Annotated in this window: 43 protein-coding genes; 28 read left to right on the top strand and 15 right to left on the bottom strand. The window is 64.5% G+C overall.

Going from position 1 to position 43,938, the window contains the following annotated elements; genetic code table 11:
- Both RJQ10_RS18555 and RJQ10_RS18550 read left to right on the top strand, forming a co-directional pair.
- Positions 1 to 1,431, top strand: a 1,431-nt coding sequence (locus RJQ10_RS18555) for an efflux RND transporter permease subunit (protein ID WP_350148911.1), incomplete at its 5' end; no start/stop codon positions are given.
- Positions 1,428 to 2,480, top strand: coding sequence for an efflux RND transporter periplasmic adaptor subunit (locus RJQ10_RS18550; protein WP_350148910.1), 1,053 nt, complete (start codon positions 1,428 to 1,430; stop codon positions 2,478 to 2,480). The genes RJQ10_RS18555 and RJQ10_RS18550, both read left to right, overlap by 4 nt.
- 7 nt (positions 2,481 to 2,487) lie before the next feature.
- Here the strand turns inward: RJQ10_RS18550 and RJQ10_RS18545 are convergent, their stop codons facing one another.
- Positions 2,488 to 3,390 carry a LysR substrate-binding domain-containing protein gene (locus RJQ10_RS18545; RefSeq protein ID WP_350148908.1) on the bottom strand — a complete coding sequence of 301 codons (903 nt, stop codon included), beginning with the start codon at positions 3,388 to 3,390 and terminating at the stop codon, positions 2,488 to 2,490.
- 156 nt (positions 3,391 to 3,546) lie between these two features.
- Here RJQ10_RS18545 and RJQ10_RS18540 point away from each other — a divergent pair, with 156 nt between their 5' ends.
- Entirely contained in the window at positions 3,547 to 4,896 is a 1,350-nt protein-coding gene (locus RJQ10_RS18540; RefSeq protein WP_502880256.1) for an aminotransferase, read from the top strand.
- A gap of 33 nt (positions 4,897 to 4,929) precedes the next feature.
- On the opposite strand, the gene RJQ10_RS18535 is transcribed toward RJQ10_RS18540, so the two are convergent.
- Both RJQ10_RS18535 and pspF read right to left on the bottom strand, forming a co-directional pair.
- Positions 4,930 to 6,393, bottom strand: coding sequence for an NAD-dependent succinate-semialdehyde dehydrogenase (locus RJQ10_RS18535; RefSeq protein ID WP_350148907.1), 1,464 nt, complete (start codon positions 6,391 to 6,393; stop codon positions 4,930 to 4,932).
- Positions 6,394 to 6,560: 167 nt separating this feature from the next.
- Positions 6,561 to 7,586, bottom strand: coding sequence for a phage shock protein operon transcriptional activator (gene pspF, locus RJQ10_RS18530; protein ID WP_350148905.1), 1,026 nt, complete (start codon positions 7,584 to 7,586; stop codon positions 6,561 to 6,563).
- Between the two features lie 215 nt (positions 7,587 to 7,801).
- Between pspF and pspA the strand changes: the two genes are divergently transcribed.
- From pspA to RJQ10_RS18510, 4 genes are all read left to right on the top strand, one after another.
- On the top strand, positions 7,802 to 8,494 hold the full coding sequence (gene pspA, locus RJQ10_RS18525) for a phage shock protein PspA (RefSeq protein WP_350148904.1): 693 nt from the start codon (positions 7,802 to 7,804) through the stop codon (positions 8,492 to 8,494).
- Between the two features lie 62 nt (positions 8,495 to 8,556).
- Positions 8,557 to 8,826, top strand: coding sequence for an envelope stress response membrane protein PspB (gene pspB, locus RJQ10_RS18520; RefSeq protein ID WP_350148903.1), 270 nt, complete (start codon positions 8,557 to 8,559; stop codon positions 8,824 to 8,826).
- Entirely contained in the window at positions 8,819 to 9,355 is a 537-nt protein-coding gene (locus RJQ10_RS18515) for a PspC domain-containing protein (RefSeq protein WP_350148902.1), read from the top strand. The genes pspB and RJQ10_RS18515 overlap by 8 nt, the downstream gene beginning before the upstream one ends.
- Before the next feature lie 113 nt (positions 9,356 to 9,468).
- Entirely contained in the window at positions 9,469 to 10,272 is an 804-nt protein-coding gene (locus tag RJQ10_RS18510) for an esterase/lipase family protein (protein ID WP_350148900.1), read from the top strand.
- Position 10,273: 1 nt separating this feature from the next.
- On the opposite strand, the gene fghA is transcribed toward RJQ10_RS18510, so the two are convergent.
- Both fghA and RJQ10_RS18500 read right to left on the bottom strand, forming a co-directional pair.
- The gene (fghA, locus tag RJQ10_RS18505) at positions 10,274 to 11,116 is read right to left on the bottom strand and encodes an S-formylglutathione hydrolase (protein WP_350148914.1); all 843 of its coding nucleotides are present in this window, start codon (positions 11,114 to 11,116) and stop codon (positions 10,274 to 10,276) included.
- An 8-nt stretch (positions 11,117 to 11,124) separates the two neighbouring features.
- Positions 11,125 to 12,231: an S-(hydroxymethyl)glutathione dehydrogenase/class III alcohol dehydrogenase gene (locus RJQ10_RS18500; RefSeq protein ID WP_350148898.1), complete on the bottom strand. Its 1,107-nt coding sequence runs from the start codon at positions 12,229 to 12,231 to the stop codon at positions 11,125 to 11,127.
- A gap of 137 nt (positions 12,232 to 12,368) precedes the next feature.
- Between RJQ10_RS18500 and RJQ10_RS18495 the strand changes: the two genes are divergently transcribed.
- From RJQ10_RS18495 to RJQ10_RS18435, 13 genes are all read left to right on the top strand, one after another.
- Positions 12,369 to 13,193 (top strand): alpha/beta fold hydrolase, encoded by an 825-nt coding sequence (locus RJQ10_RS18495; RefSeq protein WP_350148897.1) that lies wholly within the window; start codon positions 12,369 to 12,371, stop codon positions 13,191 to 13,193.
- Positions 13,193 to 14,422, top strand: a complete 1,230-nt coding sequence (locus RJQ10_RS18490) for a spore maturation protein (protein WP_350148895.1) — start codon at positions 13,193 to 13,195, stop codon at positions 14,420 to 14,422. The genes RJQ10_RS18495 and RJQ10_RS18490 overlap by 1 nt, the downstream gene beginning before the upstream one ends.
- 124 nt (positions 14,423 to 14,546) lie before the next feature.
- Entirely contained in the window at positions 14,547 to 16,688 is a 2,142-nt protein-coding gene (gene ppk1, locus RJQ10_RS18485) for a polyphosphate kinase 1 (RefSeq protein ID WP_350148893.1), read from the top strand.
- 70 nt (positions 16,689 to 16,758) lie between these two features.
- Positions 16,759 to 17,715, top strand: a complete 957-nt coding sequence (locus tag RJQ10_RS18480) for a DUF808 domain-containing protein (RefSeq protein WP_350148891.1) — start codon at positions 16,759 to 16,761, stop codon at positions 17,713 to 17,715.
- A 76-nt stretch (positions 17,716 to 17,791) separates the two neighbouring features.
- Positions 17,792 to 18,508 carry a thermostable hemolysin gene (locus tag RJQ10_RS18475; protein ID WP_350148889.1) on the top strand — a complete coding sequence of 239 codons (717 nt, stop codon included), beginning with the start codon at positions 17,792 to 17,794 and terminating at the stop codon, positions 18,506 to 18,508.
- Positions 18,505 to 19,998, top strand: coding sequence for an AMP-binding protein (locus RJQ10_RS18470; protein ID WP_350148888.1), 1,494 nt, complete (start codon positions 18,505 to 18,507; stop codon positions 19,996 to 19,998). Before RJQ10_RS18475 ends, RJQ10_RS18470 begins: the two co-directional genes overlap by 4 nt.
- Positions 19,995 to 20,681: an iron-containing redox enzyme family protein gene (locus tag RJQ10_RS18465; RefSeq protein ID WP_350148886.1), complete on the top strand. Its 687-nt coding sequence runs from the start codon at positions 19,995 to 19,997 to the stop codon at positions 20,679 to 20,681. Before RJQ10_RS18470 ends, RJQ10_RS18465 begins: the two co-directional genes overlap by 4 nt.
- A gap of 9 nt (positions 20,682 to 20,690) precedes the next feature.
- A complete protein-coding gene (locus tag RJQ10_RS18460; protein WP_350148913.1) occupies positions 20,691 to 21,488 on the top strand; it encodes an SDR family oxidoreductase in 798 nt (265 codons plus the stop codon).
- A gap of 9 nt (positions 21,489 to 21,497) precedes the next feature.
- Positions 21,498 to 22,160 (top strand): response regulator, encoded by a 663-nt coding sequence (locus tag RJQ10_RS18455; protein WP_350148885.1) that lies wholly within the window; start codon positions 21,498 to 21,500, stop codon positions 22,158 to 22,160.
- Positions 22,157 to 23,476 (top strand): sensor histidine kinase, encoded by a 1,320-nt coding sequence (locus RJQ10_RS18450; RefSeq protein WP_350148883.1) that lies wholly within the window; start codon positions 22,157 to 22,159, stop codon positions 23,474 to 23,476. Before RJQ10_RS18455 ends, RJQ10_RS18450 begins: the two co-directional genes overlap by 4 nt.
- Positions 23,469 to 23,801 (top strand): cupredoxin domain-containing protein, encoded by a 333-nt coding sequence (locus RJQ10_RS18445; RefSeq protein WP_350148881.1) that lies wholly within the window; start codon positions 23,469 to 23,471, stop codon positions 23,799 to 23,801. The genes RJQ10_RS18450 and RJQ10_RS18445 overlap by 8 nt, the downstream gene beginning before the upstream one ends.
- Positions 23,802 to 23,810: 9 nt before the next feature.
- Positions 23,811 to 24,599: an FTR1 family protein gene (locus RJQ10_RS18440; protein WP_350148879.1), complete on the top strand. Its 789-nt coding sequence runs from the start codon at positions 23,811 to 23,813 to the stop codon at positions 24,597 to 24,599.
- On the top strand, positions 24,583 to 25,311 hold the full coding sequence (locus RJQ10_RS18435) for a hypothetical protein (RefSeq protein WP_350148877.1): 729 nt from the start codon (positions 24,583 to 24,585) through the stop codon (positions 25,309 to 25,311). Before RJQ10_RS18440 ends, RJQ10_RS18435 begins: the two co-directional genes overlap by 17 nt.
- 15 nt (positions 25,312 to 25,326) lie before the next feature.
- On the opposite strand, the gene RJQ10_RS18430 is transcribed toward RJQ10_RS18435, so the two are convergent.
- The 3 genes from RJQ10_RS18430 to msrB all read right to left on the bottom strand — a co-directional run bounded on the left by RJQ10_RS18430 (position 25,327) and on the right by msrB (position 28,012).
- A complete protein-coding gene (locus RJQ10_RS18430; protein WP_350148875.1) occupies positions 25,327 to 25,926 on the bottom strand; it encodes a DUF924 family protein in 600 nt (199 codons plus the stop codon).
- Complete coding sequence (locus tag RJQ10_RS18425; protein ID WP_350148873.1) at positions 25,923 to 26,720, bottom strand: transglutaminase domain-containing protein; 798 nt, start codon at positions 26,718 to 26,720, stop codon at positions 25,923 to 25,925. Before RJQ10_RS18425 ends, RJQ10_RS18430 begins: the two co-directional genes overlap by 4 nt.
- Before the next feature lie 104 nt (positions 26,721 to 26,824).
- Positions 26,825 to 28,012 (bottom strand): peptide-methionine (R)-S-oxide reductase MsrB, encoded by a 1,188-nt coding sequence (gene msrB, locus RJQ10_RS18420; RefSeq protein ID WP_350148871.1) that lies wholly within the window; start codon positions 28,010 to 28,012, stop codon positions 26,825 to 26,827.
- 153 nt (positions 28,013 to 28,165) lie between these two features.
- Here msrB and RJQ10_RS18415 point away from each other — a divergent pair, with 153 nt between their 5' ends.
- Entirely contained in the window at positions 28,166 to 29,188 is a 1,023-nt protein-coding gene (locus tag RJQ10_RS18415) for a zinc-dependent alcohol dehydrogenase family protein (RefSeq protein WP_350148869.1), read from the top strand.
- 3 nt (positions 29,189 to 29,191) lie between these two features.
- Here RJQ10_RS18415 and RJQ10_RS18410 read toward each other — a convergent pair whose 3' ends face one another.
- From RJQ10_RS18410 to RJQ10_RS18400, 3 genes are all read right to left on the bottom strand, one after another.
- Positions 29,192 to 30,655 carry a helicase HerA-like domain-containing protein gene (locus RJQ10_RS18410; protein WP_350148867.1) on the bottom strand — a complete coding sequence of 488 codons (1,464 nt, stop codon included), beginning with the start codon at positions 30,653 to 30,655 and terminating at the stop codon, positions 29,192 to 29,194.
- A gap of 10 nt (positions 30,656 to 30,665) precedes the next feature.
- Entirely contained in the window at positions 30,666 to 32,297 is a 1,632-nt protein-coding gene (locus RJQ10_RS18405; protein ID WP_350148865.1) for a WS/DGAT/MGAT family O-acyltransferase, read from the bottom strand.
- An 80-nt stretch (positions 32,298 to 32,377) separates the two neighbouring features.
- Positions 32,378 to 33,346: a magnesium transporter CorA family protein gene (locus RJQ10_RS18400; RefSeq protein ID WP_350148863.1), complete on the bottom strand. Its 969-nt coding sequence runs from the start codon at positions 33,344 to 33,346 to the stop codon at positions 32,378 to 32,380.
- A gap of 30 nt (positions 33,347 to 33,376) precedes the next feature.
- Between RJQ10_RS18400 and RJQ10_RS18395 the strand changes: the two genes are divergently transcribed.
- Positions 33,377 to 34,258, top strand: a complete 882-nt coding sequence (locus tag RJQ10_RS18395) for a mechanosensitive ion channel family protein (protein ID WP_350148861.1) — start codon at positions 33,377 to 33,379, stop codon at positions 34,256 to 34,258.
- Here the strand turns inward: RJQ10_RS18395 and RJQ10_RS18390 are convergent.
- Positions 34,236 to 34,772 (bottom strand): Tll0287-like domain-containing protein, encoded by a 537-nt coding sequence (locus tag RJQ10_RS18390; protein ID WP_350148859.1) that lies wholly within the window; start codon positions 34,770 to 34,772, stop codon positions 34,236 to 34,238. The two genes, RJQ10_RS18395 and RJQ10_RS18390, sit on opposite strands and share 23 nt — an antisense overlap.
- A gap of 167 nt (positions 34,773 to 34,939) precedes the next feature.
- Here RJQ10_RS18390 and RJQ10_RS18385 point away from each other — a divergent pair, with 167 nt between their 5' ends.
- The 3 genes from RJQ10_RS18385 to RJQ10_RS18375 are packed head-to-tail and all read left to right on the top strand — an operon-like array spanning position 34,940 to position 38,055.
- The gene (locus RJQ10_RS18385; RefSeq protein ID WP_350148857.1) at positions 34,940 to 36,292 is read left to right on the top strand and encodes an NfeD family protein; all 1,353 of its coding nucleotides are present in this window, start codon (positions 34,940 to 34,942) and stop codon (positions 36,290 to 36,292) included.
- 6 nt (positions 36,293 to 36,298) lie between these two features.
- The gene (locus RJQ10_RS18380) at positions 36,299 to 37,042 is read left to right on the top strand and encodes a slipin family protein (RefSeq protein WP_350148856.1); all 744 of its coding nucleotides are present in this window, start codon (positions 36,299 to 36,301) and stop codon (positions 37,040 to 37,042) included.
- Between the two features lie 32 nt (positions 37,043 to 37,074).
- Positions 37,075 to 38,055 (top strand): NAD(P)H-quinone oxidoreductase, encoded by a 981-nt coding sequence (locus RJQ10_RS18375; protein ID WP_350148855.1) that lies wholly within the window; start codon positions 37,075 to 37,077, stop codon positions 38,053 to 38,055.
- On the opposite strand, the gene RJQ10_RS18370 is transcribed toward RJQ10_RS18375, so the two are convergent.
- Together RJQ10_RS18370 and RJQ10_RS18365 are read right to left on the bottom strand one after the other, a co-directional pair.
- Positions 38,036 to 38,620, bottom strand: coding sequence for a hypothetical protein (locus RJQ10_RS18370; RefSeq protein ID WP_350148853.1), 585 nt, complete (start codon positions 38,618 to 38,620; stop codon positions 38,036 to 38,038). The genes RJQ10_RS18375 and RJQ10_RS18370 overlap by 20 nt on opposite strands.
- Positions 38,621 to 38,649: 29 nt before the next feature.
- Positions 38,650 to 39,543 carry a WYL domain-containing protein gene (locus RJQ10_RS18365; RefSeq protein ID WP_350148851.1) on the bottom strand — a complete coding sequence of 298 codons (894 nt, stop codon included), beginning with the start codon at positions 39,541 to 39,543 and terminating at the stop codon, positions 38,650 to 38,652.
- A gap of 60 nt (positions 39,544 to 39,603) precedes the next feature.
- Between RJQ10_RS18365 and RJQ10_RS18360 the strand changes: the two genes are divergently transcribed.
- From RJQ10_RS18360 to RJQ10_RS18350, 3 genes are read left to right on the top strand one after another with little or no spacing between them, the layout of a single operon-like run.
- On the top strand, positions 39,604 to 41,010 hold the full coding sequence (locus RJQ10_RS18360; protein ID WP_350148850.1) for a DUF2868 domain-containing protein: 1,407 nt from the start codon (positions 39,604 to 39,606) through the stop codon (positions 41,008 to 41,010).
- Positions 41,010 to 42,425, top strand: a complete 1,416-nt coding sequence (locus tag RJQ10_RS18355) for a DUF3482 domain-containing protein (protein ID WP_350148849.1) — start codon at positions 41,010 to 41,012, stop codon at positions 42,423 to 42,425. The genes RJQ10_RS18360 and RJQ10_RS18355 overlap by 1 nt, the downstream gene beginning before the upstream one ends.
- Before the next feature lie 23 nt (positions 42,426 to 42,448).
- Positions 42,449 to 43,327 carry an SDR family NAD(P)-dependent oxidoreductase gene (locus tag RJQ10_RS18350; RefSeq protein WP_350148847.1) on the top strand — a complete coding sequence of 293 codons (879 nt, stop codon included), beginning with the start codon at positions 42,449 to 42,451 and terminating at the stop codon, positions 43,325 to 43,327.
- A gap of 63 nt (positions 43,328 to 43,390) precedes the next feature.
- Here RJQ10_RS18350 and RJQ10_RS18345 read toward each other — a convergent pair.
- On the bottom strand, positions 43,391 to 43,938 hold a 548-nt coding region (locus tag RJQ10_RS18345; protein ID WP_350148846.1), incomplete at its 5' end, for an amidohydrolase family protein.

Genomic DNA, 43,938 nt, shown 5'->3' with positions numbered 1-43,938 from the left:
GTGGAGAGCTATCTTGACCTGCCTCCGGGCACCAGTCTGGATACCCTCGAGAGTGAGATATTCGGGGAGATCGAGCGGCGCCTGCGGCCCTACTACAGCGGCGAGAAGGAGCCGGCGGTACGCGGCTACAATGTTGGCGTTGGTCCCGGCTATGGCACGGTGTTCCTGTACCCCGCCGAGCCCGAGGGGACAGAGCCGTTGATCCGCATCATGCGCGAGGAAATCCTGGCCGGTCTTCCCGATGTGGAGCCCTATGTTGCCCGCGCATCGATGATCCAGGTGGACGGCGGCGGCCGCAGCATTGCCATCGATATTCGTGGTGCAGACCTGGAGACTCTCATGCGGGTCGGCAGTGCTGGCATGGAGCGGGTCAAGGGTATGTGGGAAGACGGCAGCGCCTACGCGCAGCCCGCATTGACCATGGACCAGCCGGAGTTGCGTGTCGTGCCGGATGACAAGCGACTCGGGCTCGCGGGCCTGGACCGGATGATGCTGGCCGATGCGGTGCGGGCGCTGACCGACGGACTGTATGCCGGCGAGTACTTCGACGGCAATCGTCGCTACGACATGATCGTGCACGGTCCGGGATGGGGCACGCCGGAAGAGCTGGCGAGTACGCCGATCGCCACACCGCTGGCCGGGGTACAGGCGATTGGCGAGCTCGCCACTATCGAGTACACGGTGGGGCCAGTGCAGTTGCAGCGCGTCGATGGCCTGCGCACGGTCACCATCAACGTGCTGCCACCGGAGCAGGTGACGCTGGAGGAGGCGATCGAGCGTTTGCGGGCGGAGCTGGACCCCGAGTTGCGGGGCATGCTGCCGCCCGGTGCGTCAATTGCCTATCGCGGCAGCGCCGACCGCTTGCAGGAGGCGGTCAGCAAAATGCTGTTGAACTTCGGTATCGCGGTATTGATCCTGTTTGCCATCATGGCGGCGGTTTTTCGCTCCGCCTGGGACAGTCTGCTGGTGCTGCTGGTCATGCCGCCGGCAATTGCAGGCGGGGTGCTGGCCCTGAAGGCATTCAACCTGTTCACTTACCAGTCGCTCGATATGCTGACCATGGTGGGATTCATCATTCTGCTGGGGCTTGTGGTCAACAACGCAATCCTGCTCGTCGACCAGACACGGATCAGGGAACGCGAGGGCATAGAGCGCCGCCAGGCGATCCGGGACGCCGTGCTGACGCGGGCGCGGCCGGTGTTCATGAGCACCCTCACCAGCATTTTCGGCATGCTGCCTCTTATGCTGATGCCGGGCGTGGGTTCAGAGATCTATCGCGGCCTGGCCGCGGTGATCGTCGGCGGGATGATTGCCAGCGGGGCGCTGTCCCTGCTGTTGATGCCAAGCCTGCTGGGAATGGGCAGGGCGACGCCGCAGCCCCTGCCGACAGTCGACGGATTGGCGGCTACGGCCCCCGGGGAGGCGCGATGAAACGAGTACTGGGTTACGGCCTGCACACGCTGGCCCTGGCGCTGTCGCTTGCGACCCCTGCAACCTTTGCTGAAACGACCGCGGTGGTGGAGACCGGCACGGTTGAGCGCGTTGCCATGGGTGCGCGCCTGCCGCTGAATGGCAGCGTGTTCAGCCGCAATGACGTTGCGGTGACCGCCGCGGTGGCGGGTGAGCTGGACTGGGTGGCGGAACCCGGCACCAGGTTTGCTGCGGGAGAGCCCATTGCGCGGCTCGATCAGACTCCGCTGCGGCTGCGCCGCGAGGAATTGCAGGGCCTGCTGGAACGGGAGGCTGTCAACGAGGCCTACCAGAGTAAGGTGGTGGAGCGCTACGTCGCGCTCAGCGAGACCCAGAACCTGTCGGTATTTCTGCTCGACGAGGCCCTGTCGCGGCGGGATATTGCGCGCAAGGACATGGCGATCCTGGAAGCCCGTATTCGTCAGGTGGACGATGAAATCGCGCGCTCCCAGCTCCGCGCCCGCTTCAATTGCGTGCTGGTGGAACGCCGCAAGCTGGGTGGAGAGTATGTCGTTCCCGGAGAGATTATCGGTCGTGTTGTTGATCTGGAGCGACTCGAGGTGCGGGTGGATGTACCGATCAGCTACCAGCAGCGCGTGGCTGTTGGTGACCGCCTCGATATCATCGCGGGCGAGCTTGTGGACACGGGTGTGGTGCGCACCCGGATCGCTGCCGGTGACCCGGTGTCACAGACCTTTGAACTGCGCATTGATCTTGCGGGTGGCGCCAGCGAGAGCATAATGCCCGGGCAGTTGGTCAAGGTGGAGATTCCGCTGGAGGACAGCAATTTGACCCTGGCGGTGCCGCGTGACGCCGTTGTCATCCGTCGCGAAGGGAGCTACATCTATCGCGTTAACGAGCAGGGGGTCGCCGAGCGGGTCAGTGTTGTACTCGGTGCGGGTGAAGCCAGCCTGGTGGCGGTGAGTGGCGAACTTGAGGAGGGTGAGCGCATCGTGGTGCGCGGCGCCGACCGCCTGCAGAGCGGCCAGCAGGTAATGGAGCCGGGCTGAGCGGCGGTCACGCCGGTGCGACCCCCAGTTCCCGCAGATAGCGCTGCAATTCATCGATAAACAGCTGCGCCCGCACGGTGCGCGACGCTTCCGGCTCGGCCACCAGGTAGATACCCTCGTCCACTGCCATCTCCTGCTCCAGCAGTCGCACCAGGGTGCCGCGGCGCAGGTCCGCGGCCACTTCCAGCCGGTCAGCCAGCACGATGCCCAGACCCTGGCGCGCTGCCTCAATGGACTGGAAGCCGTAATCGAAGTGGATATTGCCCTGGCCCCGGGCCCGGTCGATGCCGTGGGTCGCGAACCATTCTTCCCAGTGCTGGAAACGTTCGTGCAGCAGAGTGTGCGCAAGCAGGTCCCGGGGCTGTTGTACGGGCTTCTCCGCGCTGACCAGCTCCGGTGCGCAGACCGGGAAATAATACTCCTGGTAGAGCTTGCCGATCACCTTGCCGCGCGGCTCCGGTGCCCCCAGGCACAGGGCCAGGTCGAAGCGGGCGGGGAGGTTGCGCTGGTGAGGTTCTATGGTCGCGCAATGCAGTTCCACCTCGGGGTAGCGTCGGCTGTAGGCGTGGATGACGCCGGGCAACCAGTTGATCGAGATGGTCGGCGTAGTGGCGATCACCAGCTCCCCCGCCAGCGCCGCCGGGTCCAGGTGCACCACGCCCTCGGCCAGCGCGTCGAGCGCAGTTTGCACCACGTCGTGAAAGCGGCGTCCGGCGGTGGTCAGCTGCATGCCGTTGTGGGCACGGCTGAACAGGGCGCAGCCCAGCTCGCTCTCCAGCAGTCGCACCTGGTGACTGAGAGCGGCGTGGGTCAGGTTCAGTTCTTCCGCGGCCCGACGCAGGTGGCCGTGGCGCCCTACCGCTTCGAAGGCGCGCAGACTGTTGAGGGGGAAGCGTCGGTCGAGGGGCATTTTGGTAACTTTACTTAACCAGGATGGGTAAATTTAATCGCTTGTGGTTATACAGGCAAGCCGTGGAGAATTATCTGTCGAGGTGTGCCTGCAGGCCATGAGTGTCTGCGCTACCCTGAACATGCCTACAGCAACCTGCAGCGAGAGGAACGCGCCATGACCCACATGATCTACCCGACTACCAACCTGAAGGCCACCGAGCAGCTGGTCATCGAGCGCGGCGAGGGCGTGTATGTCTACGACAACCAGGGGCGGCAGTACCTGGAGGGTATGAGCGGTCTCTGGTGTACCGCCCTGGGCTATGGCAATGAGGAAATCGTGGCCACCGCGGCGGAGCAGATGCGCACTCTGGCGTATTCGCACCTGTTTGGCGGCAAAACCCATCCCGCGGCCATGGCCCTGGCGGACAAGCTGGCGGAGATGGTGCCGGTGGACAACGCCCAGGTTTTTCTCGGCAACTCGGGCTCCGATGCCAACGACACCCAGGTCAAACTCCTGCGCTACTATTTCAATGCCATCGGCAAGCCGGAAAAATACAAGATCATCTCCCGCCAACGCGCCTACCACGGGGTGACCGTCGCCGCCGCGTCCCTGACCGGCCTGGTGCCCAATCACACCCACTTCAGCCTGCCCTTCGAGGCGCTGGGTGTGCTGCGAACGGGCGCCCCGCACTTTTATCGCGACGGTCTGCCAGGCGAGACGGAGGAGGAGTTTGCCAGCCGCCGGGCGCGGGAACTGGAGGAATTGATTCTGGCGGAGGGGCCGGAGACCATCGCCGCGTTCATAGCCGAGCCGATCAGCGGTGCGGGCGGGGTAGTGGTGCCCCCGGAAGGATACTTCGAGAAAGTCCAGGCGGTGTTGCGCAAGTACGACATCTTCATGTGGGACGATGAGGTGATCTGTGGCTTTGGCCGCACCGGCGCCGACTTCGGCGCCACCAGCCTCGGTATCCAGCCGCAGATGATGTCGCTGGCCAAGGCCCTGTCCTCAGCCTACCTGCCGGTCAGTGCCGCCATTGTCACCGGTGACATCTATGAAGCGATGGTGGAACCCAGCGCCAAGGTGGGGATTTTCGGTCACGGCTATACCTACGGCGGCCATCCGGTAGCCTGCGCGGTGGCGTCGAAAGTGCTGGAAATCTACGAGCGCGACAATCTCTTCGAGCGCGCCCGGGTGATGGGCGAGTACATGCAGCGGAAACTGCAGGGTTTCGCCAGCCATCCACTGGTGGGCGAGGTGCGGGGCATGGGCATGATTGCGGCGCTGGAGCTGGTGGCGAACAAGCACAGCCGGCAGCCCTTCGACGGCAACACCGTGGGCGCTTCCTGTGCCCTGCGGGCCCAGGAACACGGCCTCATCGTGCGCGCCATGGGCGGCAACAGCATCGCCCTGTGCCCGCCGCTGATCATCTCGGAAGCGCAGATCGATGAAATGACCGATAAACTGGGCCGGGCGCTGGACGAGACCCTGGCCCATGTGACCCGGGAGCAGCTGCTGGTGGCCTGAGCCACCAGCAGTGCACCCCGCAGCCGGAGCCGTCTAGCGGTCCAGCCCGCCCATCAGCATGTACTTGATCTCGACGTAGTCGTCGATCCCGTACTTGGAGCCTTCCCGGCCGGAGCCCGACTCCTTGACTCCACCGAAGGGCGCCATCTCATTGGAGATGATGCCCTCGTTGATGCCGACAATCCCGTATTCCAGCGCCTCGGCCACGCGCCAGACCCGGCCGATGTCGCGGGTGTAGAAGTAGGAGGCGAGACCAAACTCGGTGTCGTTGGCCATGGCAATGGCCTCGGCCTCATCCTTGAACCGCACCACCGGGGCTACCGGGCCGAAAATCTCGTTGCGGAACACCGCCATGTCCGAGGTCACCTCGGTGAGAATGGTGGGCTGGTAGAAGCAGCCCCCCAGGTCATGCGGGGCGCCGCCCAGGGCGACCTTGGCGCCGGCGCCAATCGACGCCTGCACCAGGCCGTCGACATCGTTCACGGCACCGGCGTTGACCAGCGGACCGATGCTGATGCCGTCGCCAAAGCCATCGCCCACTGCAAGCTCAGCGGTGGCCTTGACCAGTTTCGCGACGAATTCATCATAGACTCCGTCCTGAACCAGCATGCGGTTGGAACAGACGCAGGTCTGGCCGGAATTGCGGTACTTCGAGATCACTGCACCTTTCACCGCCTCATCGAGGTCGGCGTCGTCGAAGACGATAAAGGGAGCATTGCCGCCCAGCTCCATGGAGGTTTTCTTCATGGTCTCGGCGCACTGGGCCTCCAGCATCTTGCCTACCGGGGTGGAGCCGGTAAAGGTAAGCTTGCGCACGATAGGGTTGCCGGTGAGCTCGCCGCCGATCGCCGATGAGCTGCCGGCGACGATGTTGAGGACTCCGGCGGGCACGCCCGCGCGCTCCGCCAGCACCGCCATGGCAAAGGCCGACAGGGGGGTCTCGGTGGCGGGCTTGATCACGATACTGCAGCCGGCCGCCAGGGCCGGTGCGGCCTTGCGCGCGATCATGGCGTTGGGGAAGTTCCAGGGGGTGATGGCCGCGACCACACCCACCGGCTGCTTGATACAGACAATGCGCCGATCGGGGGTCGGGCCGGGAATCACGTCGCCATCAATACGCTTGGCTTCCTCGCCGAACCACTCAACAAACGACGCGCCATAGGCGACTTCGGTACGCGACTCGGCCAGTACCTTGCCCTGCTCGGCGGTCATGATGCGTGCCAGGTCTTCCTGGTTGGCCATCATCAGGTCAAACCACTTGCGCAGGATCTGCGCGCGCTGCTTTGCCGGGACGACCTTCCACTGTGCCATGGCCTTCTCCGCCGCCTCGATGGCGCGCCGGGTCTCGGCGGCGCCTGTCTTTGCCACCTTGGCAATGACCTCACCGTTGGCGGGATTGCTGACCGGGAAGGTGGCGCCGTCGTCGGCATCGACCCATTGGCCGTTGATGTAGGCCTGGGTCTGGAGCAGCGTGGGGTCGGAGAGTGACAGGCTCATAGCGGTAATCCTTGTTGCTGTGCGTGCTTGTAGTGGCGGGCAAACCGGTGCCCGGCGGTTACCGTGGGACCGTACCATGCCTGCGGCACTGGCGACCACCACGGCTTATCACTATAGCTGCTTTACCCGGTATGTGCGCTCCCCGAAAAGGGTGGGCAGGGCCCGGCTCAGGATGAGCGCTGGCGGCGCCGGCGACCGAGCCGGTGCTTGCGTACCAGTCCGCGCAGCTGGTCGTAGCTGAGCCCCAGTGCGTCGGCGGTGCGGCGCTGGTGGTGGCCATTGTCCGCCAGCGCCTGGTGCACCAGGCGGCGCTCAATCGCTTGCATGCGGGCGGCAAAATCGCTAACGCCGGGGGTGGCCAGGATCGCCGCTTCACCCTGCGGCCCGGGCGCTTCCGCCGGGCTGGGCAGAGTCTCGCTGTAGGGCGAGGCAAAGGGATCCAGGATGACCTCCGCCACCGGCTGGCGGGCATTGCCCCAGCGGTGCAGGGAGCGCTCCACCGCGTTCTTCAGTTCCCTGATGTTGCCGGGCCAGGGGTGAGCCTGCAGCGTCGCCATGGCGTCTTCGCTGAATCCGGGGAACAGCTCCCAGCCCAGCTCGGCACTCATCTGAATGGCGAAGTGGCGCGCCAGCTCGGGGATGTCCTCCGCGCGCTGCTGCAGTGCCGGCAGATGCACGACATCGAAACTGAGGCGGTCCAGCAGGTCGGCGCGAAAATCGCCAGCGGCGGCCAGCGCGCGCAAGTCGGCATTGGTGGCGCCGACGACCCGCACATCGACCTGCAGGGTCTGCTGGCCCCCGAGTCTTTCAAACTCCCCGTATTCGATCAGGCGCAGCAGCTTTTCCTGCAAGCGCAGGGACATGGCCCCCAGTTCGTCCAGCAGCAGGGTGCCGCCATCGGCGCGCTCGAAGCGGCCCTGGCGGACCCGGGTCGCGCCAGTGAAGGCGCCCGGTTCGTGGCCGAACAGTTCGGATTCCAGCAGGGAGTCCGCCAGCGCTGCGCAGTTGACCTTGATGAAGGGGGCATCCCAGCGCGGGGAGAGAAAGTGCAGTCGCTCAGCGGCCAGTTCCTTGCCCGTACCCCGGGCCCCCAGGACCAGTACCGGCCGGTTAATGGCGGCCAGCCGGGATACCTGGTCCAGGGCGCGGGCGAGGGCGGCCGAGCTGCCGATTATGCTGTCTTTTGACTTCATAAGGTAAATATAGCCATTTAAAAAGGTTAATAAACCCATAAAAAGGTAAAAAAAACCTTTAATAATTGGTATTTCTCTGCCGGATGTATCGATAGTTTTAAAAACTCCAATAAAAACAGAGCCTTGAGGTTTCTGGCACGGTTTCTGATAAAGCTTTGGGGAGGAACGGCATACCGCCGCTGTCAATCGGGGCAAGGCCCCAGTGGAGAGGAACCATGGGAATTTTTTCGCGGATGACGGACATCATCAACTCCAACCTCAACGCGCTGCTGGACCAGGCGGAGGACCCCGAGAAGATGATCCGCCTGATCATCCAGGAGATGGAGGACACGCTGGTGGAAGTACGCAGTTCGTCTGCCCGGGTGCTGGCTGACCGCAAGGCTGCCGCCCGCCGCCTGCAGCAGGTGCAGGCCGAAGCGGACAGCTGGGAGCAAAAGGCGAAACTCGCCATTGGCAAGGGCCGCGAGGACCTGGCCCGGGCGGCCCTGCAGGAGAAACATGCGATTGAGGACGAGCTGGCCGTGGTCGCAGCTGAACTCACCGCGGCCGACGAACATATCGCCCAGCTGAGCACGGAGATCGGCCAGTTGCAGCAGAAACTGTCCGACGCCAAGTCGCGCCAGCAGGCCCTGCTGATGCGCAGCCAGACTGTCGAGTCGCGGATCAAGGTCAAGCGGCAGATGCACCGGGAGGCCCTGGACACGGCGTTTCAGCGCTTTGAGCACTTTGAACGGCGGATGGACAACCTGGAAAGCCAGCTGGAACTGCTGGATGTCGGCCGGGAAGTGCCGCCTGATCTGGCCGCGGAAATCGAGGCCCTGCAGCAGGACGAGCGTATCAGCGATGAATTGCAGCGGCTGAAGGCCGAGCTTGACGCCCGCCAGGCCGGCCGGGATGCCAACGGCTAGTGCCGGCCACAACGAACTGGCAGGATACTGTCTGACCGCAGACCTGCCCGAGGATGGAAACCATGCAATTCTGGCAATTCATGTTTGTGCCCACGATCCTGTTTCTGGTGGTCGTGGCACCGATCTGGATCACGATGCACTACCGCAGCGTCAACCGCTCCTCCCGCAGTCTCAACGAGGAGGACCGGCAGTCCCTGGAGGAGCTGCTGGCAACGGTGGACCGGCTGACCGAGCGTATCGGCGTTCTGGAAACAATCCTGGATTCGGATCACGCCAACTGGCGCGACCAGACTGACCGCCAGCGGCGGAGCAAGGAGCAAGATCATGAGTGAACGTCATTACCGCGACCATGGTCGCCACCAGGGCCCGGACTGGCGCGGCGGGGAGCGTCGCTTCCGCCGCCAGCGGGCGTCCGGCTGGGGCATGAATCTCTACCGCAACACCGGCGCCGGCAAAATTGCCGGGGTCTGCGCCGGCCTGGCAGATCACTTCGATATAGCGCACTGGGTAGCGCGCCTGCTGTGGGTTGCTGCCATCCTGTTTACCGGCAGCCTGGCCCTGTGGGCCTACCTGGGGGCCTGGCTGCTGCTGGCGCCGCGGCCCTCATCGCGGCGCGGCGATTGCTCCGACCTGCCGCCGGATGACCTGGACCCCGGTCCCGAGGTCGAGGTGGAGATGGAGTACGATGAGCGTCACCACGACTACCGCCCGCGCAAGGTCTTCCGCTACAGCGAGCCGGGTACCGTGCGCCTGCGCCGGGCCCGGGAGCGGCTGGACGCCGCTCTGCGCCGGGTGGAAGCCATGGAATCCTACGTCACTTCACGGCAGTACGAGCTGGATCGCGAGATTTCCCGCCTGTAGGAGGCCCGCGGCCGGGGCTTCCCCCGGCCCACCCTATGGGCTATGCTCGAGTGCATGAATCTTGTTATGCAAGACGCTGGGGGTGCCCGGTGGTGCGAAAAAGGGAACAGCCCGTGACGGCCATTGAAGCCATCGATCTCAATACCGGCGTCCAGCTGGATCCGTTTGTGCCGCCGCCTCACGCGCTGCTGGCCCTGACCGAAGCGCATCGGGTGGTGGTGGAGATGCTGTCCCTGCGGTTGAGCCGCAAACTGCTGGACAAGGCGCCGCGAGGGGACGGCCACCCGGTCATGGTCCTGCCGGGCTTTCTGGGCGCCGATGGTTACAACGCATCCTTTCGCCGTTACCTGACCAAGCTGGGCTACGCCGTTCACGGTTGGGGCCTGGGCCGCAACCTGGGGCCTCGTGAGGGAGTGCTGGAGGCGCTTCAGGAGCGCATTACATTCCTCTCGGATCGCTACGGCGGGCCAGTCTCCCTGGTCGGCCACAGTCTCGGCGGTATCTTCGCCCGCGAACTGGCACGGGAATTTCCCGACCGCGTGCGGCAGGTCATCTCCCTTGGCAGTCCCTTCGGTGAGGGCCGCCTGACAGCGTCCTATCCCTCGCGCCTGTTTATGGCGCTGAACCCCATGGATGAGCTGCCGATTGAGCAGGAGCGCCTGCATGTGGCCCCGCCGGTGCCCACCACCGCGATCTACTCCCGTGGCGATGGCGTGGTGAACTGGCAGACCACCCTGCAGCGCGGCGGCCACGCACTGACCCAGAGCATTGAAGTGCGCGGCAGCCACTGCGGCATGACTTTCAACCCGGCGATCTGGTATCTCGTCGCCGACCGCCTCGCACTGCCCCACGGCGACTGGCGGCCCTTTGAGCGGCACAGCTGGACCGGCCTTCTGTACCCGTCAACATCGAGCTGAGCTAGCGGTCAGCGAGCACGTTGGCGTGAAACGCGATGTGCTCGCCCACGAACGTGCTGATAAAGAAATAACTGTGATCGTAGCCCGGCTGGCGGCGGATGCGCGCCTGGAAACCGCTCTCGGCGCAGGCCTGTTCCAGCAGTCCGGTCTGCAATTGTGATTCCAGGAAGTTGTCGGCCTCGCCCTGATCGATCAGCACCGGCAACTGCGGCGCACCTGCGCGAATCAGGGCGCAGCTGTCGTAAGCCAGCCAGCTTGTCCGGTCCGGCCCCAGGTAGTTGCCCAGGGCTTTTTCCCCCCAGGGGCACTGGCTGGGTGCCACGATAGGGGCGAAGGCCGATACCGAGGCATAGCGGCCGGGATTGCGCAGGGCCAGCGCCAGCGCGCCGTGGCCACCCATGGAGTGGCCGAAAATGGCGCAGCGCTCCGCCTCCAGCGGGAACGCGGTGGCCACCAGCGCGGGCAGTTCCAGGCTGACGTAGTCATCCATGCGGTAGTGGCCGCGCCAGGGCGCTGCGGTCGCATTGACATAGAAGCCTGCCCCGAGGCCGAAGTCCCAGGCGCCCTCCGGATCGTCCGGTACTCCCTCGCCGCGGGGGCTGGTATCGGGGCAGACGATGGCGACCCCTTGGGCCGCCGCGTAGCGCTGGGCGCCGGCTTTTTGCACAAAGTTCTCGTCGGTGCAGGTGAGCCCCGACAGCCAGTACAGCACCGGTACCGGCCCCTGCTCGGCCTGGGGCGGCAGGTAGATGGCGGCCTGCATGGTGCAGTCCAGGACGTCGGAACGGTGGCTGAAGCGCAGCTGGCGCCCGCCGAAACAGCGGTTCTCCCCGAGGATTTCCATGCCCATCGTCAGTACACCACAACCGAACGGATGCTCTCGCCGCCGTGCATCAGATCGAAGCCCCTGTTGATGTCCTCCAGTGGCATGGTGTGGGTAATCAGGTCGTCGATATTGATCTTCCCGTCCATGTACCAGTCGACAATTGTCGGCACATCGGTGCGACCACGGGCGCCGCCAAAGGCGACCCCGTGCCAGGAGCGGCCGGTGACCAGCTGGAAGGGTCGGGTGGCGATCTCCTTGCCGGCTCCCGCCACCCCGATAATGTAGGACTCGCCCCAGCCCTTGTGACAGCATTCCAGGGCCTGACGCATCACCTCCACGTTGCCGATGCATTCGAAACTGTAGTCGGCGCCGCCCTTTGTCAGTTCGACAATGGCCTCGACGACATTGGTCACGTTGTTCGGATTGATGAAATCGGTCATGCCGAATTTGCGCCCCAGCGCCTCCCGCTCCGGATTCAGGTCGATGCCGATAATCTTGCCGGCGCCGACCAGGCGCGCGCCCTGGATGACGTTGAGGCCGATCCCGCCGAGGCCGAACACCACGACGTTACTGCCGGGTTCGACTTTGGCCCGATAGACCACGGCGCCGACTCCGGTGGTGACGCCGCAGCCGATATAGCAGATCTTGTCGAAGGGCGCATCCTCACGGACTTTCGCCAGCGCGATTTCCGGCAGCACGGTGAAATTGGAAAAGGTGGAGCAGCCCATGTAGTGCAGCAATTGCTTGCCGTCGAGGGAAAAGCGGCTGCTGCCGTCGGGCATTACCCCGCGGCCCTGGGTTTCGCGAATGGCCTGGCACAGGTTGGTCCTCGGGTGCAGGCAGAAATTGCACTCCCGGCACTCGGGAGTGTAGAGCGGGATGACGTGGTCGCCGGGTCGCAGCGATTTCACGCCGGCCCCGACCTCGCGCACAATACCGGCGCCCTCGTGGCCGAGGATGGCGGGGAAAGCGCCCTCCGGGTCATCCCCCGAGAGAGTGAAGGCATCGGTATGGCAGATGCCGGTGGCCATGATCTCCACCAGGACCTCGCCATCCCGCGGCCCCTCGAGATCAACGTCGACCACTTCCAGCGGTTGTCCAGCCCCGAAGGCAACAGCGGCACGGGTTTTCATGGGACGGCTCCTTGCGATGTGGTGAAGTAGGTAGTGTCGGGCATGGTAAGGCCCCGCTCCGTGCGGGACAAGCGCCGGGATTTGCATTAGGCTGGCGCCAGCACAGAACACGGTGGGAGAGGGAGCAGACGCAGCGGATGCAGGAACGACTGGAATCATTCGGTGGCAGCGGTGAACCGCTGGTGTTTGCCCATGCCAACGGCTATCCCCCCGGCAGCTACCGGCGGCTGCTGGCGCCGCTCGGGGAGCACTACGCCGTCACCGGCTACCGACATCGCCCACTGTGGTCGCCCGAGCCGATACCGGCGCGCGCCGACTGGCACCAGTTCGCCAACGATCTGATCCAGACCCTGGAGCACGGCGTCGTGGGGCCCGTGTGGATGATGGGACATTCTCTGGGGGGCGTCGTTTCCTTGCTGGCCGCACTGCGCCGACCGCAGCTGTTCCGCGGACTGATCCTGCTGGATCCGGTGTTCGTCAAAAGCCGCCTGGCCCTGGGGCTGAACTTCACGCCGCGCTCACAGCTCGCGAAGCTGCCCATGATCCGCCGCGCCTTGAACCGACCGGACCGGTTTCCGGATCCCCAGGCCGCGTTCGAATTCCACCGCGGCAAACGCGCCTTCAGCGCCTTTCCGGACGAGGTGCTGTGGGACTATGTGCGCGCCGGTTTCAGGCAGCGGGCGGAGGGCGACTGGGAGCTGGCCTACGCCGGTCGCTGGGAGGCAGCCGTGTACTCGTCCCTGCCCCTGGTGTGGCCGCGGCTGCTGCGGCTCAGGGTGCCGACGCTCGGTATTGGTGGCGACAGCTCCGATATCCTGTCGGCCGCCGCCATGCGGCGCTGGGCCCGCTTGCAACCGACTGCCGAGCTGCACAGCGTTCCGGGGGGGCACCTGTTTCCACTGGAACATCCGCACCAGACCGCGGCACTGGTGCTGGATTTTCTCTCCCGTCAAGCGCGCTGATGCTGCACCGGATCTGGCTCGGTTTCTTTCTCCTCGCTTTCGCCAGCGCGCTGTTCCAGTGGCTGGTGGCCGGCGACGCCGAGGTTTTCCAGCGCATGGTGGCCGGCCTGTTCGAGATGGCGGCTCTGGCAGTGCAGCTGGCGATCGGCCTGATCGGCCTCATGGCCCTGTGGCTGGGGGTGGTGGCTATCGGCGAGGCGTCCGGTCTGGTGGACCGTCTGGCGCGCCTGCTGTCGCCACTGTTTGTGCGCCTGATGCCGGAGGTGCCCCGGGGGCATCCGGCGATTTCCTCCATGACCCTGAACCTGTCCGCGAACATACTCGGTCTGGACAACGCCGCCACGCCGCTGGGCATCAAGGCGATGAAAGACCTGCAGAGCCTGAATCCCAGCCCGACGGTGGCCAGCAACGCCCAGATCCTGTTCCTGGTGCTGAATACTTCCTCGGTGACCCTGTTTCCGGTGACGGTGCTGCTGTACCGGGCGCAGCTCGGGGCTCCGGACCCGGCGTCGGTGTTCATTCCCATCCTGATCGCCACCAGTTGCTCCACCCTCGCGGGTTTGCTGGTGACCGCCTGGGTACAGCGCATCAATCTTCGGGATACGGTGGTACTGGGTTGCCTGGGAGGTGTGTTTGCCCTGCTGCTGGCGCTGGTGGGCTGGTTTTCCACCCTGAGTGCCAGCGAGCTGCAACGCCAGTCCAGCCTGCTCAGCAACCTGTTGATTATCAGCCTGATCATCCTGTTCCTGGTGGTGGCGCACCGGCGCGCGGTGAATGTCTATGAAACTTTCATCGAGGGCGCGAAGCAGGGCTTCGAAACGGCCATCGGTATCATTCCCTACCTGCTGGCGATGCTGGTGGCGATCGGCGTGTTTCGCGCCAGTGGTGCGCTGGAGCTGGTGCTGGAGTTGCTGCGGGCCGGGGTCGGGGCCCTGGGCTTCGACGCCCGCTGGGTCGAGGCGATGCCCACGGCGCTGATGAAGCCCCTGTCGGGGTCAGGCGCACGGGCGATGATGATCGACACCATGAATACCTACGGGGTGGACTCATTTCAGGGGCGGCTGGCGGCGACCATGCCGGGCTCCACCGAGACCACCTTCTACACGCTGGCAGTCTATTTCGGCGCGGTGGGCATTCGCCATGCCCGGCACGCCCTGGGTTGCGGGCTGATCGCCGATGCCGCCGGCATCACTGCGGCGATCGTCGTGGCCTACTGGTTTTACACCTGAGCGCTGTCACAAAACTTTCATGCGGCAGCTGCCCGAAACCGGATGAACGCCGTGGACGGGCGCGTTAGACTGGTCGCTACCTGTATTTGAGGCTGCCGTGGGCAGATAATCAGCAGTGAATGAGATGCACAGCTCCCTGCAGCGGCGCCTGGCCGACCTGGATGAAAGCCTGTTTATCCCCAGGGAGATCAGCTGGCTGTCATTCAATGCGCGCGTGCTGCAGGAAGCCGCCGACGACACGGTGCCGGTGATCGAGCGCCTGCGGTACCTGGGGATTTTCTCCAATAACATGGACGAGTTTTTCCGCGTCCGGGTGGCGGAAGTGCGGCGCCTCATCACCGTGTCCGATGCCAGTCTGCGACCCCAGGCCAAGGACCTGCTGGCGGCAATCCAGAAGCGGGTGGTGGAACTGCAGAAGCAGTTCGAGAAAACCTACAACAGTGTCCTTCGCGACCTGCAGGCGCGGCAGATCTACATGATCAACGAGCGCCAGCTGGATCCCGGCCAGGCAAGCTTCGTGCAGGCGTTCTTTACCCGTACCGTACTGCCGGAGCTGGAACCCATCCTGTTGCGGGAGGGGCACTCCATTCCGCCGCTCAACGACGAGTCCATCTACCTGGCGCTGGATATCCGCACCGCCGAGGACTACAACTACGCAGTGGTCGAGGTGCCCACGGACCGGCTGGACCGCTTTGTGCAGATTCCCCGGCGCAAGGGCAAGGCGGGCAAGGTCTTCATCGCCCTGGATAACGTCATCCGGGCCTGCCTGCCGCAGATGTTTCGCGGCGTCTTCCAGATCGACGAAGTGGCGGCCTATTGCTTCAAGTTTTCCCGCGATGCCGAGCTGGAAATCGACCCCGGCATCAGCGAAAGCCTGATCGACAAGATGGAGACCAGCCTCAAGCAGCGGCGGCGGGCGGAGGCGGTACGTTTCGTGTATGACGCCGCCATGCCGCAACGCCTGCTGGATCACCTGTGTTCCCGCTTTGGCTTCGGCAAATATGACAGCCTGATTCCGGGTGGCCGCTATCACAATTCAAAGGACTTCATGTCCTTTCCCAACGTCGGGCCCAAATATCTGGAGTTCCAGCCTCTGCCGCCGATTCGCCTGTCGCGCCTGGACGATCCGGGCAGCCTGGCGGACAACATCCGCGAACAGGATGTGTTCCTCTACTATCCGTACCATCCCTTCGACTACATTGTCGATCTGCTGAAGACCGCGGCGCTGGACCCCAGTGTCACCGCGATCAAGATCTGCCTGTACCGGGTGGCGAAGCAGTCCCGGGTCATCGATGCCCTGGTCAACGCGGTGCAGAACGGCAAGCGGGTGCTGGCGGTGGTGGAGCTGGCGGCCCGCTTCGACGAGGCCGCGAACATCAGCTGGGCGCAGCGCCTGACCGAGAGCGGTATCCAGGTCATCTTCGGAATCCCCGGACTCAAGGTACACAGCAAGCTGCTGCTGATCGAGCGCCGGGAAGAAGGGCAGATACGCTTCTACAGCCATATCGGGACCGGCAATTTCAACGAGAAAACGGCGCGGGTCTACACCGACTTTACCCTGTTGACCTACGACCAGAACATCGGCCGCGATATCTACGATGTGTTCGATTTCCTGCAGTACACCTACAAGCGCCCGCGCTACCGCACCCTGCTGGTGTCTCCCCACAGCACCCGTCCGGGCCTCATGCACCTGATTGAGCAGGAGATTGCCAATGCCCGGGCAGGCTATCGCGCCGAGATCACGCTCAAATGCAACAACCTGGTCGACAACCAGCTGGTGATGAAGCTGTACGAGGCATCGGATTCCGGAGTGCAGATCAAGCTCATTATCCGCGGCATGTGCTCGCTGCTGCCCGGGGTGAAGGGTATCTCCGAGAATATCGAGGCCATCAGTATTGTCGATCGCTATCTCGAACACCCGCGCGCCTATGTTTTCTATAATCGCGGCAACCCGCGCTACCTGATCGGTTCCGCCGATCTGATGACGCGCAACCTGGATTACCGGGTGGAGGTGCTGTGCCCGGTGCGGGACCCGGCGGCGCAGAAAACCCTGCAGGATATTCTCGACCAGCAGTGGTATGACAACGTCAAGGCGCGGATCATCGACCAGCACCAGGTGAACGAGTTCGTCCCGCGGCCGCGGAAAGCGCCCATGATCCGTTCGCAGGAATCGATCCACCGCTACCTGGCTACCGGCAAGCTGCCGCGCTATCCCAAGACCCCGGTCACCGGCAAGAAGCCCCAGCGGCGGCGCAAGCGCCACTGACCGGCGGCGCTGTAACTGCAGCGCCCGCTGCTCTACACTGCCTCAACGCCACCACACGAGTCTCACCACCATGGCCGGTACCAGCCTGTTAGTCCTGCTCGACGATATCGCCACCATCCTCGATGATGTAGCCGCAATGAGCAAAGTGGCATTGCGCAAGACTGCCGGGGTGCTCGGCGACGATCTGGCGGTCAATGCGGAGCAGGTGACCGGGGTCCGCGCCGACCGTGAGCTGGCGGTGGTCTGGGCGGTGGCCAAGGGGTCCTTCAGGAACAAGCTGATCCTGGTGCCGACGGCGCTGTTGGTGTCGGTGTTTGCTCCCGTGCTCATTCCTCCGGTCCTGATGCTCGGCGGGCTGTTCCTGTGCTACGAGGGTTTTGAAAAGGTAGCCCACAGCCTGCTGGACTCGGGCGAGGACAAGGCCGCACACCGGGTCAAGCTGCGGGCGCAACTGGCCGACCCGGCCGTGGACCTGGTAAAGGTGGAGCAGCGCAAGATACGGGGCGCGGTGCGCACAGACTTCATCCTGTCTGCGGAAATCATCGTCATTACCCTGGGCACCGTGGTCGATGCCGCCCTGGGCACCAAGATTGCGGTCGTTGCCGGCATCGCCCTGCTGATCACCGTGGGTGTCTACGGCCTGGTTGCGGTGATCGTGAAGCTGGATGATATGGGTCTGCACCTGGCGGAATACGAGGGCGATGGTCCTGCTGCGGGTGGGCGGCGGGCCCTGGGTCGCGGCCTGTTGCTGTTTGCGCCGCGGCTGATGAAAACGCTGGCGGTCGTCGGTACCCTGGCGATGTTCATGGTAGGTGGAGGCATCCTCGTTCACGGCCTGGCGCCGGTCGATGGCGCGATCAAGGCCCTGACCGCGGGCGGAGCAGGCCTGCCGGTGCTGGGGCCGGTGCTTGAGCTGCTGGCCCCGACCTTCCTGGCGGCGGCGTTCGGGGTTGTAGCCGGGGCTGTGGTTATGGGCCTGATCGCCGGCGTCAGTCGCCTGCGCAGGGTCCGCGGTACCGGGGGCTGATCTCCGGCGGGCGGCTTAAGGTTTCTCTAAGAATGGGGCGTTAGAGTCGTTACCATCAACCGCCACCCGAGGCACGATGGTGAAACCCGCGACGATCGAGATCCAGAGCTGCAGCGAGGCCCCCGGTCCGCTTCCCCAGGCCATGGCCGGTGCCGGGCTGCCACTGGTCGATGCCTGCCCCGAATTCCATCCGCGGCGCGAACGGCTGGAGCAGTACATCGCATCGGTGTTCCAGGCGGCCTGGGATGCGCGCGTGCTGGGTTTCCTGCCCCTGCTCTGCAGTCTGCAGCAAGGCGAGCATTTCTCGGCCGCTCTCGGCCTGCGCAGCGCCAATCACGGTCCCCTGTTTTGCGAACAATACCTGGACCGCCCGGCACTGGAGGAGGTCGCTGCCCTGCACGGAGTCCACTGCTCGCCCGGTAATCTGATGGAGCTGGGCAACCTCGCTGCCTCGCATCCTGGCCAGGGAGCCCTGCTGTACCTGCTGGTTACCGCCGCGATCCACGACGCGGGCATTCGCTACCTGATTTTCGCCGCCAACCGCGCCGTGCGGCTCTCCATTCGTCGCACTGGTTTTACCCCGCTCACCGTCGGCCCCGCCAGGCCGGAGCGCCTGGGCCCGGCGGCGGCCTCCTGGGGCCGCTATTACGAGGGTGACCCCAGGGTCATGGTGGGGGATATGGCGCTGACCAGGCAGCAGGTGCTGGCGAAACCGGCCCTGGCGGCGACCCTGCACCAATACCACTCCTCCGTCGCCGTGCTGGCCAGTGCAATCCGCGAGCACTGCGCATGAACTCCCTGCTGCTGGCGCTGGCAGAGCGCGCTCGGCAAAGCCCCGGGGACACCGTGCTCACCGATGGCACCAGCTGCACAACGGCTGCGCAGCTGGTGGATGACATCGCGATGCTCGGCGCCCATCTGGCTGCACTGGGTATCCAGCGCCTGGCCCTCTTCGCCGACAATTCCCCTGACTGGGTGCGCCTGGATCTTGCCGCCCAGAGCCGCGGCATCTGCCTGGTGCCGGTGCCCACGTTCTTCAGTTCCGCCCAGCGCGAGCATATTTTGCGGGCGGCGGGAGTAGAAGCGGTCGCCAGCGATGTTCGCCTGCGCGACCTGCTGGGCTTGCCGGCCGGCCCCGGTGATGCGCTGCCCCGGTGCCCGGGGCTGCTGTTGGACCGGCTGCCTGCCGGCGCGGGCGGGCTGATCCCGGCGGGCACCGCCAAGATCACGTTCACCTCCGGCTCCACCGGCACTCCCAAGGGCGTCTGCCTGTCCACTGCGCAGTGTCTGAGTGTTGCTACCGCCCTGGTCGGTGCCGTCGGTCTGCGGGCGCCGCGACACCTGTCGCTACTGCCCTTGAGCACGCTGCTGGAGAATATTGCCGGTGTCTATATGCCCCTGCTCGCTGGCGGGCAGGTTGTACTGCCGCCACCGGCGGAAACCGGGCTTGCCGGCAGCTCCGGTATTGATCCGCAGCGCTTGCTGCATGCCCTCGCACATTGGCAGCCGCAGACGCTGATCCTGATACCGCAGTTCCTTGCGCTTTTCGACCAGGCACTGCAGGCAGGATGGCGCGCGCCCGCCAGCCTGCGATTCTGCGCAGTGGGCGGTGCCCGGGTGGCACCGGCGCTGTTGCAGCGAGTACGCGAGGGTGGGCTGCCGGTGTTCGAGGGTTACGGTCTGTCCGAGAGCGCCTCGGTAGTAAGCCTCAACACCCCCGGGATGGATCGTCCCGGCACCAGCGGCCAGGTGCTGCCTCACGTGCGGGTAACGGAACGCGAGGGCGAGCTGTGGGTCGAAGGTAATCGTTTCCTGGGGTATCTGGATGACCCGGTGAGCTGGCAGTCCGGGCCCGTCGCCACCGGTGACCTGGGCAGCGTCGACGCCGATGGTTTTCTCACTGTCTCCGGTCGGCGCAAGCACCTGTTGATCAGTAGTTTCGGCCGCAATATTTCCCCGGAGTGGGTGGAAAGCGAGTTGCTGGCTGACGGAATACTGCGGCAGGCGGTGGTGCTGGGAGACGATCGCCCCTGGTGCGTCGCCCTGGTGTACCCGGCGGATGCCGGCTGCAGCGACGCGGCGATCGCAGCGACCATTGCCGCAGCCAACGAACACCTGCCCGACTACGCCCGGGTGGGCGACTGGATCCGGCTTGCGCACCCGCTGGCGAGCAATGATTTACTGACCGCGAACGGGCGTCCCCGTCGCGCGCAGATAGCGGCGCATTTTGCTGCCGCCGTGGAACTGTGTTATTCCCCACTGAAGGAGTCTCAAGCCATATGACTACCCCAGCCACCGGTTTTTTCCGGCAACTGCAAGACAGTACCCGGACCGAACGCGAGGCCCTGCTCAGCACCAGTCTGGTACAGGACGCGCTCGCCGGGCGGGTCGATCGCGAGCGCTATGTGGCGTTTCTGGTGCAGGCCTATCACCATGTCAGGCACACGGTGCCCCTGCTGATGGCAGCCGGTGCCCGCATGCCCGGAGACAAGGAATGGCTGCGCACCGCGCTGGCCGAGTATATCGAGGAGGAGCTCGGGCACCAGGAGTGGATTCTCAGCGACATCGCCGCCTGTGGCTATGATGCGGACAGGGCGCGCAACAGTACCCCCAACCGGGAAACCGAGCTGATGGTGGCCTATGCCTACCACATTATTGATCGGGTCAATCCGGTGGGATTTTTTGGCATGGTGCATGTGCTGGAAGGCACCTCGATCACGGTGGCAGACAGCGCAGCCGAGGCCATCGCCTCTGCTACCGGCCTGCCGCGGCAGGCGTTTGGCTACCTGCGTTCGCACGGGGCACTGGATATCGAGCATGTGCAGTTTTTCGAGAACCTGATGAACCGTATCGAATGCCCGGAGGACCAGCGCCAGATACTGCACTGCGCGCGCCAGTTCTATCACCTGTACGCCGATGTCTATCGCAGTGTCAGTGCCGAGCAGGCACTGCAGCTGGCGGCCTAGGACTTGCCTGTGGACCTTGCGGGCAAGCGGATTGTTCTCACCGGGGCTGCGGGAGGCATTGGCCAGGCCTTCGCAAGTGCGCTGGCGGGTGCCGGCGCCCAGCTGTTACTGGTGTCACGCAGTGAAGGCGCCCTGCAGGCCCTGCGCGGCCGCCTGCCCGGAACCGGGCACGAGGTGCTGGCAGCGGACCTCGCCACCGCCGAGGGCCGCGCTGCCCTGGTCACCGCGGCCGGAGCGGCAATCGACGGCCTGATCAACAATGCCGGCGTCAGTCACTTCGGGTTGCTGGCCAGCCACAGCGAAGCCGAGCTGCGACAGACGCTGGAGCTGAACCTGCTGCTGCCTATGCTGCTGGTGCGCGACCTGCTCCCGGTTCTCAAGACCCGCGGCGGCACGATCGTGAATGTGGGTTCCGCATTTGGCAGTATCGGTTTTCCGGGGTACACCAGCTACGGTGCCAGCAAGTTCGGCCTCCGTGGATTCACCGAGGCCCTGCGACGCGAGCTGGCGGACAGCGGCGTCAGGGTCCAGTATCTGGCCCCGCGGGCTACGGACACCGCAATGAACAGCGCGGAGGTGCAGGCGATGAACCGTGAGCTGGGGAACGCCATGGATCCCCCGGAGCGCGTCGCCAGGGAGCTTATGTCCCTGCTGGCAACGAACCGCGGGGTGCGCGCTGTCGGCTGGCCCGAGCGTTTCTTCATCAAGCTCAACAGCATCTTTCCGGGCCTGGTCGATCGTGCGCTGCTGCGTCAGCTGCCGGTGGTTCGGCGCTACGCGCTGGCGGCCGCCAGCAGGCACGAGTAAACTCTGGGCATGCGTATTCTGCTGGTTGAAGATGACAGCTCTCTCGCGGCGGGCCTGCAGGCGGCCCTGAGCCGGGAGGGGTTTGCCGTCAATCATGTGGGCTCTGGCAGGCAGGCACTGGCCGCAGTGCGCGCGGAGCAGCCGGACATGGTGGTGCTGGATCTGGGCCTGCCGGATATGGACGGATTGCAGGTATTGTCGCAGCTGCGCGAAAGCAACCGCGGCCTGCCGGTGCTGCTGCTGACGGCCCGCGACGGCGCCGAGGACAAGGTAAAAGGCCTGGACCGTGGCGCCGACGACTACCTGGCCAAACCCTTTGATATGAAGGAACTGGCCGCCCGCCTGCGGGTGATTGAGCGGCGTCTGTCGGCCACCGCATCCACCAGTCGACTCCATGTCGGCAGCGTCGAACTGGATACCGCGGCCCACTCGGTTTCCGTGGCCGAGACGCCGCTGGAGCTGCCGCGGCGGGAGTACATGCTGCTGAAGGCGCTGATGGAGAGTACCGGCAAGGTACTTACCCGGGAGGCGCTGGAGAGCAGGCTTTACAGCTGGGGTGAGGAGGTGAGCAGCAACGCCTTGGAAGTGCATATTCACCACCTGCGGAAAAAACTGCCTGAGGAGTTCATCAAGACCGTGCGGGGAATAGGCTACACTGTGCCTCGACGATGAAGTCCATACGTACCTCGCTGGTCATCATGCTGGTGGCCGCGTTCACCCTGGTATCGTTTCTGGCGGCTCTCAATGGCTATCGCGCCAGCATGGAGAAGGCCGAGGAGTTGCTCGATGCCCAGCTGCGCTATGCCAGCGATATCCTCACCAGCGTTGATCCCGGCTCCAGCGCCGGGCCCGGCAGCGTCAACGGCGCCGAAGGTTTTGTGTTCCAGATCTGGGATGGGACAGATCTGCTGCTGCGTTCCGCCAGCGCCCCGTCCCGCCCCCTGACCCCGTTCACTGCCGGCTACCGTTATGTCAATTTTGCCGGCTACCGCTGGCGAACTCTCACCGTAGCCAGCGGCGAGCAGCGCTGGAGCATGGTTGCCGAGCGCGCCGATGTGCGCCATCTGCTGGCGGAAAGCGTGGTCCTGGAGTCGGTTACGCCACTGCTGTTGTGGCTGCCAGTGGCTGCGCTGCTGATCTGGGTGGTCGTGGGCTGGGGCCTGGCGCCGCTGCGGGATTTGAGCCGGCAGATCAACCGCAAGGCCAGTGACGATCTCGCGCCGCTGCAGTATGCACAACCTCCGGCAGAGCTGCGCCAGGTTATCGAATCCACCAACGGCCTGCTGCTGCGCCTGGCAGCCGCCCTGCAGCGGGAGAAACATTTCGCTTCCCACGCCGCCCACGAACTGCGCACACCCATCAGCGCGCTGAAGATCCACCTCCACAATCTGGAGGGGGAAATCGGGCCGGGCAGCAGCGCCCTGGCCCACGCCAACGCCGGGGTGGAGCGCATGCAGCACCTGGTGGAACAATTGCTGGATCTGGCCCGTACCCAGCCCGAGCTGATCAAGGCCAACTTCCACACTATGGACCTGCACGCACTGGCACAGCGGGTGACGGCGAACTGCTGGCCTGAATTCGAGGCTCGCGGGCAGTCACTGTCGCTGACGGGTGAAGGGGTGCTCATGCAGGGTGACGAGGCGATGCTGGAGATTCTGCTGCGCAACCTGCTGGACAATGCCCGCAAGTACACCCCTGCCGGCGGCGAAATCGCGGTCTTTGCCGGCCAGCGCGAGGGCAGGGTGGTGCTTGAGGTCGCTGACAGCGGGCCGGGAATACCGGAAGCCGAGCGCGAGCGCGTGTTCGAGCGGTTCTACCGGGTGGGGGAACGGTTGCAGGACGGTGTCGCGGGGGCCGGTCTGGGCCTGGCGATTGTGCAGCACATCATGCAGCTGCACGGCGCACACATCAGCCTGGGTGCCAGCCCTCTGGGTAGCGGGCTGGCAGTCACTGTGACGTTTGCCGGCGGGTCCCGGGCAAATGCGTAGCCCCGGGCGTCTGGCGCTGCTGCTGGCCCTTGCCATGGCCTGCCTGCCCGCGCTGGCAAAGACGCCGGTGTTCGAACTGGAGATCCGCGATCACCTGTTCCAGCCCGAGGAAATCCGCATTCCCGCCAACACCAAGATAAAACTGGTGGTCTACAACCGCGACCCGACGCCGGAGGAGTTCGAGAGCTACGAGCTGAACCGGGAGAAGGTGATCATGGGCGGCCGCAAGGCCAACATTTTTATCGGCCCGCTGGCGCCGGGGGTGTATCCGTTTTTCGGCGAATTCAACCCGCGCACTGCCCAGGGGCGGGTGGTGGTCGAGTGAGGAGGCGACATGTTGCTTAACTCTGTCGTTCTCGTGCTGCGGGAGGTGCTCGAGGCCGCAGTGCTGGTCAGCGTTCTGCTCGCGCTCGCACACAATGTACGCCTGCGCAGGCACTGGCTCTGGTGGGCACTGTTGTTGTCGGTGGTCTGCGTGATGGTCTATTCCAGGTCACTCGGGACCCTGACCGAGGCGCTGGATGGAGCCGGTCAGGAAGTGACCAACGCCAGCCTGCAGGGTGCTGTGTTTCTGCTGGTGCTGCCCATTCTGTGCCTGTGCGTGGCGTTTCCGCAGTCCGGCCACCGGCGGCTGCTGGGGGCGTTGATGGGTCTCGCGGTGACTTTTGCCATTGTTCGCGAATGTGCCGAGATCCAGATCTATGTGCAGGCCTTTAGCGCTGCGAGCGACCAGGCCAGGGCGGTGTGGGCCGGTAGCGCACTCGGCGCTGGTATAGGGCTGAGCGCCGGGGTTCTGGTCTACGCCGGGCTGCTGGCGCTGGCCCCGGTCGCATCGCGCCGTGTGTGTCTGGTGGCGCTGGGTCTGATAGGCGCAGGCATGGTCATGCAGGGCACGATGCTGTTGGAGCAGGTCGACTGGCTGCCCCAGGAAGCACCGCTGTGGGACAGCTCGGGACTCGTCAGTGAGCAGTCCTTCATCGGCGAATTGTTGTACGCAGTGCTGGGCTACGAGGCGACCCCGGGTGTGTTGCAGGTCACCCTGTACGGCGCCAGCCTGGTGCTGGCCGTTGCCGCCGCAGCGGCCGGCCGTAAATGGAGAATATCCCGTGAAACAACTGTCTAGAGCGACACCGGCTGTCGCATGGCTGGGCCTGCTGTGGTCCTTGCCGTTGCCAGGGTATGCCGATGGCAGCGTTATCGACAAGATTTATCATCCCTACGTCGAGCAGCTTGAGTGGGAGCTGGAGTGGCGCGCGGTACAGCAGCGCGATGATCCGGTTACCGGTGAGGCGCGGTATGAGACCCACAAGCTGGGCCTTGGCAGGGCCGTGGCGGAGTATGTTTTTGCGGAGCTCTACGTGATTGGCGAGGCCAGCGCGGAGCGCAGCCTGCAGGTGCAGGCCTGGGAAGCGGAAGTTTTGTGGCAGATGTCGGAGCAGGGGGAGTACCTGCTGGATTACGCCCTGCTGTTTGAACTGGAGCGGTCACGTGACTACGACATCTGGGAGTACTCGACCACACTGCTGCTGGAGCGGGAGCTGGGGCGATTCAGCGCTACCGCCAACCTCGGCCTCGGCTACGAGTGGGGCGACGATATCGCCGATGAGCTGGAGACCACGGTGGCGCTGCAGGCGCGCTACCGGCACTCACCGGGACTGGAGCCCGCTGTGGAGCTGTACCTCGGCGAGGACACCCGGGCACTGGGCCCGGTTCTGCTGGGGATGGCCCGCATCGGGCCGCGGCAGGCCTTGCGCTGGGAAGCCGGCGTCGTCTGGGGCCTGGATCAGGCCACCTCGGATTACAGCTTTCGCGCGGTACTGGAGTACGAGTTCTGACGCCGGGTCCAGCGCTCAGAAAGAGGAGCCGGGCTGCTGCAGGAATTCGGTTTCCTCGGCACTGGACGCGCGCCCGAGAACGCCATTGCGGTGCGGGAAGCGGCCAAAGCGGGCAATGACGACCCGGTGGCGCAGGGCAAAGTCGGCAAAGTTACCGAAAGTGTCCCGCTGCTGTTCCGGTACTCCGGCCGCCAGCTGTTGCAACAGGTCGACAGCGCGATCCTGGTGTTCCAGATTCTCGGAGTGCTCCAGTGGCAGGTAGCAGAACACGCGCTGGATGGGTCGCAGCTGCAGGTCCAGGCCGCGCTCGATACCGTCCAGGCACAGGGTGCGGGCAGCGGGGTCAAAAGCAAAGGCACGGGGAGTGCCGCGGTAGATATTGCGCGGGAACTGGTCGCAGAGGATGATCAGCGCCAGCCAGCCGCGGGCGGAGCTGCGCCAGTGGTCCAGTTTGCCGGCCCCGGCCGCGATGACTTCAGGCTCGAACCGGGCGCGAATGTCCGAATCGGCTGCCTCACTTTTACTCCACCACAGCTTGCCCTGACGCTGCGCGACGACAGCATCGTCGCCTTCGTCGCCAAACCAGTACTCGAGAATGGTATCGATGCGGTTCATCGCCGCAGTCCTTGGGTGCGCTCGATACGAATGTCGTGCACAGTCTGGGTCACCGGGGCGCCGAACTGGTTGAAGATGGCGACATCGGTGGCGTCGCGTCCATAGCCCACGACTATATAACCCTGCTCGCGCTTGGCCTGGGTGGCATCAAAGGTGTACCAGCGGCCATCGATATAGGCCTCAAACCAGGCGTGCATATCCATGGGCTCCAGGTTGTACAGATAACCTACCACCATGCGGGCGGGAATGCTGAGGCTGCGGCACAGGGCAATACCAAGATGAGAAAGGTCGCGGCAGACCCCGGACTGGCGCAGGTTGACTTCGACCGCGGATTCCGGGTACTCGCTGCTGCCCGGCAGATAGCGAATCGTTCGCCGCAGCCAGTCCTCGATTGCGGCGACCTGGTCGTAGCCCAGCAGCTGTCCCGCCGTGATTTCGCTGGCCATGTTGTAGAAGCGATCTGATTCACAGTAGCGGCTGGGCAGGATAAAGCTGAGCACGGAGTCCGGCAGGTCCTGCACCAGCACGCAGGGAGCGCCGGGAGCGACATCGATTTTGTCCTGGGTCAGGACATCCGCCGCGGTGTGGATACTGAATTCTCCCGGTGGGGCGATCAGGCGCTGGCAGTAGTTGCCGTAGCCATCGGTGAATTCCGAGACCGGCACGCTGGGGCTGATATGGTACTCCTCCCGGGCGACCCATTGCTGGGGGCCGCGACGGGGCCTCAGCATCAGCATGAAAGGGGTGGGTTCGAGGATCTCGAAGGAGAGATCACAGCTGGTGTGGAACCACATTCCGGGAGTCCGCCGCGTCAGGAGCCAAAGCGGCACTGTACCAAATCAGCCTTTTGTTTACGCGCTGTTTCTCGGCTGCTGCGGCAATGGTCGGGTCAAGCGCATCAGCTGCCCCCGTACAGCGGGGCGGCCACCGCGTCGAGGTAGTCACCGTAGCCGGCGGCTTCCATATCCTCCAGCGGGATAAACCGCATGGCCGCCGAGTTCATGCAATAGCGCAGGCCGGTGGGTGCCGGGCCGTCATTGAATACATGTCCAAGATGTGAATCTGCGTGGCGGCTGCGTATCTCTGTGCGGGTCATGAAGAACTTGCGGTCGGTTTTCTCCACCACCATGCTCTTGTCGATCGGACGGGTGAAGCTGGGCCAGCCGGTGCCGGAATCAAATTTGTCCCGGGAGGAAAACAGCGGCTCTCCGGAAACGATGTCAACGTAGATGCCATCGCGTTTTTCGTCCCAGTAGGGGTTGTTGAACGGTCGCTCGGTGCCGTCCCGGCGGGCGACCTTGAACTGTTCGTCGCTCAACTGGTTTTTCAGCGTGGCGTCGTCCGGGCGCTGGAAGGTGGCGGGATCAAAGCCCTTGCCGGCCGCATCCGGGGTAGAACCTGGCGTGATCATGGCGTTGTGCTCCGGAGTAAAGCGGGTGAAATCAATGTTGCGGTCGTCGCCCCAGACACTGTCGATAAACTGGTAGCGGCCTGAATTGAAGGTGTAGACCTTGTAGCGCAGCGGGTTTTTCTTGTAGTAGTCCTGATGGTATTCCTCCGCGTCATGGAAAGAGGCCAGGGCGGTAATTTCAATAACCACTGGCTTTTCGTAGCGACCAGTGGCAGCGAGGGCCGCCTTGGAGGCTTCGGCGACCTGCCTCTGCTGCTCATTGTGGTAGAAAATCGCCGGCCGGTACTGGCGGCCGCGATCGACAAACTGGCCCCCCGCATCGGTTGGGTCCATGAAGCGCCAGAAGCCCTCCAGCAGGCCCTCATAGCTGATCTGCTGCGGGTCGTAGTACACCTGCACGGCTTCGGTGTGCCCTGTCTGGCCTGAGGCCACCTGCTTGTAGCTCGGGCTGCTTTCGCTGCCACCGCTATAGCCGGATACCGCTTCCACCACACCGGGTATTTTCTCGAAACCCTGCTCCACACACCAGAAACAGCCGCCGGCAAAAGTCGCCACGGCCAGCCCGGGCGTGGATGGTGCGTAGCGTGAGTTGGCCTGCGCCGGGCCGATCTCTGCCGCGAGCCAGAGTGTGAGTGCCAGGGTGGAAAGCACTGATGTCAGCGTGCGTCCGGTCATCAAAGTTGTCTCCTTGGAATACGGTTCTTCTACGTGAATGCGGGCTCAGTGGATTTTTTGACAGTGGCGGAAGCCCGGAGTTCGGTCGTACCATGACAACACCTGGCTCGGGCTGGTGCCAACCACCGGCTCGCGAAACAAGAGGAGTTCAGCGTGACGATAGCCGCGCACAACCTGCCCGCCAGCATGCGCGCCATGGTGCTGGAACAACCCGGCTCGGCGCTGGTCCTGCGCGATCTGCCATTACCGGTACTGGAGGATGAGGGGCAGGTCCTGCTGCGGGTGCGGGCCTGCGGCGTCTGCCGCACTGACCTGCACCTGGTCGATGGCGAGCTGCCCGACCCGCTGCTGCCGGTGATTCCCGGCCACCAGATCGTGGGCGAGGTGGTGGCGGCACCCGGTGTGAGCAGTTTCCGGCGGGGCGACCGGGTGGGCGTGCCGTGGCTGGGTTTTACCGACGGCAGCTGTCGCTACTGCCAGCGCGGCCAGGAAAACCTGTGTCCCGAGGCGCGTTTCACTGGCTACACCCTGGATGGAGGCTATGCTGAGTACGTGCGCGCGGACGCCCGCTACTGCTTTCCTCTGCCGCAGGCGGCGTCGGATCTGTCCCTGGCGCCCCTGCTCTGTGCCGGGCTTATCGGTTACCGCACCTGGCGCCTGGCAGGTGGCAGTCGTCCGCAACGTATCGGTATTTACGGCTTTGGCGCCGCCGCCCATATCATCACCCAGGTCGCCGTGCATCACGGCCAGGAGGTTTACGCTTTCACCCGGGAGGGTGACGGCGAGGCACAGGCGCTCGCGCTGCGGCTCGGCGCGGTGTGGGCCGGTGCCAGCAGCTCTCCGCCGCCCGAAGTACTGGACGTCGCACTGGTGTTTGCGCCCACGGGCGAACTGATGGTTACCGCCCTGGAGCATGTCGATCGCGGAGGCACCGTAGTGAGTGGCGGGATCCACATGAGTGATATCCCGTCCTTCCCCTACAGCCTGCTCTGGCAGGAGCGCAGCCTGACCTCCGTCGCCAACCTGACCCGGGCGGATGGAGAGGAATTCCTGGCGCTGGCGGCCGCCATTCCGGTGCGCACGGAAGTGACGACCTACGCACTTGAGGACGCGAACCAGGCGCTGGCGGACCTGCGCCACGGCGCGTTCACCGGCGCCGCGGTACTGCTGGTCTAGGGGCTATTTCAGCAGGGATCCCAGCAGGCCGCGAAACAGTTTCCGGCCCAGGCTGCTGCCGGCTGCGGAGCCCAGGCTGCGCACCATGCTCTTGACGAGAGCTTCGCTGGTACTCTGGCGGCTGCTGCTGCGCTTTTTCCCGGTGCCGGCCCGGGTCGCCAGTGCTTCCTTCTCTTCCGCGGCCTGGCGCGCAGCCGTGCGCTCGAGCAGGATTTCGTGTGCTGACCTGGGGTCCACTGGGTCCTTGTACAGGCGCTGGTTGGGGTCGTGGGCGAGAATCGCTGTGCGCTCTGCCGCAGTTGCCGGTCCCATCCGGGAACCGGGCGGTCGCACCAGCACCCGTTGCACCGGGGAGGGAATGCCCTTGGCCTGCAGGGTGGAAACCAGCGCCTCGCCCACGCCGAGTTCGGTAATCGCGGTTTCGGTATCCAGTTCGGGGTTCTCGCGGAAGGACTGCGCCGCGACGCGCACCGCCTTCTGTTCCTTTGGTGTGTAAGCGCGGAGGGCATGCTGGATCCGGTTGCCGAGCTGGGCCAGAACTGCGTCGGGTATGTCACTCGGGCTCTGGCTGATGAAATAGACGCCGACGCCTTTGGAACGAATCAGGCGCACCACCTGCTCGATTTTCTCCAGCAGCGCCTTGGGCACGTCGCGGAACAGCAGGTGAGCCTCGTCAAAGAAGAACACCAGTACCGGCTGCTCGGGGTCACCCAGCTCCGGCAGTTCCTCGAACAGCTCCGACAACAGCCACAGCAGGAACGTGGAATAAACCCGCGGATTTTGTATCAGGGTGTCCGCTGCCAGCAGATTGATCACGCCGCGGCCGTCGCGGGTAGTCTGCATGAAGTCTTTCAATTCCAGCGAGGGTTCGCCGAAAAACACCCGGCCTCCCTCGCGCTCCAGCATCAGCAGGCGCCTGAGGATGGCGTTTACCGACGCCTTGGCGACGCCAAACCCCGGGCCCAGCTCGGCACTGTGTTCTCCGAGGTATTCGAGCGTGCTGCGCAGGTCCGCGAGGTCCACCAGCAGCAGGCCCTCGTTGTCGGCAAATTCAAACACCACGGTCATGACGCCTTCCTGGGTGTCGTTCAGGTCCAGCAGGCGCGACAGGAGCTGCGGCCCCATTTCGGTGACAGTGGTGCGCACTGGCGTGCCGAGCTTGCCAAACAGGTCCCAGAAGGCGACTGGATAGCCGCGCTGCTGGTAGTTCTCCATCCCGATAAACTGCACCCGTTCGTCGATCTTGGGATGTGGTTTGCCAGCCTGGCTTATCCCGGAAATGTCGCCTTTTACGTCGGCCATGAAGACCGGCACGCCGAGGTCGGAGAAGCCTTCCGCCAGGCATTGCAGGGTGACCGTCTTGCCAGTGCCCGTCGCCCCGGCGATCAGGCCGTGGCGGTTGGCGTAGCGAGGAATGAGGCCGACCTGGCCGGCGGCGTTGCCGCCGATGAGAATGCTATCTGTCATTGCGTATTTGCTATCCCTGTTTGGGTTTCCTGGTCGCCAGCTTCGGTTTGACGGCGGGGGTGGTTTTTTTCCGTGTGCTGCGGACTTTCGTGGTGGCTTTCCTTGCGGTTTTCGCCCCGGTCCTGGCCTGCGCTGCGGTTTTTTTCTTGCCTGTCCGCTTTGCAGTGCTGGCGCGGCCCGCTTTTGCGGGAGCCGCGGCCCGGCGATGGCTGCCAGTCGCGGTCGCTGCCACGCTGGGCAGCCCCGCCAGCTCCTCAAGCTCCCGCAGGGCCTCCTCCAGGTAGTCGATGATACGCTGTACCTGGGGTACCGAGCGGCGGCAGGCAACGATGCCAAAATCCAGCTGCTTGCGGTAGCTGACCAGGGTGATGTTCATGGCGAAGCCATCGAAAACGATCGACGCCGGATACATGCCCTCCAGACTTGCCCCGTTCCAGTACAGTTGCTCCCGGGGCCCGGGGACATTGGAGATCACCGTGCTGAAAGCAGGGAACTGGCCCGCCAGCCCCAGGATCGAGCTGAGCAGGGCGGGAACCTGGGTCACCTGCATGAACAGGCTGGCCTCGCGGCCGGTCATGCCCCTGAGCAGGTCCTTGCCCGCAGCCATGGAGGCCCGGATCTTGCGCAGGCGCTGTTCAGGGTCTGCGACATCGGTTGCCAGGTCGGCGGTAATGAAGCCCACGGCGTTGGACGAATCCAGGTCGGACGCTTCGCGCAGGGACACCGGCGCCATGGCCTTGAGGGAGTGGGCGGGGCGCTCATTCTGGCTTGCCAGATAGCGGCGCAGTGCCCCTGAGCACATCGCCAGTACAATGTCATTTACCGTGGCCCCGGTGGCCTTGCATACTCCTCGCACGCGCTCGAACTCGAAGGACTGGGCGACAAAACGGCGGGAACCGGTGACGCTGGTGTTGATGGATGTGCGCGGTACCTGGTGCCAGGGGACCGACAGGCTGCCGCTGCGACCAAAAAAAGCCCCGCCGAACTGACGGAAGGCGCTGACCAGGTTGGCAGTCGTGTCGTATTGCTGGCGCAAGGCTTCCATCACATTCTTGAGTTCCCTGCCCCGGGGCTGCACCCGCGGGTGCTGGTCGCCCAGCAGTTTTTTCTTGTAGGTCTCGTAGGCGACGAAGGAAAGGGGCGAATGCCGGGTCCTGTCCTGCGGACCCCGGGAGTACATGGCGTTGACCATATGCATTGCCGAGGCACCGTCAACTGCTGCGTGGTGCATCTTGCTGTACAGTGCAAACTGGTTGTTTTGCAGGCCCTCGATCAGGTGGATTTCCCACAGCGGGCGACTGCGATCGAGCAGTGTGCTGTGCAGGCGCGATACCAGCATGAACAGCTCGCGGTAGCGGCCGGGCTGCGGCAGGGCAGAGTGGCGGACGTGGTAGTCGATGTCGAGATCCGCGTCTTCTTCCCAATACAGTCGCAGCGGTCCGGCTCGCCCCGTGGTTACGTATTCGCCAAAGGGCCGCCGGTAGTCTTCCTGGATCCGCAGTACTTCCAGTGCCTCCTGCAAAAACTGGCGCTGGTTAACGCCTTCGGGGAAGTTGAACAGATGCAATCCCCCGACATGCATGGGGGTCTCGCGCTTCTCCATCATCAGGAAGCCGGCATCGGCAAGGCTGATTGCACGCATTATCTTCTGGCCCTGTTATCGTGTGCTCAGTGCAACAATAGACTCTCTGGACGCGCGGGGGAAGCCCCGGTACGTCTCCGCTACAGCCAGCGGATTTTCCGGAACAGGGCCAGCATGCCAACGGCCAGGGTGAGCATGACGCCCAGCACGGCAAAGTAGCCGTAATGCCAGCCCAGCTCCGGCATGTGCTGGAAATTCATGCCGTAGAGGCCGGCGATGAAGCTGAGCGGGATGAACACTGCAGTAATGATGGTCAGGATCTTGATGGTGTTGTTCAGGTGGTGAGAGGTGATGGAAATGTGGCTCTCCACCAGATCGCCGCAGATCTCGTAGTACATGTGACACAGGCTGTGCAGCCGTTCGCAGCGGTCGAAAAGGTCCCTGCGGACGTGGTGTGTCTTGTCCTTGCCGGAGCCCAGGTGAACAGTGCCCCCGTGCAGGATCTGCTCCGCCAGCGCCCGGTGATAGCTGAATATGCGGTGCAGCTTGCGCAGTCTCGAGCGGTAGACCACCAGTTCCCTCATCACGGTATCGGTCTCATCGGCGAGCAGCGCGTCCTCCAGCCCCGCCAGGGTATCTTCGAACTCCATGAGCTTGTCGAGATAGCGGCCGCCGACATAGTGCAGGATGCGCATGGCCAGGATATTCGGCGTCTTCAGCAGCAGCTGCTGCTCCTCCTGGTCCCAGAAATGCTGCACGCTGACTGCGTGCCCGGGATGCGCGGTGATCAGCAGCCGTTCGCTCACCCACATTCCCACCGGCATGGGATGCAGGTTCAGGTCCTCATCCATCCTGCTCATGCCGCGAAACAGGATAAAAGTATCGTGATCAAACTCCTCGACCTTGGGGGGATGGCGCACCCTTGAACAGTCGCTGATGGCCAGCGGGTCACATTTCAGCGACAGTAGCAGGGCCTGAATATCTGCCGTCAGTTCCCCCTCAATATCCAGCCATAGTATGCTATCGCCCTGTTCACGCCACTGCTCTATCAGGCCTTGATCGCCGTACTGGTACTGGCCCTGCGCCGAGAGTAATCTGGTCTTCATCATCCGCTGCTATCTCCCCCGGGGAACGTGTCAATGGAACAGCTTAACCGAATCCTGCAAGTGCCTCTAATCGTTTTCGGGGAGGTCAGCATCAGTCTGGCGCAGATTCTCACGGTGCTGGCCTTCGTCGTGTTCGGGGTGATGCTGGTCATGTGGTCGGGCAGTTTTTTGCGGCGCCGGCTGAGCAAGCGCGGCGTCGATGTCAATGTGATTCAGCTGGTGTCGCGGGCCTGGCTGATCCTGGGCATGGTGATTGTCGCCATCTCCACCCTGGACCTGTTGAGCGTGCCCCTGGCCGCGTTCGCCTTCGTCTCCGGGGCGGTGGCGATCGGCTTCGGCTTCGGGGCCCAGAATATCATCAACAACTTTATCAGCGGCTGGATCCTGATGTGGGAGCGGCCGATCAAGATCGGTGATTTCCTGGAGCTGGGGGAGGTGCGAGGTACCGTCGAGTCAATCAACACCCGCTCCACCCGCATCCGCCGGGTGGACGGCGTACACCTGCTGATTCCCAACAGCCAGCTGCTGGAGACAACGGTCACCAACTGGACCCTGGAGGACGATCTGGTCCGCACATCCATCCGCGTCGGGGTCGCTTACGGCTCTGACGTTCGCCAGGTCGAGAAACTGTTGTACCAGGCCGCCAACGAACACCCGGATGTGTTGGAGACCCCTGCCAAGCTGGTGCTGTTCGACAATTTCGGCGACAGCTCGCTGGAGTTCGAACTCAATCTCTGGATTCATTCGACAGCGGAGCGCGGTCTCAGGATGATTCGCAGCGACCTGCGCTTTCGCATTGACGAACTGTTCCGGGAGCAGGGGATCGTGATCTCGTTCCCGCAGCGGGATGTGCACCTCGATGGGCAGCTGCGCCTTGTGCGGGAAGCGCGGACTAGCGGCGGTCAATCAGACTGATCGCCCCGCGCACCTGGCCCGGACTGTAGCCGGTGGCGCTATCTTCCGGATAGTACTCCGCGAGGGCTTTCTTCACCGGTTCCGCCAGCTCCTTGCCGTGGCACAACAGGCAGAGCGGTTCCACGCCCTGGGCCTGCATGTAGCGATACTGCCCATCCACCGTGTCCCCGTAATTCAGGGCCTGGGCCTGAGTGCCCGCGGTCTGTTCAGCGCTGAAACGCTCCAGCACCTCCCGCTCCCAGGAATCTGCCACGGCGCGCTCTGTGTTGCGAGGCTGCAGGCTTACCCTGCGCACCTCCCAGCCGGAACTGGCGCTCAATTCATCCATCAGCGCCGGGGCAATGTTGGCGCATACAGCCGTGGCCTGAGCCGGACCGCCTTCGGCGATGGCCTGCTGCAGCTGGGGCTTGAGTTGCCCCACGAACTGTTGCACCAGGGCTTGTGCCTCTGCCTCGACGGCAGTGGCAGGATCGCCCGCATGCCGTGACTCGGCACAGGCCACAGATGCTGTCATTGCCAACACTAAAACCAATCTCATTTGCATGAAAGTCTCCCGTTCTCCGTATCCTGACAGTATAGCGCCCTGTTTCCCCGCGCCCATGATCTGGCGCATGCTTTCGCGCCGCAAGCGGGCGACAAGTGCACTATACTTCCGGCATGGATCGCAGGAGCCACAGTACGATGACAAGATTCGGGTACAGCTTGTTGCTCATGCTGCTGGTGTTGGCCTGGCCGGCGCGGGCGGCGGTCTGGGTGGTCGATATCGAGGGCGCGATAGGTCCCGCCAGCGCCGATCACCTGCTGCGCTCGCTGGACAAGGCCGTGGACGCCGGCGCCAGTGCCCTGGTGCTGCGTATCGACACCCCGGGCGGCCTGGATACCGCCATGCGCGACATGATCAAGGCGATTCTCGCCTCCCCTGTCCCGGTGATTGCCCACGTCGCTCCCAGCGGCGCCCGCGCGGCCAGCGCTGGTACCTATATCCTGTACGCCAGCCACATAGCCGCCATGGCGCCAGGTACCAACCTCGGTGCCGCCACTCCGGTGCAGATGGGTGGGAGCCCCGGCCTGCCGCAGTTACCCGGTGCGGACGAACCGCAGGATGGCGCCGCTCCGCCGGAGCCTGCCAAGGGCAGTGCCATGGAGCGCAAGATCGTCAATGACGCGGTGGCGTACATACGCAGCCTCGCGCAGCTTCGCGGCCGCAACGGTGACTGGGCGGAACTTGCGGTGCGCGAGGGAGTGAGTCTGTCAGCGCAGGACGCCCTGGAGGCGGGTGTGGTTGACCTTGTGGCGGACAGCACCGAGGCATTGCTCGCGCAGCTGGACGGGCGTGAGGTGAGCGTGGGCGAGGCGACGGTTGCACTGCGCACAGCGGGTGTGCCCGTGATCCAGCAGCCACGGGACTGGCGCAGCGAGTTTCTCTCGGTGATCACCAACCCCAATATCGCCTATGTGCTGCTGCTGGTAGGAATTTACGGGCTGGTGATCGAATTCTACAACCCCGGGATCGGCCTGCCAGGGATCGTCGGTGCCATGAGTCTGCTGATTGCGCTGTACGCATTGCAGATGCTGCCGATCAGCTACGCCGGGATGGGCCTTATCCTGCTCGGCATTGGCCTGATGGTGGCGGAGGCCTTCGCCCCCAGTTTTGGAGTGCTTGGCCTGGGCGGCGTGGCGGCCTTTGTCACCGGCTCGGTGATGCTCATGGATACCACCCTGCCGGCATTCCAGCTGGCCCTGCCGATGATTGTTGCGGTGACTGTGTTCAGCGCCGGGCTGCTGGTATTTGCCCTGGGCATGATCCTGCGGGGGCGCAGGCAGGCCGTGGTTTCCGGCGTCGAGCACCTGCTCGGCACTACAGCGACAGTCAGCCGGGTGAAAGGCGAGGAGGCCTGGATCTGGCTGGACGGCGAGATCTGGCACGCCCGCAGCGACGCTCCGCTGGCGGTCAACGACAAGGTCACGGTGGCGGCGATCGACGGCCTTACCGTCGTGGTACACAAGCAAGCGGTAGCAACCGCAAAGGAGTAAGCGACAATGTTCGAGATGCAAACGTTCGGTGGTGTCATCCTGGTGCTGGTCATCGCCTTGCTGCTGTCCATGTTCCGGGTGCTGCGCGAGTACGAGCGCGGTGTCATTTTCATGCTCGGCCGCTTCTACCGCGTCAAGGGCCCCGGTCTGATCGTGATCATCCCCATCCTGCAACAGATGGTGCGGGTGGACCTGCGCACCCTGGTAATGGATGTGCCGACCCAGGATGTGATTTCCCGGGACAACGTCTCGGTACAGGTCAATGCTGTGATCTATTTCCGCGTGGTCGATCCCGAGCGGGCCATCATTCAGGTGGAGAATTACCTCGAGGCCACCAGCCAGCTGTCCCAGACCACTTTGCGGTCAGTGCTGGGTCAGCATGATCTCGACGACATGCTGGCGGAGCGCGATCGTCTCAACGACGACATCCAGTCGATTCTCGACAAGCAGACCGAGGCCTGGGGAGTAAAGGTCGCCAACGTGGAGATCAAACACGTAGACCTGAACGAGTCCATGGTGCGCGCGATCGCCAAGCAGGCCGAGGCCGAGCGGGAACGGCGCGCCAAGGTCATTCATGCGAACGGTGAAGCGGAGGCAGCGGAGAAACTGGCCGAGGCCGCGAAGATACTCGCCACTGAGGAGTCGGCCATCCAGCTGCGCTATCTGCAGACCCTGGTGGAAATTGCCGGTGACAAGAGCTCCACCATTGTGTTCCCCCTGCCAGTGGATATCATGAAGAAGTTCACCTGAGTATATCTTCCACTTTCCTAACGAGAGACTGTATGCAGTGTATTGAAATAAGCCAGCCTGGAGGTCCGGAGGTGCTGGTTGTGGCCGAGCGTGAGGCACCCCGGGCCGGGGCCGGAGAACTCCTGATCGAGGTGGTGGCTGCCGGCGTCAACCGGCCCGATGTGATGCAGCGGCTGGGCTTTTACCCGCCGCCTCCCGGCGCCTCGGACCTGCCGGGGCTGGAGGTGGCGGGAACCGTGGCGGCGGTAGGCGCCGGGGTCTCTGGCTGGAGCACGGGTGACCGGGTTTGCGCGCTGACCAATGGCGGTGGCTACGCGGAATATGTGACCGCACCCGCGGGGCAATGCCTGCCGGTGCCGAAGGAACTGGACCTGCTGGCCGCCGCGGGGCTGCCGGAAACCTGCTTCACCGTCTGGACCAACGTGTTTGATCGCGGTCGGTTACAGCCCGGGGAGAGTCTGCTGGTGCACGGGGGCAGTTCAGGTATTGGCACCACCGCGATCCAGCTGGCCTGCGCACTGGGGTCCACGGTCTACGCCACCGCCGGCAGCGAGGAGAAGTGTCAGGCCTGCGTCGAGCTCGGGGCCTCCAGGGCAGTCAACTATCGGCAGGAGGATTTCCGGGAGGTGCTCGCCGGGGTGACCGGGGACGCCGGGGTGGACGTCATCCTCGACATGGTCGGCGGCGACTATATCAATCGCAATATCCAGCTGGCGGCGCTGGATGGTCGCATTGTCAATATTGCCTACCAGACGGGCTTCGAGACCACGGTCAACTTTGTGCCCGTGTTGCTCAAGCGCCTGACCATGACGGCCTCGACCCTGCGGCCACAATCCACCGCCGCGAAGGCGGCGATTGCGGCGGGCTTGCGGGAGCATGTCTGGCCGTTATTGGTGCAGGGCAGGTTCAAGCCCGTTATCGCCGCAACCTTCCCCCTGGCGGAAGCCAGCGCCGCCCATGAGCTCATGGAGAGCAGCCGCCACATCGGCAAGATCATTCTGCAGGTACGGTAGCCGCGGGCAGGGCCCTCTCGGTGGCCTTGGCCCAGGCCTGGAATTCGGCGTACTCCTCTGCCAGGGCATCGGGAATGCGCTCATAGGCTTCGGCAAAGCTGCGCAGATCGGGGTCGCAGATAAACGCCATGGACTCGTCGCTGGTGTCGGCCTCGATGCCGAAGTCTGAGTACAGTGCGTTGAGATCACGCAGGTTCTCACAGGCCAGCATCAGCTCGTAACCGGTAACCCCGACCACGACGGCCCAGCCGAGGTAGGGCACGGCACCGGCAGGCAGGGAGCCGACGGTGGCGCTGGCGCTCTGCACCGTGCGCTGGCGGATAGCACTACCGGTGGCCTGTATCCGCGCGCTGACTTCATTGTTGCGGGCTTCTGCGGCTGCCAGTTCCAGGCCCTGTTCCGTCTGCCTCTGCTGCATTTGCACGTAGACGGTACCGACGCCGGCTTCGTCCAGCCACTCGGAGACAGCGGCGGTGGCGGGCCGCCAGGTCAGGATCAGGATGTTGCTGGCCAGCAGCAATGGAATGATGATGGTCCAGGCAATGCGGGTGAAGAAATGGCCCATGGTGCGTGCTCCCGTGGAGTTGTTATCGTTCAGTTAAACAGCCAGGGCGCCAGTTCCGCGCGGTTTGCCACCACGATCTGCTGCGCCATGGGGTCATCCTGCGCCGTGTCAGGGTCAATGTGCAACAGTTTGAGCGCGTAGGGAACCAGCTTGCCGCGCACGGTGATGGTGAGCGCGCCCTGGTGCATGCCGTAATCGGTTTCCACCACCTGGCGCTGGTCTTCGCGCAGGCGCGGGTCGGGGATAATGCGGAGGGTCACTTGCGTATTCCATTCGCTGTCCCCGGCGATGCCCCGATCCGAGTCATCGAGGATTTCCGGGATATCCCGGAAACGGCTCAGCACGAAATCCCGGTACTCCTGATTCTTTTCGCACCAGGCCCGCACATGCCAGCGCAGGCCGGTATAGACCAGGGTATGCGGGACTATGATGCGGCCCTCGCGGTCCGGGTGCTGGATGGAGACATAGTCCACCTCCAGCCGTTTCTGTTGCCGCGCAGCCTGCATGATGGGGCGCAGGACTTCCGGTCTGACATCGCGTACGGGAACCGACAGCACTTCCACATTGGCTACGTTCAGGGCCAGGGATTCGAAGACGTTGGACAGCTCGTTGTTGCGCGCCATCAGGTGCAGGTACTCGTCCGCCACACCCTGGGTGACACGGGGCGTAAAACCGGCTGCCGGGGTATAGCCCTTCAGGGATTTGTCGTAGACCAGGTTGCCGGGGCCGATCTGGCGGATATAGCTGTTGATATCCTTGCTGGCCTGTTGCCGGCCGATACCAAAGGTCTCGCAGAGGTGGCGGGTGGTGAGGCGTCCCTCCCAGAGCACGATGGTTTCGATAAAGCGATAGCGGACCAGCAGGTCCCAGCGAATGGGCCACTTGCCGTGGCTGGCGGTGATCACGCTGCGGTAGCTCCCCATGCTGGCAGAATGCCTGTATCGTACACCGACATGTCGCCCGCGAACATAGAGCAGAACGCAATGACCGACAGCAGGCCCGATCTGGCGGATCTTTACCGGCTGGCCACACGGTTGCAACAGGACCGGGAACAGCCTGTGTCCGTATTGCGGGAGCGGGATCGGGCGGTGGCGTCCGGGCTGGCCGCAACCGCGCCCCTGCCGCGCCTCCTGTACTGGCTGGACAAGGTTTCAGCGTCGGCGGGTGACGCTGCCGCGGATGCAGTCGAGCACCCTCTTTCCGCTGCATCGCTGGCACTGCTGGTGCGCTTGCTGGCACTGCTGGCCGGCTTTGTCACCATGGCGGGCTTCCTCTTTGGCAGTGAACGGGCGCTGGTAAACGTGTTCCTGTTCCTGGCGCTATTTGTGCTGCTGCAGTTCGCACTCAGCCTGCTGGCGGGTGCGATGATGTGGCGTACGGTCAGGGGCCACGTGCCGATGGCGCTGCCGCTGCACCCGGCGCGCTGGATCGTGCAGCGCAGCCTGCCGGACCGGCGCACCCTGCGGGAGGCGCAGCCGGTCCTGCGCATGCTGTTCCTGCGCTACGGGCAGGAACTGGGCGCCCTGTTCAGCGTGGGCGCGGCGCTGGCCTTCCTGCTGGTGCCTGCTCTGGGCGAGTTCAGTTTTGTCTGGGGCTCCACCTTCAATCCGGGCACCGGGCTGGTACAGCGCCTGACCGAAATTCTGGCGCTGCCGTGGTCTGCCTGGTTGCCGCTGGCCACCGTCCCGCCCGAGGTGGTGGCGAGCAGCCGGTTCCACCCGGCAACCGCAGCCCTTGATCGCAGCGCCATTGAAAGCATGCGTGGCTGGTGGTCTTTCCTGTGGGGGTGCCTGCTGGTCTACGCGTTGCTGCCCCGGTTGCTGCTGTGGGTCCTGTCGCGCCTGTTTTGCCGTCGCCTGCTGGTGCGCAGTTTTCTCCATTATCCCGGGGCAGAGCAGGTGCTGGCGAGAATGCAGGCGCCGCTGGTAAGCACGCGCGCCAGGGCGGAGGCCGGCGCGGCACCGGTGGCGCAGGTGGACCCCGCGCCGCTGGGATTCGCGGTGACGGATACCCGGTTGCTGGTGGTGGACTATGGCGGGGCACTGGGACCGGGTGGCCCCGCGGACTTCGAGGAGTTGCAAGCGCTGGTGCCGGCGCAGGTGCTGGTCGTCGGGACCGCGGGGTTGCCAGCTGATCTGGCCCGACTGCAGGCGCTGCCGGTGGCCTCCAGCGAGCGGCTGTTGCTGGTGGTGAAGGCCTGGGAGCCGCCGCTGGCGGAACTGCGGGACCTGCTCGAGCCCCTGGCCGGTGTGCCGCGCTGTACCGTCCTGCTGGCGCCGCTGCCCGGCAAGGCGATTCCCCACCGCAAGGTCGAGGACTGGCGCAGCTTCGTGCGCTCACTGCCATTTGCCAGTGTCGATGTGCAACTGCTGAACCGGGTGCAGCGCTGATGGCAGCATCGCCGAAAACAGCGCCGGCGTTCGCCGTGGTCGGGCGTCCCAACAAGGGCAAGTCCAGCATCGTCGCGACCCTGGCCCGGGACGATTCGGTGTTTATTGACGCCCGCGCCGGCTCCACCCGCAACGCCCGGGAGTTTCCCATGCGGGTGGACCAGGAGACGCTCTATGTGCTGGTGGATACGCCCGGTATCCAGCGCGCTCGCGCGGTACTGGACTGGCTGCAGGCGCACAGTGCCGATGCGGCGTCCCGACCCGCCGCCGTGCGCCAGTTCGTGCAGGTTCACCGCGCGGACCCGCGCTTCCACGATGAATGTGAACTGCTACAGCCCATCGTCAACGGCGCCGGTATCATCTATGTGGTCGATGGTTCGGTGCCTTTCAGCGCGGACTATGAAGCGGAGATGGAGATCCTGCGCTGGACCGGTCGGCCCAGCCTGGCGCTGATCAATCCCATCGACAGCGATGACTTCGCCGCTGAATGGAACGCGGGACTGGGCCAGTATTTTCGCACCGTGCGCCAGTTCGACGCCCAGCGCGCGGAGTTGACCAAGCAGCTGGAGCTGCTGGAACTGTTCGGGCACCTGGACCCGGGCTGGCGCGATGCGCTGTCCCGGGCGGTGACAGTGCTGCGCGACGAGCGCGCGGCACAACACCGGGCCGCCAGCCTGCTGATTGCCGACCTGCTGGTCGAGGCGATCACCTGGGAGACCTCGCAGAAAGTGCCGCGCGGGCTGCCAGTGGAGCCGGTGCAGGCGCTGCTGTTCAAGCGTTACCAGCACCACCTCGCGGAGCGGGAGCGGCAGTGCCGGCGCCAGGTGGAGGAGCTGTTCTCCTGGACCAGCCTGACCCGCACGGAGGAGGGGCTGGCGCTGGAAGAGTCGGAGCTGTTCAATGTCGATGACTGGTATCTTTGGGGGCTGGATCGCCGCTCCCTGGTGACCGTTGCGGGTTCGGTGGGTGCCGTGGTGGGAGGCGGCACAGGCCTGGTTATCGACGGTGCAACCGGGGGCCTCCTGGGTGGTCTGGGGACCCTGGTTTCCGGGGCACTCGGCGCCGCCGGTAGCGGCCTTGCGGCACTGCGCTACGCCAACGATATTGGCGAGATCCGGGTCCGGGGCATCCCGACGGGAGGCAAGGAATTGCACTACGGTCCCGCCCGCAATCTCAATTTTCCCTTCGTGGTGCTGGGGCGGGCGCTGCTGCATCACCATTTGCTGTGCAGCCGCACTCACGCGGATCGCAGTGCCCTGAACCTGGGCGGTCAATTGCTCGCGGATCTGGACGAAAGTCAGCGGCGGCAGTTCGGGCGCGTGTTTGCCGACCTGCGCAAGGGCAGGAAGCTTACCGAGCGGCGGCAACAGCTGGCGGCGTTGATCGAAGCGCAATGCCTGCAACGGGACATCTGAAACCACCCCTGGAGGAGAGCGACATGAGCCCCACGAAGTCCAACAACCCGAAGGGCGCCGGCAGCAAGCCGCGCAATCCCCGGTCCTCTGCCAGCTCCTCCGCCAGCGACCCCGTGCGCAGGACGGCCCTGATTACCGGCGCTTCCTCAGGCATAGGTGAGACCCTGGCCTGGCTGATTGCGGCAGAGGATTACGACCTGGTCCTGGTTGCCCGCAGCCGGGACAAGCTCGAAGCGCTGGCCCAGGCCCTGCGCGAGAGCCACGCCATCGGCGTCACCGTATTGTCCCTGGATATGGCGGCCAGCGGCAGCGCCCGCAAGTTGTGGTTGGCATTGCAGCGGCAGGGCGTGGCGGTGGACGTACTGGTTAACAACGCGGGCGTGCTGCAGCACGGGGCATTCACGGCCATGACGCCGGCAGATCATCAGGCCATGGTGCAACTGAATGTGGGGGGATTCACCGATCTGCTGGCCCATTTCGTGCCGCCAATGGCAGCGCGCGGCAGCGGCCGGGTGCTCAACGTGGCATCGATTGCGGCGTTCCAGCCGATTCCCAGCCTGGCGACCTACGCCGCCACCAAGGCCTACGTGCTGTCCCTGTCCGAAGCGCTGGGGGAGGAGCTGCGTGGCACCGGCGTGACCCTGACCACCCTCTGCCCGGGCATCACCGCCACCGACATGATGGCCCGGGCCCAGGCGGGCTCCAGTACCCTGCAGAATCTGCCGGCGATGCTGGTTTCCGATGTCCAGGAGGTCGCCGGGGAAGCCTGGCGGGCCTGCCTGAAAGGGCAGGCCATCGTCGTGCCGGGCACGCTCAATCTGGCGACCACGCTGGCGGCCCGGGCGACGCCGAAATGGCTGGTGCGCCGCCTCACCGGGCTGCTGGGACGCTCCACCCTGTAGTCGGCGCCGCCTGCCGCAGCGTTCCGGGGCAGTGGTGGCGACGGCTGGGCCACATCGCGGGCCCTAGCGAATCTCAGCCTCCGGCCGACCCTGCCACCAGAAGGGTTGCAGGACCCGTTCACCGGTGAACACCTCGCTGAGTGATTCCGCCTCATAGACCCGCCCATTCAGCACGATGTGGCTGATATGGTCAGAGTGTCGGATATCCTCCAGCGGGTTGGCCTCCAGGACCACCAGGTCCGCCAGTTTGCCCGGTTCCAGGGAGCCGATGTCCCCTTCCATGCCGAGATAGGTGGCCGGATTGATGGTCGCCGCCGCGAGGGCCTGCATGGGGCTGAAGCCACCGCGGACGAAACTCCACATCTCCCAGTGTGTCGCCAGGCCCTCGCGCTGACCGTGGCCGCCGGTGTTGACCAGGACGCCCTCGTCCAACAGGGTTTTCGCGGCTGCCGCGGCATCGTCGTCGCGGTAGTCCGCGTCGGGGGCCATGGGGCGGCGCACCGATCTCGGCTGCAGCACCGTGGGCGGGACGAAGTTGGCCAGCAGCCGGTGCTTCCAGACTTCGGTGTCCTGGTAGTAGTAGTCCTCGGAAGTCAGCCCGCCGAAGGTCA

Origin of the sequence: Haliea sp., from assembly GCF_040222615.1 — a bacterium.
Classification (GTDB): Bacteria; Pseudomonadota; Gammaproteobacteria; order Pseudomonadales; family Halieaceae; genus Haliea.
This window is presented reverse-complemented; position numbering and strand designations above follow the sequence as displayed.

Coding starts and splice junctions, on each gene's coding strand:
- RJQ10_RS18400 (WP_350148863.1), bottom strand. CDS start 33,346: ATGATGAAGACCAGATTACTCTCGGCGCAGGGCCAGTACCAGTACGGC.
- RJQ10_RS18465 (WP_350148886.1), top strand. CDS start 19,995: ATGACTACCCCAGCCACCGGTTTTTTCCGGCAACTGCAAGACAGTACC.
- msrB (WP_350148871.1), bottom strand. CDS start 28,012: ATGACCGGACGCACGCTGACATCAGTGCTTTCCACCCTGGCACTCACA.
- RJQ10_RS18390 (WP_350148859.1), bottom strand. CDS start 34,772: ATGACAGCATCTGTGGCCTGTGCCGAGTCACGGCATGCGGGCGATCCT.
- pspA (WP_350148904.1), top strand. CDS start 7,802: ATGGGAATTTTTTCGCGGATGACGGACATCATCAACTCCAACCTCAAC.
- RJQ10_RS18550 (WP_350148910.1), top strand. CDS start 1,428: ATGAAACGAGTACTGGGTTACGGCCTGCACACGCTGGCCCTGGCGCTG.
- RJQ10_RS18370 (WP_350148853.1), bottom strand. CDS start 38,620: ATGGGCCATTTCTTCACCCGCATTGCCTGGACCATCATCATTCCATTG.
- RJQ10_RS18380 (WP_350148856.1), top strand. CDS start 36,299: ATGTTCGAGATGCAAACGTTCGGTGGTGTCATCCTGGTGCTGGTCATC.
- RJQ10_RS18405 (WP_350148865.1), bottom strand. CDS start 32,297: ATGCGTGCAATCAGCCTTGCCGATGCCGGCTTCCTGATGATGGAGAAG.
- RJQ10_RS18375 (WP_350148855.1), top strand. CDS start 37,075: ATGCAGTGTATTGAAATAAGCCAGCCTGGAGGTCCGGAGGTGCTGGTT.
- RJQ10_RS18515 (WP_350148902.1), top strand. CDS start 8,819: ATGAGTGAACGTCATTACCGCGACCATGGTCGCCACCAGGGCCCGGAC.
- RJQ10_RS18425 (WP_350148873.1), bottom strand. CDS start 26,720: ATGTGGTTCCACACCAGCTGTGATCTCTCCTTCGAGATCCTCGAACCC.
- RJQ10_RS18475 (WP_350148889.1), top strand. CDS start 17,792: ATGGTGAAACCCGCGACGATCGAGATCCAGAGCTGCAGCGAGGCCCCC.
- RJQ10_RS18490 (WP_350148895.1), top strand. CDS start 13,193: ATGCTGCACCGGATCTGGCTCGGTTTCTTTCTCCTCGCTTTCGCCAGC.
- pspF (WP_350148905.1), bottom strand. CDS start 7,586: ATGAAGTCAAAAGACAGCATAATCGGCAGCTCGGCCGCCCTCGCCCGC.
- RJQ10_RS18440 (WP_350148879.1), top strand. CDS start 23,811: ATGTTGCTTAACTCTGTCGTTCTCGTGCTGCGGGAGGTGCTCGAGGCC.
- RJQ10_RS18350 (WP_350148847.1), top strand. CDS start 42,449: ATGAGCCCCACGAAGTCCAACAACCCGAAGGGCGCCGGCAGCAAGCCG.
- RJQ10_RS18450 (WP_350148883.1), top strand. CDS start 22,157: ATGAAGTCCATACGTACCTCGCTGGTCATCATGCTGGTGGCCGCGTTC.
- RJQ10_RS18365 (WP_350148851.1), bottom strand. CDS start 39,543: ATGGGGAGCTACCGCAGCGTGATCACCGCCAGCCACGGCAAGTGGCCC.
- RJQ10_RS18495 (WP_350148897.1), top strand. CDS start 12,369: ATGCAGGAACGACTGGAATCATTCGGTGGCAGCGGTGAACCGCTGGTG.
- ppk1 (WP_350148893.1), top strand. CDS start 14,547: ATGCACAGCTCCCTGCAGCGGCGCCTGGCCGACCTGGATGAAAGCCTG.
- RJQ10_RS18410 (WP_350148867.1), bottom strand. CDS start 30,655: ATGACAGATAGCATTCTCATCGGCGGCAACGCCGCCGGCCAGGTCGGC.
- pspB (WP_350148903.1), top strand. CDS start 8,557: ATGCAATTCTGGCAATTCATGTTTGTGCCCACGATCCTGTTTCTGGTG.
- RJQ10_RS18540 (WP_502880256.1), top strand. CDS start 3,547: ATGACCCACATGATCTACCCGACTACCAACCTGAAGGCCACCGAGCAG.
- RJQ10_RS18480 (WP_350148891.1), top strand. CDS start 16,759: ATGGCCGGTACCAGCCTGTTAGTCCTGCTCGACGATATCGCCACCATC.
- RJQ10_RS18500 (WP_350148898.1), bottom strand. CDS start 12,231: ATGAAAACCCGTGCCGCTGTTGCCTTCGGGGCTGGACAACCGCTGGAA.
- RJQ10_RS18430 (WP_350148875.1), bottom strand. CDS start 25,926: ATGAACCGCATCGATACCATTCTCGAGTACTGGTTTGGCGACGAAGGC.
- RJQ10_RS18470 (WP_350148888.1), top strand. CDS start 18,505: ATGAACTCCCTGCTGCTGGCGCTGGCAGAGCGCGCTCGGCAAAGCCCC.
- fghA (WP_350148914.1), bottom strand. CDS start 11,116: ATGGAAATCCTCGGGGAGAACCGCTGTTTCGGCGGGCGCCAGCTGCGC.
- RJQ10_RS18395 (WP_350148861.1), top strand. CDS start 33,377: ATGGAACAGCTTAACCGAATCCTGCAAGTGCCTCTAATCGTTTTCGGG.
- RJQ10_RS18445 (WP_350148881.1), top strand. CDS start 23,469: ATGCGTAGCCCCGGGCGTCTGGCGCTGCTGCTGGCCCTTGCCATGGCC.
- RJQ10_RS18360 (WP_350148850.1), top strand. CDS start 39,604: ATGACCGACAGCAGGCCCGATCTGGCGGATCTTTACCGGCTGGCCACA.
- RJQ10_RS18385 (WP_350148857.1), top strand. CDS start 34,940: ATGACAAGATTCGGGTACAGCTTGTTGCTCATGCTGCTGGTGTTGGCC.
- RJQ10_RS18455 (WP_350148885.1), top strand. CDS start 21,498: ATGCGTATTCTGCTGGTTGAAGATGACAGCTCTCTCGCGGCGGGCCTG.
- RJQ10_RS18535 (WP_350148907.1), bottom strand. CDS start 6,393: ATGAGCCTGTCACTCTCCGACCCCACGCTGCTCCAGACCCAGGCCTAC.
- RJQ10_RS18545 (WP_350148908.1), bottom strand. CDS start 3,390: ATGCCCCTCGACCGACGCTTCCCCCTCAACAGTCTGCGCGCCTTCGAA.
- RJQ10_RS18355 (WP_350148849.1), top strand. CDS start 41,010: ATGGCAGCATCGCCGAAAACAGCGCCGGCGTTCGCCGTGGTCGGGCGT.